This is a genomic window from Mucilaginibacter sp. P4_E8 (assembly GCF_056401495.1).
The window spans coordinates 1-57,671 of sequence record NZ_JBFUJG010000016.1 but is presented as its reverse complement, the minus strand read 5'-3'; the positions used below and the strand labels follow the sequence as shown (position 1 = coordinate 57,671).

At 42.8% G+C, this 57,671-nt stretch carries 52 protein-coding genes (1 of these 52 running past the window's edge); 32 read left to right on the top strand and 20 right to left on the bottom strand.

What is annotated here, in order from left to right:
* Together AC1DRQ_RS09650 and dinB are read right to left on the bottom strand one after the other, a co-directional pair.
* Window positions 1-2,085, bottom strand: partial view of a DEAD/DEAH box helicase gene (locus AC1DRQ_RS09650; protein ID WP_477423945.1) — the 5' portion only. 810 nt of this gene lie to the left of the window's left edge; the window shows 2,085 of its 2,895 coding nt (coding positions 1-2,085); it begins with the start codon at window positions 2,083-2,085; its stop codon lies off the left edge, out of view.
* A 316-nt stretch (window positions 2,086-2,401) separates the two neighbouring features.
* Window positions 2,402-3,520, bottom strand: coding sequence for a DNA polymerase IV (dinB, locus tag AC1DRQ_RS09645; RefSeq protein ID WP_477423943.1), 1,119 nt, complete (start codon window positions 3,518-3,520; stop codon window positions 2,402-2,404).
* Between the two features lie 184 nt (window positions 3,521-3,704).
* Between dinB and pafA the strand changes: the two genes are divergently transcribed.
* The 6 genes from pafA (at window position 3,705) to AC1DRQ_RS09615 (ending at window position 9,842) form a co-directional block, all read left to right on the top strand.
* Window positions 3,705-5,387 carry an alkaline phosphatase PafA gene (pafA, locus tag AC1DRQ_RS09640; RefSeq protein ID WP_477423941.1) on the top strand — a complete coding sequence of 561 codons (1,683 nt, stop codon included), beginning with the start codon at window positions 3,705-3,707 and terminating at the stop codon, window positions 5,385-5,387.
* 134 nt (window positions 5,388-5,521) lie between these two features.
* Window positions 5,522-6,145: a thiamine phosphate synthase gene (locus tag AC1DRQ_RS09635; protein WP_477423939.1), complete on the top strand. Its 624-nt coding sequence runs from the start codon at window positions 5,522-5,524 to the stop codon at window positions 6,143-6,145.
* A gap of 218 nt (window positions 6,146-6,363) precedes the next feature.
* Window positions 6,364-6,936: a thiamine diphosphokinase gene (locus AC1DRQ_RS09630; protein WP_477423937.1), complete on the top strand. Its 573-nt coding sequence runs from the start codon at window positions 6,364-6,366 to the stop codon at window positions 6,934-6,936.
* 162 nt (window positions 6,937-7,098) lie between these two features.
* A complete protein-coding gene (locus AC1DRQ_RS09625) occupies window positions 7,099-8,181 on the top strand; it encodes a DUF6515 family protein (RefSeq protein ID WP_477423935.1) in 1,083 nt (360 codons plus the stop codon).
* Between the two features lie 160 nt (window positions 8,182-8,341).
* Window positions 8,342-9,424 carry a GDSL-type esterase/lipase family protein gene (locus AC1DRQ_RS09620; protein WP_477423934.1) on the top strand — a complete coding sequence of 361 codons (1,083 nt, stop codon included), beginning with the start codon at window positions 8,342-8,344 and terminating at the stop codon, window positions 9,422-9,424.
* Window positions 9,425-9,497: 73 nt separating this feature from the next.
* Entirely contained in the window at window positions 9,498-9,842 is a 345-nt protein-coding gene (locus tag AC1DRQ_RS09615; protein WP_477423932.1) for a four-helix bundle copper-binding protein, read from the top strand.
* A gap of 223 nt (window positions 9,843-10,065) precedes the next feature.
* On the opposite strand, the gene AC1DRQ_RS09610 is transcribed toward AC1DRQ_RS09615, so the two are convergent.
* Window positions 10,066-11,184 carry a DUF4407 domain-containing protein gene (locus tag AC1DRQ_RS09610; protein ID WP_477423930.1) on the bottom strand — a complete coding sequence of 373 codons (1,119 nt, stop codon included), beginning with the start codon at window positions 11,182-11,184 and terminating at the stop codon, window positions 10,066-10,068.
* 208 nt (window positions 11,185-11,392) lie between these two features.
* On the opposite strand from AC1DRQ_RS09610, the gene AC1DRQ_RS09605 reads away from it, so the two are divergent.
* The 6 genes from AC1DRQ_RS09605 to AC1DRQ_RS09580 all read left to right on the top strand — a co-directional run bounded on the left by AC1DRQ_RS09605 (window position 11,393) and on the right by AC1DRQ_RS09580 (window position 15,895).
* A complete protein-coding gene (locus AC1DRQ_RS09605; protein WP_429400764.1) occupies window positions 11,393-11,707 on the top strand; it encodes a rhodanese-like domain-containing protein in 315 nt (104 codons plus the stop codon).
* Window positions 11,708-11,709: 2 nt separating this feature from the next.
* Window positions 11,710-11,898 carry a DUF6358 family protein gene (locus AC1DRQ_RS09600; RefSeq protein WP_429400765.1) on the top strand — a complete coding sequence of 63 codons (189 nt, stop codon included), beginning with the start codon at window positions 11,710-11,712 and terminating at the stop codon, window positions 11,896-11,898.
* A gap of 9 nt (window positions 11,899-11,907) precedes the next feature.
* The gene (locus tag AC1DRQ_RS09595) at window positions 11,908-12,810 is read left to right on the top strand and encodes a prohibitin family protein (protein ID WP_477423927.1); all 903 of its coding nucleotides are present in this window, start codon (window positions 11,908-11,910) and stop codon (window positions 12,808-12,810) included.
* Between the two features lie 308 nt (window positions 12,811-13,118).
* The gene (locus tag AC1DRQ_RS09590; protein WP_477423925.1) at window positions 13,119-14,015 is read left to right on the top strand and encodes a hypothetical protein; all 897 of its coding nucleotides are present in this window, start codon (window positions 13,119-13,121) and stop codon (window positions 14,013-14,015) included.
* Window positions 14,016-14,139: 124 nt separating this feature from the next.
* Window positions 14,140-15,000: a helix-turn-helix domain-containing protein gene (locus tag AC1DRQ_RS09585; RefSeq protein WP_477423923.1), complete on the top strand. Its 861-nt coding sequence runs from the start codon at window positions 14,140-14,142 to the stop codon at window positions 14,998-15,000.
* Window positions 15,001-15,097: 97 nt separating this feature from the next.
* Complete coding sequence (locus AC1DRQ_RS09580) at window positions 15,098-15,895, top strand: alpha/beta hydrolase (RefSeq protein WP_477423921.1); 798 nt, start codon at window positions 15,098-15,100, stop codon at window positions 15,893-15,895.
* A 619-nt stretch (window positions 15,896-16,514) separates the two neighbouring features.
* Here AC1DRQ_RS09580 and AC1DRQ_RS09575 read toward each other — a convergent pair.
* The gene (locus AC1DRQ_RS09575; protein WP_477423919.1) at window positions 16,515-17,525 is read right to left on the bottom strand and encodes a dipeptide epimerase; all 1,011 of its coding nucleotides are present in this window, start codon (window positions 17,523-17,525) and stop codon (window positions 16,515-16,517) included.
* 175 nt (window positions 17,526-17,700) lie between these two features.
* On the opposite strand from AC1DRQ_RS09575, the gene AC1DRQ_RS09570 reads away from it, so the two are divergent.
* Window positions 17,701-18,690, top strand: coding sequence for a hypothetical protein (locus AC1DRQ_RS09570; RefSeq protein ID WP_477423917.1), 990 nt, complete (start codon window positions 17,701-17,703; stop codon window positions 18,688-18,690).
* Here AC1DRQ_RS09570 and AC1DRQ_RS09565 read toward each other — a convergent pair.
* The 4 genes from AC1DRQ_RS09565 to AC1DRQ_RS09550 all read right to left on the bottom strand — a co-directional run bounded on the left by AC1DRQ_RS09565 (window position 18,659) and on the right by AC1DRQ_RS09550 (window position 22,281).
* Window positions 18,659-19,288 (bottom strand): rhomboid family intramembrane serine protease, encoded by a 630-nt coding sequence (locus tag AC1DRQ_RS09565; RefSeq protein WP_477423916.1) that lies wholly within the window; start codon window positions 19,286-19,288, stop codon window positions 18,659-18,661. The two genes, AC1DRQ_RS09570 and AC1DRQ_RS09565, sit on opposite strands and share 32 nt — an antisense overlap.
* Complete coding sequence (locus AC1DRQ_RS09560; protein ID WP_477423915.1) at window positions 19,288-21,033, bottom strand: M14 family zinc carboxypeptidase; 1,746 nt, start codon at window positions 21,031-21,033, stop codon at window positions 19,288-19,290. The genes AC1DRQ_RS09565 and AC1DRQ_RS09560 overlap by 1 nt, the downstream gene beginning before the upstream one ends.
* Window positions 21,034-21,175: 142 nt before the next feature.
* Complete coding sequence (locus tag AC1DRQ_RS09555) at window positions 21,176-21,532, bottom strand: MmcQ/YjbR family DNA-binding protein (protein WP_429400773.1); 357 nt, start codon at window positions 21,530-21,532, stop codon at window positions 21,176-21,178.
* Entirely contained in the window at window positions 21,529-22,281 is a 753-nt protein-coding gene (locus tag AC1DRQ_RS09550; RefSeq protein ID WP_477423913.1) for a hypothetical protein, read from the bottom strand. The genes AC1DRQ_RS09555 and AC1DRQ_RS09550 overlap by 4 nt, the downstream gene beginning before the upstream one ends.
* 75 nt (window positions 22,282-22,356) lie before the next feature.
* Between AC1DRQ_RS09550 and pepT the strand changes: the two genes are divergently transcribed.
* From pepT to AC1DRQ_RS09535, 3 genes are all read left to right on the top strand, one after another.
* A complete protein-coding gene (pepT, locus tag AC1DRQ_RS09545) occupies window positions 22,357-23,607 on the top strand; it encodes a peptidase T (RefSeq protein WP_477423912.1) in 1,251 nt (416 codons plus the stop codon).
* A gap of 29 nt (window positions 23,608-23,636) precedes the next feature.
* On the top strand, window positions 23,637-24,131 hold the full coding sequence (locus tag AC1DRQ_RS09540) for an N-acetyltransferase family protein (RefSeq protein WP_477423910.1): 495 nt from the start codon (window positions 23,637-23,639) through the stop codon (window positions 24,129-24,131).
* Window positions 24,132-24,196: 65 nt separating this feature from the next.
* Entirely contained in the window at window positions 24,197-24,778 is a 582-nt protein-coding gene (locus AC1DRQ_RS09535; RefSeq protein WP_477423908.1) for a hypothetical protein, read from the top strand.
* A 3-nt stretch (window positions 24,779-24,781) separates the two neighbouring features.
* On the opposite strand, the gene pnuC is transcribed toward AC1DRQ_RS09535, so the two are convergent.
* The 3 genes from pnuC to AC1DRQ_RS09520 all read right to left on the bottom strand — a co-directional run bounded on the left by pnuC (window position 24,782) and on the right by AC1DRQ_RS09520 (window position 27,852).
* Entirely contained in the window at window positions 24,782-25,384 is a 603-nt protein-coding gene (pnuC, locus tag AC1DRQ_RS09530; RefSeq protein WP_477423906.1) for a nicotinamide riboside transporter PnuC, read from the bottom strand.
* An 88-nt stretch (window positions 25,385-25,472) separates the two neighbouring features.
* The gene (locus AC1DRQ_RS09525; RefSeq protein WP_477423904.1) at window positions 25,473-27,524 is read right to left on the bottom strand and encodes a M13 family metallopeptidase; all 2,052 of its coding nucleotides are present in this window, start codon (window positions 27,522-27,524) and stop codon (window positions 25,473-25,475) included.
* Between the two features lie 85 nt (window positions 27,525-27,609).
* Window positions 27,610-27,852 (bottom strand): helix-turn-helix domain-containing protein, encoded by a 243-nt coding sequence (locus tag AC1DRQ_RS09520; protein ID WP_183557205.1) that lies wholly within the window; start codon window positions 27,850-27,852, stop codon window positions 27,610-27,612.
* A 401-nt stretch (window positions 27,853-28,253) separates the two neighbouring features.
* On the opposite strand from AC1DRQ_RS09520, the gene AC1DRQ_RS09515 reads away from it, so the two are divergent.
* Window positions 28,254-29,393, top strand: a complete 1,140-nt coding sequence (locus AC1DRQ_RS09515; RefSeq protein WP_477423902.1) for an acyl-CoA dehydrogenase — start codon at window positions 28,254-28,256, stop codon at window positions 29,391-29,393.
* Between the two features lie 390 nt (window positions 29,394-29,783).
* Complete coding sequence (locus tag AC1DRQ_RS09510; RefSeq protein WP_477423900.1) at window positions 29,784-31,034, top strand: peroxiredoxin family protein; 1,251 nt, start codon at window positions 29,784-29,786, stop codon at window positions 31,032-31,034.
* A 136-nt stretch (window positions 31,035-31,170) separates the two neighbouring features.
* Here AC1DRQ_RS09510 and AC1DRQ_RS09505 read toward each other — a convergent pair whose 3' ends face one another.
* The 5 genes from AC1DRQ_RS09505 to AC1DRQ_RS09485 all read right to left on the bottom strand — a co-directional run bounded on the left by AC1DRQ_RS09505 (window position 31,171) and on the right by AC1DRQ_RS09485 (window position 35,680).
* On the bottom strand, window positions 31,171-31,923 hold the full coding sequence (locus AC1DRQ_RS09505) for an ABC transporter ATP-binding protein (protein WP_477423899.1): 753 nt from the start codon (window positions 31,921-31,923) through the stop codon (window positions 31,171-31,173).
* A 1-nt stretch (window position 31,924) separates the two neighbouring features.
* Entirely contained in the window at window positions 31,925-33,400 is a 1,476-nt protein-coding gene (locus tag AC1DRQ_RS09500) for a DUF5687 family protein (protein WP_477423897.1), read from the bottom strand.
* A 364-nt stretch (window positions 33,401-33,764) separates the two neighbouring features.
* The gene (locus AC1DRQ_RS09495; RefSeq protein ID WP_477423896.1) at window positions 33,765-35,045 is read right to left on the bottom strand and encodes a replication-associated recombination protein A; all 1,281 of its coding nucleotides are present in this window, start codon (window positions 35,043-35,045) and stop codon (window positions 33,765-33,767) included.
* 114 nt (window positions 35,046-35,159) lie between these two features.
* Window positions 35,160-35,462 carry a type II toxin-antitoxin system RelE/ParE family toxin gene (locus AC1DRQ_RS09490; protein WP_477423894.1) on the bottom strand — a complete coding sequence of 101 codons (303 nt, stop codon included), beginning with the start codon at window positions 35,460-35,462 and terminating at the stop codon, window positions 35,160-35,162.
* Window positions 35,447-35,680, bottom strand: a complete 234-nt coding sequence (locus tag AC1DRQ_RS09485; RefSeq protein ID WP_477423893.1) for a hypothetical protein — start codon at window positions 35,678-35,680, stop codon at window positions 35,447-35,449. Before AC1DRQ_RS09485 ends, AC1DRQ_RS09490 begins: the two co-directional genes overlap by 16 nt.
* 34 nt (window positions 35,681-35,714) lie before the next feature.
* Here AC1DRQ_RS09485 and AC1DRQ_RS09480 point away from each other — a divergent pair, with 34 nt between their 5' ends.
* A complete protein-coding gene (locus AC1DRQ_RS09480; RefSeq protein WP_477423892.1) occupies window positions 35,715-36,401 on the top strand; it encodes a DNA-3-methyladenine glycosylase family protein in 687 nt (228 codons plus the stop codon).
* 115 nt (window positions 36,402-36,516) lie between these two features.
* Here AC1DRQ_RS09480 and cphA read toward each other — a convergent pair whose 3' ends face one another.
* Entirely contained in the window at window positions 36,517-39,144 is a 2,628-nt protein-coding gene (gene cphA, locus AC1DRQ_RS09475) for a cyanophycin synthetase (protein WP_477423891.1), read from the bottom strand.
* A 158-nt stretch (window positions 39,145-39,302) separates the two neighbouring features.
* Between cphA and AC1DRQ_RS09470 the strand changes: the two genes are divergently transcribed.
* The 13 genes from AC1DRQ_RS09470 to AC1DRQ_RS09410 all read left to right on the top strand — a co-directional run bounded on the left by AC1DRQ_RS09470 (window position 39,303) and on the right by AC1DRQ_RS09410 (window position 53,886).
* Window positions 39,303-40,226, top strand: coding sequence for a cyanophycinase (locus tag AC1DRQ_RS09470; RefSeq protein ID WP_477423889.1), 924 nt, complete (start codon window positions 39,303-39,305; stop codon window positions 40,224-40,226).
* Window positions 40,227-40,368: 142 nt separating this feature from the next.
* Window positions 40,369-41,211, top strand: coding sequence for an isoaspartyl peptidase/L-asparaginase (locus tag AC1DRQ_RS09465; RefSeq protein WP_429400789.1), 843 nt, complete (start codon window positions 40,369-40,371; stop codon window positions 41,209-41,211).
* 148 nt (window positions 41,212-41,359) lie between these two features.
* Window positions 41,360-41,983, top strand: a complete 624-nt coding sequence (locus tag AC1DRQ_RS09460; protein ID WP_429400790.1) for a tetratricopeptide repeat protein — start codon at window positions 41,360-41,362, stop codon at window positions 41,981-41,983.
* A gap of 186 nt (window positions 41,984-42,169) precedes the next feature.
* The gene (locus AC1DRQ_RS09455; RefSeq protein ID WP_429400791.1) at window positions 42,170-44,305 is read left to right on the top strand and encodes a carboxy terminal-processing peptidase; all 2,136 of its coding nucleotides are present in this window, start codon (window positions 42,170-42,172) and stop codon (window positions 44,303-44,305) included.
* Between the two features lie 269 nt (window positions 44,306-44,574).
* Window positions 44,575-45,690 (top strand): ligase-associated DNA damage response exonuclease, encoded by a 1,116-nt coding sequence (locus AC1DRQ_RS09450; RefSeq protein WP_477423888.1) that lies wholly within the window; start codon window positions 44,575-44,577, stop codon window positions 45,688-45,690.
* Window positions 45,687-47,303 carry an ATP-dependent DNA ligase gene (locus AC1DRQ_RS09445; protein WP_477423886.1) on the top strand — a complete coding sequence of 539 codons (1,617 nt, stop codon included), beginning with the start codon at window positions 45,687-45,689 and terminating at the stop codon, window positions 47,301-47,303. The genes AC1DRQ_RS09450 and AC1DRQ_RS09445 overlap by 4 nt, the downstream gene beginning before the upstream one ends.
* Window positions 47,304-47,370: 67 nt before the next feature.
* A complete protein-coding gene (locus AC1DRQ_RS09440) occupies window positions 47,371-47,832 on the top strand; it encodes a MaoC family dehydratase (RefSeq protein WP_429399575.1) in 462 nt (153 codons plus the stop codon).
* Between the two features lie 213 nt (window positions 47,833-48,045).
* On the top strand, window positions 48,046-49,059 hold the full coding sequence (locus AC1DRQ_RS09435; RefSeq protein WP_477423884.1) for an LLM class flavin-dependent oxidoreductase: 1,014 nt from the start codon (window positions 48,046-48,048) through the stop codon (window positions 49,057-49,059).
* A gap of 167 nt (window positions 49,060-49,226) precedes the next feature.
* A complete protein-coding gene (locus tag AC1DRQ_RS09430; protein ID WP_429399577.1) occupies window positions 49,227-49,961 on the top strand; it encodes an acyl-CoA desaturase in 735 nt (244 codons plus the stop codon).
* A gap of 160 nt (window positions 49,962-50,121) precedes the next feature.
* Complete coding sequence (locus tag AC1DRQ_RS09425; protein ID WP_477423883.1) at window positions 50,122-51,378, top strand: pyridoxal phosphate-dependent aminotransferase; 1,257 nt, start codon at window positions 50,122-50,124, stop codon at window positions 51,376-51,378.
* A gap of 172 nt (window positions 51,379-51,550) precedes the next feature.
* Window positions 51,551-52,135, top strand: a complete 585-nt coding sequence (locus AC1DRQ_RS09420) for a DUF4142 domain-containing protein (protein ID WP_477423881.1) — start codon at window positions 51,551-51,553, stop codon at window positions 52,133-52,135.
* A 200-nt stretch (window positions 52,136-52,335) separates the two neighbouring features.
* A complete protein-coding gene (locus AC1DRQ_RS09415) occupies window positions 52,336-53,355 on the top strand; it encodes a Gfo/Idh/MocA family protein (RefSeq protein WP_477423879.1) in 1,020 nt (339 codons plus the stop codon).
* A 42-nt stretch (window positions 53,356-53,397) separates the two neighbouring features.
* Window positions 53,398-53,886: a TlpA family protein disulfide reductase gene (locus AC1DRQ_RS09410; protein WP_429399581.1), complete on the top strand. Its 489-nt coding sequence runs from the start codon at window positions 53,398-53,400 to the stop codon at window positions 53,884-53,886.
* Window positions 53,887-53,990: 104 nt separating this feature from the next.
* Here the strand turns inward: AC1DRQ_RS09410 and AC1DRQ_RS09405 are convergent, their stop codons facing one another.
* The 3 genes from AC1DRQ_RS09405 to AC1DRQ_RS09395 all read right to left on the bottom strand — a co-directional run bounded on the left by AC1DRQ_RS09405 (window position 53,991) and on the right by AC1DRQ_RS09395 (window position 57,611).
* On the bottom strand, window positions 53,991-54,965 hold the full coding sequence (locus AC1DRQ_RS09405; protein ID WP_429399582.1) for a transglutaminase family protein: 975 nt from the start codon (window positions 54,963-54,965) through the stop codon (window positions 53,991-53,993).
* A 114-nt stretch (window positions 54,966-55,079) separates the two neighbouring features.
* Entirely contained in the window at window positions 55,080-56,015 is a 936-nt protein-coding gene (locus tag AC1DRQ_RS09400) for an alpha-E domain-containing protein (RefSeq protein WP_477423877.1), read from the bottom strand.
* Window positions 56,016-56,162: 147 nt separating this feature from the next.
* Window positions 56,163-57,611, bottom strand: coding sequence for a circularly permuted type 2 ATP-grasp protein (locus AC1DRQ_RS09395; RefSeq protein WP_477423876.1), 1,449 nt, complete (start codon window positions 57,609-57,611; stop codon window positions 56,163-56,165).
* Window positions 57,612-57,671: the final 60 nt, after the last annotated feature.

Below are 57,671 nucleotides of genomic sequence, written 5' to 3'. Positions count from 1 at the left end.
CTTTTCAATGGGTGTTACAAACTCATTCTGAAAAAACTGCTGCCCGCCAAGTAAACCCGGATTAATGAACGACATTTGTGTCCAAAGGTCATTAACCGAATTCTCAACCGGTGTACCGCTCAATATCAGTTTAAATCGTGATTTTAGTTGCTTAACCGATTGGAACGACTTTGACGACGGATTTTTAATGTTCTGGCTTTCATCCAGTATCACATAATCAAAAAAGTATTCCTTAAACATTTCAATATCAATACGGCTGATGCCATAAGTGGTAATCACTACATCGTAATTGGCAAACACCTCGGCAGATCGATAGCGCATGGTTCCGGTATGCACCATCAGTTTTAGCTGCGGCGTGAATTTTTTTGCCTCGTTAAGCCAGTTGTAAATTAACGATGTAGGCATGATCACCAATGAGGTGCTTTTGCTGCCGCCGGCTTCGGTATCCTCTTTATGCTTTTGTAGTAATGCAAGGGTTTGTATGGTTTTACCAAGCCCCATATCATCGGCAAGGCAGCCGCCAAAGTGGTAACCCTTTAAAAAATGGAACCAGTTATAGCCGGCTTTTTGGTAGGGCCTTAAATTACCGGCAAAGTTTTGCGGCATTTCAACCTCTTCCAACTCCTCAAAATCAGTAAGCTTTTGCAGCTTGCGGGTCATGGTCACGTTGGCCATTTCGCCTTCGGCAAGGTCATTCACCAGGCCTATGTGGTGGCGGCGTAATTTAAGCTCATTACCGCCTTCGGTAAAATGCAGCAAGTTGCCATATTGCGAAAACCACTTTTCGGGGATCACCGCTATCTCGCCCGATGGCAGGGTAAATTCCTTTTTACGGTTCAGGATATGGTTTTTTAGCTGTATAAAAGGTATGCTGTATGGGCCAAACCATACAATGGCATGAATATCAAACCAGTCGTTATTTTCCTTTACCTCCAGGTCAATTTTACTGTTGCCAAATACATAGCGTTTCTGACCTTCGGGCTGTTCCAATTCAAAATCCTGCTCTATCAGCTGGTCGTGGTGCTGGTTAAGCCATTCAAAAACAGAGAAAGAGTGATCGGCGTCCTCATCATGGTTATCTACCTCCAGGTTTTGGAAAAGCGTTGATACCGTTCTGAGGCCCATTTGCTCCAGCTGTTGCATTTTATTTTTTTCCCAGGTGATGGAACGTTTAATACGGTGAAATATATATTCATCCCCGTTTTTTTCCATCCTTACAGATACATGCCTGCCATCGCCATAAGGAAAAATATAGCCGGCATATTTAAAGTACAATTGCAGCTGCGAAGTGCCGCCTTCAATATAAATAGGCTTTAAAGCTGCCTGTGCATCATATTTTTCGGTATTTATCGTGAATCCTTCGGCATAAACGTTATGCTTTTCTATCAGCGGGGCTACAAATTTTTCGAAGTATGATTGTTCTGACGAACGCGGGATAGCTATAAAACGCTTGTTTAAAAATGGCTGCAATTTTTTACCCTCTATTTCCTTATCAAAGTAGTACAAGGTATCATCAAGCAGCATCCAGGCGGGGTGGTTACAAATGATCTCGGCATTTTTGAACATGAACTCAATCCGCATACCCTGGTACTTAATAGTCGGGAAATACCTGATCTCCTCTTCATTACGCCTGAAATGGAACAACACGGATGCCGGTTCGGTGGCTATTTGCAGCTTGCGTTCGCCCGGATAACCCTCCTTGCTCATCTGGTACACCTGCTTATTGCATAGCAGGGTTAATGCCTCGGCCATGCGCTTTTCCATTTTAGGGCGGATGGTATCAAACAGTTGCTCGTTAAAGATCTTCGCAAAAAACTCAAACGGGCGGATGGGCTTTTTATAATATCTTTTAATTACGTTGCCCTGTTCCATCTCCTCCAGTATTTTGATGAGCTTGATATCAGTATCATCAAGGCAATGGACAAATTCCTTAGCCGTATTGGAGAATAAACGCTGGTGGGTTAATGAAAATTCGCCGTTAGGATTAAGCTGAACAATGTGCGGTTCAATGACATACGACAGGTACTCATGCCGGGCAATGGCATATATAATTTGGCAAGGTTTTGTACTGTCGACGCGTAGCATTAAACTTTTAGATAAAAAATTTATTGAAGCTACATCAACAAAAAATTCAAACGTAATGAGAATTTGCTGTAATTGAAAGAGTTTTTTGTTAAATAATTGTTAACAGGCGCATTAATTTGGTTAAAGAGTTGATTTAGTTACCTAAAAGCTCAATCAATAAGTCATGCCGAACTTGTTTCGGCACCCCACGGGACAGTTAGTCAATATATCGTACGCTATTCATATGAGATGCCGAAACAAGTTCGGCATGACTTATTTATTTTCTCTGGAGCCGAGCGACTGCGGTAATTTATTCCCCCTTTAGGGGTTAGGGGGCTTAAAACTCCAGCGCCAGCTGGTCGCCGGGACCGGCTTCTCTTTCTTCTTTTTGTTTGGGTACGATATCGCCAAAATTGGAGAGGGATATGCCCAGCAGCCTGATCCTGGCATCTTCAGGGTTGGTGGCGGCTATAAGTTGTTTGGCGGTTTTACTGATGGTTTCCAGATCATTGAAAGCCGTGGAGAACGATTGGTTACGGGTGATCTGTTTAAAATCACTGTATTTTACTTTGAGCGTGAGCGTACGGCCCTTTAGCTCATATTTAAGCAGCCGGTTGTGTACCGTTATCGCTATTTTGTCGAGCTCGACCTCCATTTCTTCGAGCGTGGTGAGGTCATAGGCAAAGGTATCCTCGGCCCCTAATGATTTTGTTTCGCGGTGTGGCTGTACCTCGCGGTTATCAATGCCGCGTACTATCTGGTAATAAAATTTGCCGGCTTTGCCAAAATGCCGGGTCAGCTCATCCTCGGTAAGCTTTTTTAAATCGGCGCCGGTATGCAGGCCCATTTGTTTCATTTTTTGGGCAGTCACTTTACCTACGCCAAAAAACTTTTCGACGGGCAGGCGCTCCATAAAATCTTCGATGGTTGATGGGCCAATAAACTTTAACCCATCAGGCTTATTAATATCAGATGCTATTTTGGCTACAAATTTATTGATGGATACCCCTGCCGATGCTGTTAGCTGCAGTTCATTTTTTATAGCTTGTTTTATTTGCCTGGCAATTTCAATAGCCGAGCCAATGTTTAGCTTATCGTTGGTTACGTCGAGATAAGCTTCATCCAGCGAGAGCGGTTCTATCAGATCTGTATACCGACTGAAGATCTCCCTGATCTTTTGCGAAACCTCATTATACGCCGCGAATCGGGGCCTCACAAATATGGCATCTGGACAAAGCTGTAAAGCCCTTTTTGACGACATGGCCGAGCGGACCCCAAACTTACGGGCCTCATAACTTGCCGTGGCTACTACGCCACCCCGGCCCTGCGGCAAGCCACCTACTACTAAAGCCTTGCCCCGGTATTCCGGGTTATCCCGCTGCTCAACCGACGCGTAAAATGCATCCATATCAATATGGATGATTTTACGAATTATTTGCGTGAGCTCGTTTTGCATGGGATAAAACAAATATAGCTTTCTAACCCTATAAAGGGTTATTCAGTGTCGATGTTGGGGGAGAGGGTTAAGTATCTCTTTAACATCTAATATTCTTCTTTGTAACAATAAACTATAATTAACATAAAAATTATATTGCATTTTAATTCCATTGTTGATATTTGGCAATTCCAAATCAATAAGAATGAAGTTTAAATATCTACTGCTTATTTCATTATCCTTTACCACCATTTCGGTATCGGCACAAAAAAGAAAATCCGTATCCGGTCAAACAGCCTCCAATACAACATCACTGTCCCGTCCCAAACTGGTTGTTGGCCTGGTGGTTGATCAAATGCGTTGGGATTATTTATACAGGTATTATGACCGCTACCAAACCGGCGGATTTAAACGTTTATTGAATGAGGGTTTCACTTGCGAAAATACCAATATTGACTATATACCAACCGTAACAGCCGCTGGGCACACCTGTATATACACTGGTTCGGTACCCGCTATACACGGTATAGCAGGTAACGATTTTATTATACAGGCAACCGGAAAATCCATGTATTGTACTGATGATAGCACCGTAAGGGCCGTTGGCAGCACCTCAAAAGCCGGGCAAATGTCACCACGTAATTTGTTGGTTACTACCGTTACTGACGAGTTAAGGCTGGCAACAAATTTTAGATCAAAAGTAATTGGTATTGCCCTGAAAGACAGGGGCGGTATTTTACCCGCGGGCCATGCGGCCAATGCCGCATACTGGTTTGATGATGCCAGCGGCAACTGGATAAGCAGTACTTATTATATGACCGATCTGCCTGCCTGGGCCAAAAAATTCAACGATCAAAAAATACCCGAAAAATACCTGAAACAGGATTGGAACCCGCTTTACCCTATAAATACCTACCTGCAAAGCGCACCCGATAACAGCGCCAAATATGAAGGCAAATTTGCGGGTACAATTACACCAACCCTGCCGGTTAAAACATCAGAACTGTACAATGGCAGAATGGGCATGATCCGTTCAACACCTTTTGGTAACACCATGACGCTTGATTTGGCTAAAGCAGCTATTGAAGGTGAGCAATTGGGTAAAAACACCGTGACCGATTTTTTAGCGGTAAGCCTTTCATCAACAGATTATGTTGGTCACCAGTTTGGTCCAAACTCAGTGGAGGTGGAAGACACTTATTTAAGACTTGACAAGGACCTGGCTTCTTTTTTCAGCTACCTGGATGCAACGGTGGGCAAAGGCAATTATTCGGTTTTTATAACTGCTGATCATGGTGCCGCGCATAACACCAATTTTTTAAAGGATCATAACATTCCGGCAGGGCTTTGGGACGACGCAACAACAGCAAAGGAAATGAACGCGATGCTGGAAGATAAATACAAGGTAAAAAACCTGGTGATCAGTATGGATAATTACCAGGTGAATTTTAGTAATGCCGCCATTAAAAAAGAAGGCTTAAACGAAGATGCTATTAAATTGGATTGCATCCAATACCTGCAAAAACAACCCGCCATTGCTTTCGCGGTTGATATGCAAAAGGCACAAACCGCAAACCTGCCCGAAGAACTGCGCAGCCGCATTATCAACGGATACAATGTAGAGCATAGCGGGGTTATACAAATTATTTTAAAACCGGGATGGTTCTCTGGACACGGCGCTACCGGCACAACACACGGTACCTGGAACCCTTATGATACACATATTCCGTTGGTGTTTATGGGCTGGGGCATTAAACATGGCAGCCTTACGCGCCAAACACATATGACCGATATTGCACCTACTGTGGCATCGTTATTACACATACAGGCACCTAACGGTAATATAGGTAAAACCATCAGCGAAGTGTTGGTTCAGGAAAAGCGATAAAAGGGGCGGGGTGCGTGGAGCCCGGATCGGGAAGTCCTGGCATTAGCGCAAACAGGTCTTAAATCAAATTAATACAGAGACGCATACTTGCGTCTCTTTTTCAATAAAATACGGTCACCAGAACAGGGAGAACAATGAAAAAATACGTCTCTAAATTTCATTATTTAACGCAGGACCTTCCGGGGCGCAGTCATGTACAACAGGTGCAGATGGCTTGTGGGGCGGGCGCCAATTGGGTACAATACCGTTGCATGACCAAACCCGAGGATGAACTGATTGATGAAATAAACGAAATAGCCGAGATCTGCGATGACTGGGGTGCCACTCTGATCATTACCAATCATTATGACCTGCTTGATAGGGTTGACGCCCAGGGTGTACATATAGAGGATTTCGACGCTGATTTTGTGACCATACGCAAAGTGATTGGCGAAGATAAAACATTGGGCGCATCTGCCACAAATCCCGATGACCTGTTAAAAATACAAAACCTGGGTGTGGTTGATTACTGCGGATATGGCCCCTTTGCGCATACCGATACCAAGCCAAATGATTATACCTTGCTTGGGTTCGAGGGCTACCGTCAATTGGAAAAACTGCCTGTTAATATCCCGGTGATAGCGGTAGGTGGGATACAGTTGCAGGATGTGGAGCATTTATTAAAAACGGGTATTTATGGGATAGCGGTATCGGGAGCTGTTAATCTGTCGCTTGATCCGGCAGGAATGGTGAAGGAGTTTTACAGGAAGGTTTATTAAGTCGTCAGCCCCCTCTAATCTCCCCCAAAGGGGGAGATTTCAAAAAAGTATTTTAAAGCCCTCTCCTTTGGAGAGGGTTGGGTGAGGCTCCTCAATGACGTGTTGTAAGCAGGGGGAGTATTCCGTCAAATTGTATTAATGTCGTCACAATCACATTGAGTATAAATCCCATATTTATTTTTCATTAAATATTCATTTAATCTGCCTACTTTTAAACAATGTCTTCGCACCACATTGTACGTGAAAAACAAGAGCCTGCTTTACTGGTTCTTGGGGTTGATAATTTTTCGGAAGAGCTGCTGGGTCAGCTGTTGGAGTGGAGCCCTACGGTAATAACCACTCCGCATACTGCCGAAAAACTGGATACCTTTGGTATTAAGGTAGATTGGGTGATCACAGACGGGGAAGGAGGGGTTTCACAGTCGGATGTTAAACTGATGCCGGTTGGTGATGACACATTGACAGGAGCAGCATTAAAATATTTGATCGCACACAACTATCCGGCGGTAAATATCGTAACTGATATATTGGATCTGGATGATTTTGCGGGTTATGCCGGTAAAATTAACCTGGTGATATTTCAGGGGCATCAAAAAATTTATGCGGTTAATTCCGGCTTTAGTAAGTGGAAACCCGCGGGAGAGGTGATCAGGCTGTTATCTGATGCCGTTGAAGTAAATTACAGCGGGTTAGAAAAGGTAGATGCAGACAGGTATAAAACTACCAATGATGGTTTTTTTACCCTGCAATTTGAGCATCCGTTTTTGTTTATTGCCGAAGACCTGGATTGAGTCATAATAAAGTATAAATAAGCTGTTTTTACAGCTAAAAATTTTGTTGGTGTGCTTTTTGTTAAATATAATTAAATACGCGTTAAACCGTTTAAACATTTATTAGTCTATGTATTTATATCAGCAAACAATATCGGGCTGATTAGTTAAAAAATTTTCATCATGAAACGGACATATAAAAACTTATTTTCATTTGCTTTAGGTGCTCTATTGAGCTTGCCTTTAGCTTTTACTGCCAGTGCACAGCATAGAGGTGGTAGCGGCGGCGGCGGTGGTGGCGGCGGTGCCGTAAGATCATCAGGCGGTGGCGGCGGTGGTGGTAGTTTCTCCAGACCTTCAAGTGGTGCTTCTGTTTCGCGCCCTTCATTTAATAATGGTGGCGGTGCACGTTCAGCTGTAGCTGCTCCACAACGTACTTATGGTTCAGGAACTGCAACGCGTAGCGGAGTAAGTGTAGCTCCACAACGTACCAATGGTTATGCCAACAGGCAAAACGTAGGTGTAGCACCTGGTGGTAGCCGGGTTAGCGGAAGCGCAACACGTAATTATGGTTACGGTACCCGTGGTTATGCCAGTGTTGACAGACGTGCCTACAACGGTGGTCGCGGCACTTATTACAGAGGCGGTAATTATGGATATGGACGCCGTGTTTATTCAGGTGCCTATGGCGGTCGTGGCGGTTATTTTGGTAGCCACTACTATTACCCATACCGTAACTATTATAACTCATATTATTTGCCAAGACTTGGTTTTAGCATAGGATTTTTACCTTACGGCTACTACCCATTCTATTGGGGCGATTATCAATATTTCTACAGCGATGGTTTATACTATCGTCAATATAATGACCAGTATACTGTTGTTGAACCACCGGTAGGTGCCGAGATTAAAAATCTTCCTAAAGATGCTCAATCTATCATGATCAATGGCGAGCAGTATTATGAATCAAACGGTGTTTACTACCAGCCTATCACCAAAGATGACGGAACCGCATCTTACGTAATTGCAGGTAAAGACGGCGAACTGAACACTGATCAGGGTGGTAATGGCGATTATCAGCAAGCTCCTCAAATGGGGGATGTTGTATCTCAATTGCCTGAAGATAGCCGGAAAATAAAAATCAACGGAGAAAAGCTTTATGTATCTCCCGATGGTTTTTACTACCAGGAAACAACTGATAACAACGGGAACAAGGCTTACAAAATTGTAGGTACCCCAAGTGATGATCCCGGAGATCAACAATAAGAAAAATTAAAATCCATATACAAACAGGCTGCCTCATTACCGAGGCAGCCTGTTTTGTTTTTGTGCAGTATTATAGCCCCAAATATTAAATGTTATAAAAGTATTTATGCCGATGGTGGTAAATGGCTAACTTTGCCCCCTGTAATGTTAACCTGATATCATGAAATATATAATACCCGGTTCACTTTTTGCCATTCTCATATCCATATCATTGAGCGCCAATGCGGCAATTTTAAAAGATTCCCTAAAATTATACCGAGCCAATAATGCCAACATACAATATGTAGGGCGCATTGATTTTTCAAACCCGTTAAAGCCCAGGATGTGGTCGCCGGGGGTGTATATAAAAGCCCGCTTTAAAGGTAAAAAGTGCCAGCTGCTTATTAACGACGAAGTAATGTATGGCAAGAGCCATAATTACCTTGAAATTGCTGTTGATAATAACAAACCCTATCGCATACAAACCACCGGTAAAACCAATGTGATCACCGTAGCCGAAGGCCTTGCCGATGGGGAACATACAATAACAATCTGTAAAGACACCGAATCGCAAATAGGGTATATTGATTTTGTGGGTTTAAGGTGCCTTAAGCTTTTACCACTGCCTGCCCTGCCAACACGTAAAATTGAATACATTGGTGATTCCATGACCAGCGGCGCAGGTATGGACCAGTCAACCACGCCTTGCGGTAAAGGCGAATGGTACGATCAGCATAATGCTTATATGAGCTACGGGCCGCGCACCTCCCGTAATTTGAACGCGCAATGGCAGCTTACTTCGGTATCAGGCATTGGGATGGTACACAGCTGCTGTAATATGGATGTAGCCATGCCACAGGTGTTTGATAAGGTTTACCTGCGCAATGATTCCCTGGCCTGGGATTTTAAACGTTATCAGCCCGATGTAGTTACCGTATGCCTGGGTCAAAACGATGGCTTGCAGGATTCGATCCTTTATTGCGATATCTACAGTAAATTCATTAAAACATTAAGGCAAAAATACCCCGCTGCGGATATAGTTTGTTTAAGCAGCCCCATGGCCGACGAAAAATTATCCATAGCATTACAGCATTACCTTACCGCTATTATTGCTAATGCTAATTTAACCGGCGATAAAAAGGTGTATAAATACTTTTTCTCCAAAAGATATTATCAGGGCTGTGGCACGCATCCCGATTTAAAAGAGCATGAATTTATAGCCGACGAGCTAACGACCTACCTGAAGCAGCTAAAAGGGTGGTAGCATCTTTTTAAATTAAAGAAAACATTTTTAAATCGCGACTATTGTTATTTAAGTATTACTTAAATAAACTGCTATGGAAAATCATAATCACCAGGAGCTAATTCAGAAATTACTGAATTGTATGTTGGCCTGCGAACACTGTGCCAGCGCTTGCTTACAGGAAGAAGATGTGCAAATGATGACCCGCTGCATCAGCCTTGACAGAGACTGTGCCGATATATGCACACAAGGAGCCCGCTTGCTGCAACGGGATTCTGTAATTGCACATCAATACTTAGTACTATGCGAAGAAATTTGCCGCCTTTGTGCCGACGAATGTGGTAAACATAACCATGATCATTGCCAACAATGTGCCGACGCCTGCCGCATTTGTGCCGAGGCATGCCACGAACATCACCAGCCTATTACACAGGATTAACAGGTGTGATAACTGGAAATTTATAGGGCCATGCTGAGTTTGTCGAAGCATGGTAGGAGGCCTCTGCGCTCGATTCCCATGACGTGTTTCAGTTTAACAATTAACAAATATGTCACTGCGAGCGCAGCGAGGCAATCTCCTCATGCAATTGGCGAAAGTAAAGTTTGTTACTTGTTCTGATGAGATTGCTTCGTACTTCGCAAGTATCCTTTATCCAATCCCTTTACTCATAGCTATGCCGCTCAAAATCATAATCAGATTGTGAGGTGATGATCTTTTTTCGCCGTTCAATATCGGTATCTACATTGTGATCGTAAATATTATCGGTAACGGCTATATCACGCTCCTTATCCTTTTCGGCAAAGTGGATGTTGGCCTCTGATATTTTTCCTATTGCCACGTCATAAGGCCCTTTGGGTGACATGAGCTTTACAAATACCGGCAAACACTCAAACAGGATAAACAGCCACCCGATAAACGAAATGGCCAGGTATGTATCCAGATCGCGCGTGCCGTTTTCATTGTAGGTAAGCTGCCCAAGCGCCCAGTTACGGTCGCTGAAACCTGCAATGCTCGAAAGGCTGTCCAATTGGTGCTCGGTAAATAGCCGGGTGCTGTTCAGGCCCTCATAGTCCTTTCGTGTAGCAAGGTAATTGTCCATCTGCCCTAAATTTTGCGTCACCTCCTTTAAGCGGTTTTCCTTTTCTTCCAACACCGATTGCTTTTGCTTGGCATAGGTGCCATAACCCGTAATGCCCGATGTTTGGTTTGTTTTATCGCCAAAAACTTCCTGGTTAAGCAGGTAGCGCGAGCGGTTAATATCCCTTTCGAGTGAGTCCTTTTCCTTTTTCAGATCGCCGTTTTTGCCCATCTCCATCGCATATTTTTGCTGATAGGTTTTTTCGAGCGTATCAATTCTGCGGTGCTGGCCCTTCAGGTATGAGGTTTTTAACTTCTGGCGTATTTCTTTATCAAATATCTTTAGTTCAAGCGGTCGCGAAATAACTATCCCTATCATAATGGCCAGCAAAATACGCGGCGAAGCCTGTATGATCTGCTGGTTGGTGCTGCCCTCTTTATTAATGCTCGATACAATGTAGCGGTCCATGTTAAAAATGGCGGTTCCCCATATCAAACCAAACAAAATGGCAAAACCTACGGCAAAAGCATCGCCATTAAAAACAAAATACATAGCATACCCGCCGGATAGTGAAGCAAACAAGGCGGTAAAAAATATAGTGGCACCAATACCTACATATTTATTATGCTCAATAGGGTATTTTTTTAGGGTATCAATATGCGCTCCTGAACAAAACCAGAAAAAGCGTGTAATTTTTTTCATCTATATGATCCTTTTTTAGTGATGATAAGTGTTATAATAGTGTAAAGGTTTTAACCCATCATCGTTATTTAAGACACCTTATTGCATCAAAACACAAATATTGTGCAATATTATAGATAAAACGCACTTAGGCTTCGATTGTTACAAAAATCTGGCTTAATTATTTGATATAGAAAAAAAGCTACCTTTGAGTTATAATTTATTTGACATGAACGAGATAACCGTACAGGAACTAAAAGAAAAGATTGACAGTGGCGAGGATTTTCAATTGATTGACGTAAGAGAAGATTTTGAATTTGAAACATCTAATCTGGGCGGCCAATTAATACCGCTTGGCGGCATTTTAATTGAAGCCGATAAAGTAAGCAGAAATAAGCCGGTTGTGGTAATGTGCCGCAGCGGTAAACGCAGCGCGGCGGCCATTATGCAGTTGCAGCAGCTGGGTTATACCAACCTTAGTAATTTGCAGGGTGGTATTTTGGCCTGGGCCGCAGAAATTGACCCCACACTTAACGTATACTAATTATGGGTTTTAAGTTAGTGCTTAACGTATTGTATACCATAGGTATTGTTTTATGTCTGTTTGTAGCATACCAGGCCAATACCAGTAAAAACTATACGCTTTTGGGCGCTGCCATATTGGTAGCAGGGGTAGTTATTGTACTAAAAATAAGGTTGTTAAAAGACGTAAAAAACTCACAAAAAAAGCTGTAACTTCATTGCATGTTTATAGCAATTTTAGGAGTAATTGTGCTCGTTGTGGGTATAGTGCTCAAACGCTCGCCCGAGCCTGCTGGCCGCTTTAGCGGTGTAGTAAGTATTGCAGGGATAGCAATGGTAGCCGTTGGCTTATTACTATCCATGTTTAAAGTTATTGAACCCGGTAAAGTTGGTGTGCAAGCCCTTTTTGGTAAGGTACAGGATAATGTACTGGAAAGCGGTTTGCACATCATAAACCCATTAGTTGATATTACTACGTTTGATATTCAAACCCAAACGTACACCATGAGCGCCGTTAGTAATGAGGGCCAAAAGGAAGGCGACGATGCCATTCGCGTACTATCAAGTGACGGTTTGGAAGTTACCATTGATCTTTCTGTTTTATACAAGGTGACCCCTGACAGGGCGCCTTACATTCTTCAAAACATTGGCGAAAACTATATTGATAAGATCGTGCGCCCGGTATCGCGCACGGCTATACGTGATAACGCTGTAGCTTATGCCGCTGTGGACCTGTACTCTGTGAAAAGACAGGAGTTTCAGGATAAAATAAACCGCTACATTACTACAAATTTTGCCAAAAGAGGACTGGAGCTGCAGCAGATCCTGGTGCGCAACATTACCCTGCCAGCCTCGGTACGTGCCAGTATCGAATCAAAGATAAACGCCGAGCAGGACGCTCAGAAAATGCAATTCGTGCTGCAAAAAGAACGCCAGGAAGCCGAACGTAAACGCGTGGAAGCCCAGGGTATAGCAGATTATCAAAAGATCCTGTCTACCGGTTTGTCAGACAAGCAACTTCAGTACGAAGCCATCAAAGCCCAAAAGGAAATAGCCCTGTCGCCCAATACCAAAGTGATCATCATGGGTGGCAAAGGGAATCCTATTATGCTGAGTGATAAGTAGGGAATACTCACCCCGACATCGCTACGCTTGTCGGCCCTCTCTTGGCCTGTGGCGGAAAGAGGGCTGGGGGATTTCTTCCTTTTATCCAACTTCTTTTTCTAAGATTTTGCCATCCCTCTTTGCGCCACAGGCGCAGAGAGGGTGGTCCAGCGAAGCGTAGACCGGGTGAGTCGGTCCCGGGAACAAGACCGGAGTACATTTTTAGAAAAATTATGATGAGCCTTTAGAAAAAACTGAAAGGCTTTTTTGTTTGCATATATTTCACCATATTGTAAATACGATTATTGAATCTGCTAACCTTATTTTTTATGCAACCGCCTATCACAACTATAGTAAGATGCGTGATATTAGTCATTCTAATACATTCTTCTTTAAGTGTTTTCGCCAGTCCGCAAAGGCCTGATTATATCATTTATAAAAAAGATACTATTGCAACTTACAACCTGTTGGTTGAACAATATCTGCAAAAACATGAGTATAGTAACCGGGAACAACTATTTGGTTTGAGTTTTCGTGATGGGGCATCATTTAGTTGCTGGAGAGGTTACCAGGCTATTTATAAAATAGAGAATGATAGTCTTTTTCTTGCCGATATTATTGATTGTGGCAGCTTTCGAAAAACATTATTAGATAAAAATACCTCACTTAAAAAGATGCGGACAATTTTTGGCGATAGACTTATAAATGACAAAGTGTTTATTGATTGGTTTTCCGGCGATCTGAATTTTCCGTTGACAAATAAAATAGTAAGATGGGATGGCGTTTTTAGTACTATTTATGAAGAGGAGAAAGTGCTGCATATTTCTAACGGCAATGTATTAAATATGGAGGATGTAAATAATTATGTTGACGATCCAAAAGCCATCAACAGAGAGTATAAAGTTAAAATTTCTGATATCTTGTTTAAAAAAATCAAAAGGATAAAATTGAAAACTTCCGATGATTGTGATTGCTCTGAAAAATATTTGATAACAATCGACGAGTATGGAAAGATTTCGAAAGTTAATATGCTTAGATATAAATCAGATGAAGAAATTGACCAGGAGGAAAGAAAAGAATACGATTATTGTACTAATGCAATACTCAAAGCATTAAAAAGCCTAAGTTTTGATATCATTAAAAGCAAAGGAAAACCTATATCGGAAGATATTTATTTAAAGATTTGGGTTGAGGATAACGGGAGAATCAAAAATTGGACAAATTGACCTTAATGAGGCTTTTCTATGCGGCGGACAGGATACAAGTCGCTTCATAAACCTATAAACCGGCCACAATATGACGTTCCCTAAACCGCATGTACTGTGATTTTATAATATCTTTATCACCACTATGAAATTATCAGTATCAGACCACAATACCGGCGGCGATCTGTTGCTGCACAATAGTGAAACGCAGTTTGACCGCTTGTTTTATACCCGCGACTTTGACTATAAATATTTTACTATAGCCTGGAACCGGGGCGAAAAGCAAACCGTTACCATTGATGGTTATGCGCATGATTTTATGCCGAATACCGTGCTGCCGCTCATGTACAACCAATCGTTTTATTTTGAGCGCTCCGCGGATATTGTAGCCTGGCAGTTTAACCGCGAGTTTTATTGTATTGTTGACCACGACACCGAGGTGAGCTGTGTTGGCTTTTTATTTGGCATGAATGATAATGTGTTCATTGATCTGGACGACGACAACCGCAGAAAGCTGCAGATACTGCTGGATATATTTATTGAGGAACTGAAAACCAATGATGACATTCAGAACGATATGCTGGTGATGCTGTTGAAACGGCTCATCACCATGATCACCAGGCTGGCCAGGGCGGGCAAATTCCCCGATGTAAAACTGAACGACGATAGGTTCCACATTTTGCGTAAGTTTAATTTATTGGTTGAAATGAACTTCCATACCCAGCATAGTGTAAGTTATTACGCGGGGCGACTTAATAAATCGCCAAAAACATTGTCCAATCTTTTTGCCCTTTATAACTATAAAACGCCAATCCAGATCATTCAGGAACGGATCCTGATAGAGGCTAAGCGCCTGTTGTCTTATACCGACAAATCGGCCAAGCAAATTACATATGAACTGGGTTTTGATGACGCGGCCTATTTCAGCAACTTTTTTAAAAAACATACCGCTTTATCACCGTCGGAGTTCAGGAATAATAAGAAAATGGTGCCCGCAGGGAAATAATTACAAGTCATCGGGAAGTATCCCCATTCCGCAGCGCTAAAAGTAGGTGCACCTTTGTATCGTTGATCAGGATATAAAAAATCAACATACAAAAACAATGAAAACTCAATCACTAAGAAACAAATTAAAAGCAGGTATAGCTGCTTCAGCAATTATCTTATCAACCATCATTAGCTCTACTCCTAAAGCCGAGGCACAAACTCCTGTAAAGAACGTAGTAATTGTACACGGCGCATTTGCCGACGGTTCGGGCTTTAAAGGCATATATAACATACTTACCAAAAAAGGATATAATGTTACTGTTGTTCAAAATCCCTTAACATCACTTAAAGACGATGTAGACGCTACCAACCGTGCTATTGACAAACAAGACGGTCCGGTTATATTGGTTGGCCACTCTTGGGGAGGCACTGTAATTACCGAAGCCGGTGTAAATCCTAAAGTAGTAGGTCTGGTTTATATAGCAGCCTTTGCGCCTGATAACGGTGAAACCACTTTAAAATTGGTTCAGTCATTACCGGCAGCACCTGAAAATGGCATATTGCCTCCGGACGATAAAGGTTTTGTTTATTTTAGCAAAGAAAAATTCCACGCTGGTTTTGCCGCCGACCTGAGTAAAGAAGAAGCCGACTTTATGTATGCTTCACAAGGCCCTATCGCTGTGCAAGGTTTTGTAGCCCCTGTTACCGAAGCCGCCTGGAAAACTAAACCAAGCTATGGCATAGTGGCTACCGAAGACAAAGCCATTAACCCCGACATTGAACTTAACATGTACAAACGTGCCGGCGCCAAAGTAACCGAAATAAAAGCCAGCCACGTAGTATTTATATCACACCCTGATGCCGTAGCCAAAGTTATTATTGAAGCTGCTAATAACGTATCTGCAACAAAATAATCCGAAGTATTATTTATTAAAAAGCCCGGATGCCAGTAAAGGTATCCAGGCTTTTTTGTTTGAAAATAGCCACTATTGGCCCAGGACAACACTCCCCACGCGTCATTGCGAGGAACGAAGCAATCTCCGGATACAGGGCGAATAGGCATTATGTAGAGCGCTCAATTGCCGCTGAGGCTGTTACTTTTGTCTTGATACAAAAGTAACCAAAAGATCAAGTCAGCAGAAATGCTTCTTTACGCTCATGGCCTTTGCCCTGCAAAGCAGGCAGAACCACGGGCTGCTTAATTTTGCCTCCACTTTCGTTCGCTCATAGCCATCGCTTCAGGCAAAATTGCTAATGCCCTTCCCTGCACACGAGGCCCTCATGTTCTGCCTGCTTTCGTCCGAAGCTTATCTGCTGACGGGGAAGAACGATGGTAGTATGATGTGTTTATACTTACGAAGTTTTAAAAACTTCGTAAGTATTCAAGCATTCCCAGTTGTAGGATATGCCGCTTTAAAAATATGTCATTGCGAGCGTAGCAATCTCTTTAGGCATGGCCAAGAGAAAAGTATAGACAGTCGTGTTCGCATTTTCAAAAATGAACACCTCCTGTTAACAAGAAAAAATTAGTGCCTATAACCTGATCCCCAACCCTGCATCATTATTCAGGATATACCTGCCATCAGCAAAATCGGGCATTTGGTAGGGATTGTTGCTCACCAGGAAGGGTCCGTCAAGATCAACCCAATCACATTGCGGGGCCAGGGCCAATCCGGCCAGGGCGGCGCAGCTGGTTTCGGTCATACAGCCAATCATGATCTTCAGACCAAGCTCACGGGCTTTGGCTATCATCCGGCTGGCCTCATATATTCCTGCCGATTTCATGAGCTTAATATTGATACCGGTATACACGCCTTTGGCCTTCTCCACATCCTCAAAACGCTGCACGCTCTCATCACCAATAATAGGGATGGGACTGCGCTCGGTGAGCCAGGCATTGCTGTCGGGGTCGGTTTTGAGCATAGGTTGTTCTATGAGCTGTACGCCCTGCTCCTGTAGCCAGTAGGTCATGTCGAGGCTTTGCTGCAGATCCGTCCAGCCCTGGTTGGCATCCACATAAAGTGGCACATTGGTTACCGAACGTATGGTGGTAATGAGTTCTTTGTCATTATCCTTGCCCAGCTTTACTTTGATCACCTTAAAACCTTCGGCTTCCTTTACTTTTTTAATGATCATTTCGGGCGTATCAATACCAATGGTAAAGCTGGTCACCGGCATGTGGGCGGGATTGCTGCCTAACAATTGCCAGCAGGGCTGTTGCTTTATTTTACCGTCGAGGTCATGCAGGGCAATATCAATAGCGGCTTTTATGGCCGGGTTGCCGGGTGCAAGGCTATCCAGGTAGTTGATGATCGCGCCAAAATCAAAGGGGGAGTTAAACTGGCTAATATCAACCTTACTCAAAAACTCAGTAGCACTTTGATGGCTTTCACCCATATAGGGTACCATAGATGCTTCGCCGTAGCCTGTATAGCCCTCATGCTTAATTTGCACCAGCATAACGGGGGTAGAGGTGCGCGAAAACTTGGCTATGGTAAAAGCGTGCTTTAATTGCAGTTCAAAGGGTTGATATGTCAGTTCCATGTTAAAATTTCAGATGTGCAGATGTGCAAATATGCAAATTTCAGATGTGTGGATGTGCAAATATGTAGATGTGCAGATGATAAGAAATTTAAGTAAATCCAGTTTAAGGTAAAAAAAGCTGCACATTTGCACATCGGCATATCTGCACATCACATTCCTGTTTATCTTTGCGCCCATGTCGGCACAAATTTATTCACCGTTCGAGCGTTTTAATTTCAGCAATAATAAATGTTTCCTGACCGGGCAGCCTTTAAATACTGAAGAAGAGAAGATCCAGGTTTTTCCGCAATGGCTCATGAGCCGCTACAACCTGGAAGACCAGCCCTTTAAACTGCTCGACGAAAGCATGGCCACCTACAAGGACCTTAAACTACCCTGCACCGCTGCAGTAAACGAGCAATTTCTGGAACCCCTGGAAGCCGAAATTTCCGCCGCCTTTGATGCCGGATACGAAGCCGTAAAACAGCTTGACGACCTGAAACTTTTTCAATGGGCAGGCAAATTGCTTTACGGAATTATATTTAATGAGATACAGGCCGGTATCAAACAGCAACATGCCCAGGGCGAAGAGTTTAACATGTCGCAGGCTATTATTCATAAGTTTAACCACCTGCATTTGATGCTGCAAAGCTTAAACCTGCCTATTGAGTTTGATGGTTTCAAGCCTTTCAGCATGGTTTTATTTAAGGTAGATAATGCGGACGATGTGTTCGGCTACCGCGATGAGATCAATACCCTGACTTTCTCGCTGCGGATAAAAGATTTCGGATTGATCATTTGCCTGCAGGATAATGGCGCTAATGCCAGCTATCACAAAGAAGCTTTAGAAAAGATCAAAGATCAAACCCTGCACCCCATACAGTTTGAAGAGGTAAATGCCCGCTTCTTTTATTCGGCCTACCTGTTTAACCGCCTGCCTGAGTATAATATTTTACCCGTTAACGATACCATTTATATAGAGGCCATGCCCCTGCGCGGTACCAGCACCAAACCCTTGTTTGACGACTGGGTAAATAAAATTTATGGTCAGGTGCTCGAAAACTTCTGGAAAAACTGGGGTTTCCTGCTCCTCGAGATCATCAAAAATCCCGAAGAGCCGATGAGCTTTTTATTTGATACCGATGGTAGGCCAATTAGTGCACAAGCGATTGCACTCGCTCGGTAATTTGCTGAAAAAAGCCAGGCAAAATACCGGGGTGAAAAATGATGGTGATCATCAACCCGCTAAGTGCGCCGTATAAGTGGGCGTCGTGGTTAATATTGTCGCGACTGTATTTGGAGGAATAGCTGCAATACACCAGGTATAATACGCCAAATATTACAGCGGGTATTGCAATTGGTATTGGCATGATCATCATTCCGGCCAGCGGATTATACAGTATCGCGCTAAAAACCACCGCGCTCACCGCGCCCGATGCACCAAGACTGTAGTAGCTATAGTTTTCTTTATGCTTGAGTACTGATGGCATATCGCTTAAAATTAAACTCACCAGGTATAGCACTCCAAACTGCCAGTGCCCCAAAAGTGGCTCCAACTGAAAGGCAAAAAAGTAAAACGACAGCATATTAAAAAACAGGTGCATCCAGTCTTTATGGACAAGCCCGCTGGTAATAATGGTATAAATATATTTGCCGCGCGAAACATTGTAAGGGTGTAGCATGAGCTTACCGTACAGGTTTTCGTTAGAGAAGGCTATTAACGAGGTGATGATAGTAATGACAAATATTACGCAGGCAACGGGAGCAGTAAGAAGGTTTTCCATTAATTTAAATCGAGTTTGGTATTGGTTAATAACCGGCCTACAGGATAGCGCATATATGTTTTTTCGAAATAGGGCGAGTTACGGTAAACAAAGAAAAGTTGTGCCTGGGCGCTGTTAGCCAGTTGCGGGTCTTTAGTTTTAGCATCGTCCAGTTTCTTTTTCAGTTCAGGGTCTTTTTTTAGCAGCTTGGCCGCAATGTCTTCAAAAACATAATCGGAGTAGTACTCTTTTTCGCCCAGCATGGAATCAAAAAAGTTCCAGGCAAAAAATGAATCGACCCCTTGCGGCTCCAGCGTTTCCACAATATAACGGTTAATTGGCTGATTAGTATATACCACATAATCGCCGGTATAAAATTTCACAGGCATATCAACCGGATTTAGCTTCACGTTATTGTACAGGTAATGCCCTTCAAATGGCTTTTGCGGAGTTTTATAATCGGTAATATAGTACATCTGCAAATTCAACGTAGTATCATGTGCCAGTTGATGCAGTTTTACCCCGTTTAGCTTAAACAGGTCGATAATTTTACCCCACGCTTGCGGAATTACATAAGCAACAGGCTTATCGGCAGTGGCGGTAACTTTGTAGGTGTTATAGTATTTTATGGTTTTGGTATAAGGCTTATCGCGGTCATAGTAAAGGCGTGTTAAGCCGCTAATTTCGCTGGGCTTATATTCGGCGCTGTAGCCTTTAAAGGTGATGGTATCCACTTTTTGCATATCAGCTGCCCAACCTAACGCGAATGTTTTTTGCTGCGTCACCTGTTCATCGGCTTTTTGTTTTAATTCACCTATCAGTTTGGCATCGCGCTGGTTAATATCAATCAGATGCTGCATAAAATCATACGTAGCATACACCCTTTTGTCAAAGGCCTTGAGCATGTGCGTTTCAGTAATATAGCTAATGATGTTATGCTGGGCGGCAAAACCGGTTGCAAAGCGGGGAGTTTCTAAAAAGCTCACAATGCCCGAATCTGGTAAACCTTCCTCACCGGCGCCATAAGGGATCATTTCGTAGCCACTTTTTTTCATGTGGTTGTATAGGTAGGGTGTAAGCGTTTTGGTGGTATAATCGGCCAGGATGGGGTTTTGTTTATCTTTTTGGGTTTCTATCAGGGTCATCACATACTGGTAGTCGGCGCCATCGCTGGTATGGTTATCCAGAAAAATCTCCGGTTTCCAGGTGGTTAATATTTTGGTAAAGGCAAGGGCATTGCGGCTGTCAGCTTTTATAAAATCGCGGTTAAGATCAAGATTACGGTAATTACCCCTGAAACCATAGGCAACAGGTCCGTTTTGGCTTACGCGACTTAAACCACGGTTCAGGCTGCCATCAATATTATACAGGGCTATTAAGCAAATTACCACATCCTTAGGCAGCTGATTTTTTTTAAGCAGATCGCGCACCAGCATCATACTGGCATCAATGCCTTCGGGTTCGCCGGGGTGTATGCCGTTGTTGATAAGCAGAACCCGCTTGTTTTGTTTTTTGATCAACGCCGGATCAAATACCTTATCGCGCGACAGTACGATGAGGGTAAGTGGTTTACCTATATCAGTAGTGCCGTAATTAAGCATTTTCATTTGCTGCGGATACAGCTTGTTCAGTTTTTGGTAATAATCAATTACCTGGGCGTAGGTGGCGGTGTAATTTTTATCCTTGCTCAGTTCAAATGGTGTTAACTGTGCTTTTACGGATAAACTGATAAAGCAAACAAATAAGGCCGATAAAGCTATTTTCATGAATTGTGTTAAAGCTCAAATATAGGGTTAAGTATAAAAAGCAGGCAGGTATGTAAGGGTATTTTTACTATAAAAAGAGTCAAGAGATAAGAAACAAGAGCCAGGGAGTCCGAAAATGGGTCTTAATTCTTATCTCTTGCTTTTATTCCAAAGCAGCAATTTCGGCCTGGATCTTTTTGGGCAGGCTTTGAACTACCAGTTCGTACGAGTGGTCAATCAGTTCGCAGAGTAGCTTACGGGTTAATGAACCATCCATATAAACGGTGTTCCACATTTTTTTATTCATATGGTAGCCGGGTTGTACCTCAGGGTATCGTTCGCGCAGGTCGGCTGCCCGTTCAGGGTCGCATTTGGCGTTGAAGCTGTTGCCGCTTTGAAGGCCTGTCAATAAAAACATTTTGCCGCCAACTTTAAAAACCAAAGTATCCTCACCAAAGGGAAAACCCTCTGTTGCTCCTGGTTTTTGCAGGCAATAATCACGTAGTTCTTCTATGTTCAAAATTTAAAATTCCTTATCAATTTGTTATAAGATACTGTATTGCCAAAATTATACCTAAAACCTATAGTAAAATGGGCATATTGATCAGGTGCGTTATTCTTGAATATTTGTGGATTATCATTGTATCCGTCAATGCCTTCGGCAAAAGTATAATTGTGTTCATAACCTATGGTGATGGTATAGCCCGGTTGATCATAATCGTCATAAATTTTAAACTCATAACCCAACCGGAGTGGTATTACCATGTTTATGCTTTTATCTTGCCCTTCAAAGCCAACGGTGGTGCCTATAGGCCCGTTTTGGGGGTATAAAGGCAAATTAGTTCGTTGTATATCAACCATTTTGTTGCTGATTGCGCCAATGCCGGTACCAATGTAAAAATTTTTCACGATGTTTAAAAAATCACTGTACGAGTAATCAATAATATCACCCATTTGCAAATCGGCATGTAAAATTAACGCCTTGTAATTGTTTTTATATTGCCTGCCAAATTGATCTTTATCAGGCGTGCGCCCTCCTCCTGAAAGTGTCCCGAACTGAAATTCAAGAGCTATTGGCAGATATGGATTATAATTGTAGGCGATATTAAGGTTAAATATGGGATGATAATCCTGCTTCTTTGTATCGGCATAGGCTTTGCCATAGCCAATACCTCCGCCCCATCCCCATTCATAATAATTATAACCGCTTTGCGCTTTTGCGGTAGTTATAGCGAAAACCAGAGCGAAAAACAGAATAAATTTTTTCAATGTTAAATTTTAATCAATATTTACAAAGAAACCAGATGAACATGGTTGCTGATAAAATTTTACTAATATAGCCTTATGAATTTCAGTTCATCACTAAACTTCACGGTAACCGAACGCTTTTTGCGTTATGTTACCCTTGATACGCAATCAGACCCCTCTTCTGTTTCGTTTCCATCAACAGAAAAGCAAAAAGATTTGGGCAGGCTACTGGTTGAGGAATTATTAGCCATTGGTGTGAACGACGCGCACCTGGATGAGTATGGCTACGTATATGCCACTATACCAGCTAATACTGATAAGCGGGTGCCTGTAATTTGTTTTTGCTCGCACATGGATACCGCGCCCGATTGCAGTGGAAAAAATGTTAAGCCCATTGTTCATAAAAATTATCAGGGACAGGATATTGTACTGCCTGATGACCACGCGCAAATTATTAAACAGGCCGAGCACCCCGACCTGAAAAACCAACTGGGCAATGATGTGATCACCGCCAGCGGCACTACTTTGTTAGGCGCTGATAATAAAGCCGGCGTGGCCGAAATTATGGATGCCTGCTACCAGCTGATGAACCATCCCGAAATAAAACATGGCAACATCAGGATATTGTTTACCCCGGATGAAGAGGTAGGCCATGGGGTTGATCATGTGGATATTGCCAAACTGGGTGCTTATGCGGGTTATACCATGGATGGCGAAAGTGCCGGTAATATGGAAAATGAAACATTTTCGGCCGATGGAGCCAGGCTTACTATACAGGGGGTTAGTTCGCATCCGGGCTTTGCCAAAGGTAAAATGGAAAGTGCCATAAAAATTGCCGGTGAGATCATTGCGGCACTACCTGCTAATCWGTCGCCTGAGCATACGGAAGAGATGCAGGGATTTATACATCCGGTACAGATAGAGGGACATGTGGAAACCGCCGGTATTGATTTTATTATTCGTGATTTTGATGAGAAAAAATTAAGTGACCATGCAAACGTTATCCGCAATACAGCCGATGAGGTATTAAAAAAATTTCCGGGATCATCCTACGAATTAACAGTAGCCCAGCAATATCGCAACATGAAAAATGTGCTTGACCAGCATCCGCAGATTGTGGAGTATGCCATGGAGGCCATTAACCGCACCGGCCTAACTGCAAAACTTTGCAGTATAAGAGGTGGTACCGATGGTTCAAGGTTATCATTCATGGGCCTACCGTGCCCTAATGTTTTTGCGGGCGAACATGCCTTTCACAGCAAGCAGGAGTGGGTATCGGTACAGGATATGCAAAAAGCGGTTGAAACCATACTGCACCTGTGCATGATATGGGAAGAAAAGAGCTAAAAAAGATATTAGTCTAAACAAATGTTAATATGTACACCATCAGAACAGCAACTATAAATGATATAGAAACCATAAGGCAGATAGCCGAACAAACATGGTGGGCAACCTACGGCCCTATATTGGAGCGGGAACAGATAGTTTTTATGCTGGGCGAGATTTATTCGGAAGTTAAGGTAAGGAGCCAGATAGAAAATAACCTGCAAACCTATCTTTTGCTGCTTGAAGATGGGCAGCCGGTAGCCTTTGCGGCCTACTCACCCCGCGAGGAAAATGCCGATATTTATAAGTTGCATAAACTATACTGCCTGCCGGTAACGCAAGGTAAGGGGTATGGTAAAATACTGATCAACGAAGTTGCCCAAAAAACCACCGACGCCGGCAAACACATATTGGAACTCAATGTAAACCGATATAATAACGCCAAAAGCTTTTATGAAAAAATGGGTTTTGCCATTGCGTACGAAGAAGATATATCAATAGGTAAGTACTGGATGAATGATTATGTGATGAGGAAGGAATTGTAACGATTTAAAGAAAATTTGGGCATTTAGTTTATAATGGATAATTTCAAGTCTTATCCTAAATTCTTATGCAGTCATTTCCGAGTTCAAGATCTAAGCTGAAATTAAAAATATTTGGCTGGTACCAAATAATTGGGGGAATAGTAGGCCTTTTAATTACCATTTGGCTCTTAGCTCATACAGGGCAGATAAACGGGTTGTTATTATTATTCATTTTGATTGCTTTTGGGCTTTATGGATTCTCCATTTATTGCGGCAGGCTGTTACTTACAGACAACTATTCCAGGGGACTTGGTTTATCAATCATTAATCAGGCACTTCAGATAATACATTTTGCTATGCTTGGTTATGCTTATCAATACGCGTCGGGTTTAATGTTTGAATTAGGAATGGGCATAAATCATGGGCTCAAGTTTAACTTTAATTTTGCGCTTAACTCCATTTGGCAATTATCAATAGGTACAAATAACAGATCATTTCTTTTGGCGATTAACCTTGTAGCTATTTATTGGTTATATTTCATTGAAAAATTAAGAATAGCTATAAAACAAGAGCAGGCAAATATTGAAGAATTGCAACATGACGATGGCTTGCAACTGGATAAGTTAGGAAATGATGATGAACTTACAGATAGTCAACCCGCGTTATAAATTTTAACCCATCTGCTTCTTATACTCTTTTTTCCAATCAAGATAGCCCAGCAGGGCCATGGCTACGTATATAGCATACATCATAGCGGTTAGGTGCAAATCTTTAAAGATATATATGCCTACATAAATAATATCTACAAAGATCCATATCAGCCAATTTTGTAAAACTTTGCGTGCTAAAAGGTACTGGGCCGCTAAACTACATGCCGTACAAAAACTATCCAGATAAGGGAACGAAGCCGTAGTGTACTTTAAAACCGAACCTAATATACAGGTGAATAAAACTATGGCGATAGCTGACAGGATAACCTCTCTTTTGCTGATGAATGTAACGGGTGTTTTTTTCTCATTAGCAGGCCTGCGGCTCCAATGGTACCAGCCGTAAATATTCATGGCCATAAAGTAAAACTGCAGGCCCATATCGGCATAAAGGCGGGCTTCAAAAAAAATAAAGATGTAAATGCCCACGCTTATAATTGCAAAAGGCCAGTTCCAGATGTTGTTTACCGCGGCCAGGTATACACAAAGTAAACCGGTGATAACGCCAATGATCTCGGGCCAGGTTTGATGGCCCCACCATTCCTGGAGGAAATGAATGATCTGCATTGATCAAATATATTAAAAAAGGGCCGTTAAGTATGACTAACAGCCCTTTGCGTTTTTATTGCTCCCCCTTTAGGGGGCAGGGAGGTGCCTACCAGATCTTTACGCGCTTATCCGGATCCAACCACATTTTATCGCCCTTTTTAATATGGAAAGCCTCGTAAAACTCCGGCACATCGGTAAATGGGCCATTAACGCGCATAAAGCCGGGTGCATGTTCATTGGTCAGTATCTGACTGGATAACGACTCCTTGCGCTCCTGCCCAAGCCAACCCAAAGAATAGCCCAAAAAATAACGTTGCAATGGAGTTAGGCCATTGATCGGTTTCCCTTCTTTATACTGCTCGGTCTTTTTAAATGCATCAAGGCCAATTACAATACCACCCAAATCGGCAATGTTTTCGCCTTGTGTGGCTTTGCCATTAACATGCAAACCATAAATGCTATAGCCATTAAACTGGTTTATGAGCATTTGGGCCCGTTGGGTAAACTTTACCGAATCCTGCGGTAGCCACCATCGTTTTAAATTCCCTTTTGCATCAAACAGCCGGCCTTCGTCATCAAAACCGTGTGTCATTTCGTGCCCAATGGTTGATGCCGCGGCATAGCCATATATAACCGCATCGTCAATGTCCTCGTCTCTGGAGCCCGGAATAGTGAATATGCCTGCTGGCAATACAATTTCGTTGTTTGATGGATTGTAATAGGCGTTATAAGTTTGTGGTGTTATACCCCATTCGGTGCGGTCAACCGGTTTGCCCAGTTTGGCGGCGGTGTATTTATGCCACCAGTTATTGGCGCGCATTACATTTAAAGCATAAGGCCCGCGGTTAATTCCAAGGGTCTGAAAATCTTTCCACCTATCAGGGTAGCCAACCTTTGGCATTACTTTACTTAGTTTGTAATAGGCCTTTTCCTTTGTTTGAGGACTCATCCAATCCAACTTTTCAATATGTTCCTTAAAGGTCGCGCGCATGGTTTCTACCAATTTAACATAGCGTTCCTTTGTTTTTTCAGGGAAGTATTCTTTTACAAATATTTGCCCCAATACTTCGCCCATTAAATCGTTCTCGGTATCCAGCACCCGTTTCCAGCGGGGCAGTTGCTCTTTATTGCCATTAAGCACTGTGCCGTAAAAGCGGAATAGTTCCTGATCAAAAGGTTTGCTCAGATAAGGGCCAAAAGCGGTCACCAGGTTTTTACGCAGGTAGTTTTTCCAGTCATCAATACTGTAGGTTTTCAGCGCTTTATTTAAGGCGCGGTAATACTCAGGCTGGCCAACAATAACGGTATCAACATGCTTGTAGTCCATTTTTTTAAATGTTGATGCCCAATCAACATCCGGACTTAGTTTGCCTAAACTGGCTAATGGCATTTTATTATAATTATGGTAAGGATCGCGCAGATCTTCCAATTTACGACTGCTATCGGCCAAAGATCTCTCCAGCTCGTACACCTTCTTAGTTGCTGCTATTGCCACATCGGGTTGCAGCCCCATGAGTTTAAAAATTGCAGGCAAATGCTTTTGCTGGTAATCAGTACGTACGGCAACGCTATGTGCATCCGTATTAAAATAATAATCGCGATTGGGCAGCCCTATGCCCGACTGATCAAGCTGCAAAACTATTTTATCGCTGTTCTTGCTGTCCTGCCCGGGGTAAGCCCCAATAGGAGTTTCTACCCCAATATTTTTAAGATGTGCAAATTCCTCTATCAATCCTTTAACGTCATTTACCGCGTCAATTTTGGCCAGCTCATCTTTAAGGGGCGATAAACCTTGCTTTTCAATTTCAACGGTATCCATGCCGCTGTAATAAAAATCACCTATTTTTTGAGTATTGCTGCCTTTAGGGGCATTGGCTTTAAGGGCATCCTCGTTTATTTTCTTCATGCGGTCGCGCAGTTCTTCTTCTACCACATTGCCAATTCCCCAGGCCGCATATGCTGGTGGTATCGGATTTTTCCTGAGCCAGGTGCCATTGGCATATTTAAAAAAATCATCGCCGGGTTTTACCGTGGTATCCATGTTTTTAAAAACCGGATCGTTATCGGCATAAACTTTTGTTTTATCCTTACAGGCAGCAAGCAGTAACAAGCTAAGTGCACCTGCTGCAATTGCCCGGGTAGAACTTTTTTTGATCATAAATTTTTAAGTGTATGTTATAAAATACAACGGATGTATGGAATAGTAGAATATGAAATAGCAATTTAATAAAAAAAATACCTTTTTAATATATGCCTTGAAAAAAACCGGCCAAAGAAACATCAAAATAGTAACAAACTTTCCTTAAAGTATCCAACCTGATATCTATCTTACCTGACTCTAACCGGGCAATATTGATATTGGTTTCGGTAAAAAACTTTTCCTGGGTTACCTGATTTTGCCTCCTCAGGTTTTTAATTTGGAGAGCTACTTTTTTCTTAAAAGCATCGTCGGAGTTGCTAAGATATTCAAAATCAGTAAGTAGCATGGTTGGGTATGGCTCTTTAGTAATTAGGTAACAATGTGGCGTGACAAATAAATAATATTATGTAATTAAAGTTCAGGAAAAATATTGGTAATAAATATATGTCTGAACAAATATTTACTGACGTTTAGGTGAGCTTGTTTTAAAAATTGTGGCAGCAAAATTGTTTACTTCAATTCGCCCTGCATACGATCTGTGAAAAAAAAATTAAAATCACCTACCTGTGAAAAACTTTTTTTGAATTCTCAGACGCCCAAGTTGAGATTTTTTGTTCTTTGTTTTGGGTTTAATCAATAGTTTAAATTAATTAGGGGAAAGGGAGCTTTGAAAAAAGCTCTCTTTTTTTGTGCAATAATTTTTACTATGCGTGCATAGTAATCACTATATTTATTTTTTTAAATATTATGCATTTCGAATTTACAGAAGAACAGTTAATGATACGCCAGGCAGCGCGTGATTTTGCACAAACAGAATTAAAGCCCGGTGTAATTGAGCGCGATGAACATCAAAAATTTCCGGCCGCGCAGGTAAAAAAAATGGGCGAACTGGGATTTTTAGGAATGATGGTTTCGCCGCAATACGGTGGCAGTGGTATGGATGTTATATCATATGTGCTGGTAATGGAGGAACTTTCGAAAATTGATGCCTCTGCATCGGTAGTGGTTTCGGTAAATAACTCACTGGTTTGTTACGGCCTTGAAAAATACGGCACCGAAGAGCAAAAGCAAAAATACCTGGTACCACTGGCCAAAGGCGAAGTGATTGGCGCGTTTTGCCTTTCAGAACCTGAAGCCGGTTCAGATGCCACTTCGCAGCGCACCACTGCTGTTGACATGGGCGATCATTATCTGCTTAATGGCACCAAAAACTGGATCACCAACGGCAATTCGGCATCAACCTATTTGGTGATGGCCCAAACAGATGCCTCTAAAAAACATCATGGCATTAACGCGCTTATTGTTGAAAAGGGAATGGACGGTTTTACCGTTGGTCCTAAAGAAAATAAAATGGGCATACGCGGTTCTGATACCCATTCGCTCATGTTTACCGATGTTAAAGTACCTAAAGAGAACCGGATAGGCGATGAGGGTTTTGGATTTAAGTTTGCCATGAGCACCTTAGAGGGGGGCCGTATAGGCATTGCTTCACAGGCTTTGGGAATAGCCTCAGGAGCTCATGAACTTGCCGTGCAATACGCAAAAGAGCGTAAGGCTTTTGGTAAAACCATTGCCGATTTACAAGCCATTCAATTTAAACTGGCCGATATGGCTACTGAAATTGAAGCCGCGCGTTTACTATGCCTTAAAGCTGCCTGGTTAAAAGATCATGGGCAACCTTATGTGCAGGCCAGTTCAATGGCCAAACTTTTTGCTTCGGAAGTGGCTATGCGAACAACTATTGAGGCAGTGCAAATTCATGGTGGTTATGGTTTTGTTAAGGAGTACCATGTAGAACGCCTGATGCGCGATGCAAAAATTACGCAGATATATGAAGGTACCTCTGAAATTCAGCGGATTGTGATTTCGCGCGAAGTGTTGAAATAGTTGACTTGTTTAGCCTCATCCTGCCCTCTCTTTTTGAATGGTAATAGCCCATTGTTGGACAGACGGCGAGAATTAAACGCGATATCGACTCACCCCGACATCGCTGCGCTTGTCACCCCTCTCTACGCTTTGCGTAAAGAAGGGATTTCAACATTTTTTTCCTTTACCCTCTTTGCGGCGAAGCCGGAGAGAGGGTGATCCAGCGAAGCGTAGACCGGGTGAGTCAACTGTGGAGGAGAGGGTTCAAAATTGCGAAATTAAAGCCCGCTCCTTTGGAAAGGATTATTACATGAGGACTTCGCCGTTTAGGTGAGGCAAAATAGTTTGAAATAGTTGACTTGTTTTTATACTTTTGACAAAGTATATCAACTTAGTAGACTATTTTAAAGAATGAATTTTAAAACAATAATAACCACCTTATCATTTGCTTTGCTTTTACAGCCAACGTTTGCTCAAACCAAACTTAAAACGGGCTTATGGCGAGGTGCTCTTAAAACAGCATCAGGTACCGAGATCCCTTTTAATTTTGATGTAAAAGATGTAGCAGCTAAACAAGAACTGGCTATAATTAATGGCGCCGAAAGATTTRAAGTAACGGATGTTACCACCAAAGGCGATTCGGTTTTTATACACATGCCTTTATTTGACTCCGAATTTAAGTTGAAATTAGATGGCGGCAATTTAAAAGGTCAGTGGGTAAAACACCTGGGCGAGCGTGATGCCGCTGTTGAATTTTCGGCCACACCTAATACGGCATGGCGATTTGTAAAAACACCGGATAAACCGACTTATAATATAGGAGGTAGGTGGGCGGCTGTTATGGGCGAAGGCGAGGGACGCGATACTACTGTTGGCGAGTTTAAACAGGATGGCAACAGACTTACGGGTACATTTTTAACCACTACCGGCGATTACCGCTTTTTGGAAGGAACAGTATCTGGCGATAAATTATACCTGTCGTGCTTTGATGGCGGCCATGCATACACCTTTACCGCCACCATTAAGGATGCACAAACTTTAATTGATGGTAAGTTTTATGCCGGAGCCACCTCTGTACAGCCTTGGACAGCGGTTAAGGATGAGAATGCCAAATTGCCTGATGCTTATTCGCTTACCGCGCTTAAACCGGGATATAAAAAAATAGATTTTACTTTTAAGGACATTAATGGTAAGGAAGTTTCATTGCAGGACGCCCGATATAAAAACAAAGTGGTTATTGTACAGATCTTAGGGTCATGGTGCCCTAACTGTATGGACGAAACGGCCTACATGGTGAACTACTACAAAAAGTATCAATCTAAAGGGGTTGAAGTTATTGGTCTGGCTTATGAGCGTACCACCGATTTTGAGAAATCAAAAAACGCGGTGCTGCAAATAAAGAACCGGTTTAATGTGCCGTATCCATTATTGATAACCGGTTACACCAGTAACAAGGTTGAAACGGCTAAAAGTTTGCCCATGCTAACTAAAGTGGTTGGTTTCCCTACCACTATTATTATTGATAAAAGCGGCGACGTACGTAAAATTCATACCGGCTTTAGTGGCCCCGGTACCGGCGAGCATTATACTGAGTTTATCAGTGAGTTTGAAAAATTGACGGATGATCTGTTGGCTGAAAAGGGGACTTCTTTTTCAAAATAAAGTAAGTTAGTAAAATAATTCTCGCTGATTGTCATTTCGACCATAGGGAGAAATCTTATACAGTTAGTACATCCTGCGTATAAGATCTCTCCTCGTACCTCGTTCGAGATGACAGTTGTATTAAGTATTTCTTAATTTAATGATTTTCTTCCTCGTCAATTTTAGAGATAGCAGAGATAGGGCTTAAAGTTTGTCCCACTCCAAAATAATCTTCCAGTTCATTTAGGGTTGATGAGCTGGTGGCTATATCTTTAATAATGATGCCCTTTTCCATCAGTAAAATACGGTCGCACACATCGGTAATATGGTTAAGGTCATGGCTGGATACTATGTTGGTAATGCCCTGGTTCCTGTTTGCCTCCTTTAGCATGTTTTTAAGCCTGAACTGTGTGCTGGGGTCGATATTGGCAAAAGGTTCATCCAGCATGAGTAATTGCGGGTTTTGCAGCAGGCATGATGCCACCCCAACCTTGCACTGGTTACCTTTTGATAGATCGCGGATATATTTGCCCCTGTTCAAGATCTCATCGTTAAAAAAATCGCCCAGTTTGGCTAAAGCTTCTTCAACCTGAGCCCGGCTTTGCTGGTGCAGGCCGCCAATAAAATAGAGGTATTCTTCGGGCGTGAGGTAATCTATTAAAAAACCTTCGTCAAGGTACGATGCGGTATAGGTTTTCCAGTTTTCATGACCGGCCACTACTTCGCCGTTTGATAATACTTCGCCGGTCTCGGGGCGTATCAGATCAAGGATCATGCGGAACAGCGTGGTTTTACCCGCGCCGTTGTTGCCCACCAGGCCAACACTTTCACCTTTGCGTATCTCCAAATGCGGCACATCAACAACGGTGATGCCGTTATAAACTTTTTTAAGACTCTTTATCTCAATCATATTATTTATTTCTGAAGCCTTCGGCTATCTGGTATCGTTTAGTGTAAAAATCGACTTCCAGTTGTTTTATCCAATAGTTACGGGTTAGTAAAAATGTTACAGCTATTGCCGCCAATAAAGCCAGGCCTATGTCCGGGTGTTTAAAAAGGGCTAACGGACCGTAAAAGATATAAGGCGCTATTAAAAGCGGAAATGTGAGCAATAGCTGGGTAGCGCCCACACCTTCCCAATTGAACGATGCGCCCTTTGACAGATCGATGCGCTTAAAATTACGGTTGGCAAAAAACAGCACTATGGTGGTATTTATCCCGATGTTCCATAAGTACATCACAAAGTGGACCAACAAAACATGCCATCCAAAATATACATAAGGAGTGGTTAATAAAAAGGCCGCGGTTGATACGATGGTGAACAACAGGTATTTGGCCTTCACAAAATCGGTAAAGCTGATGTTGTTCACCAGCAAACCATCAAAGTGCGATGCCTGCCAGCTAAACATAAACTGACCGTAATTGATAATGAATATACCCGTCATGAACATACCTGCAAATATTTTAAATCCCTCGCCATATTCTTTTTGGGTATAAAATATCAGTCCGTAAAACATAAAGAACAGGCCCATAATGAGGGATGACCTTGACCGTTTATTACGCAACACCAGCTTAATCTCGTTAGCTGCCAGATCGCCAACGGCACCAAAACGGGCAAGGAACGGGATATCGGTATTGCTTTTATATGTTTTTATTTTATGCGCGGTAAGCTCTTCGAGGTATAGGTTTTGTTTGAGGTATAAAAAGTTAAAATAGTACATGACAACCCCGAGTACCAATGGTATTACTGCCAGGGCGGGTATGGTGAGTAAACGCCCGAAGAACGCGTAAGATATATCGTGCAGGGAGTATAGGTGCCATTTGAAATCGCAGGTAGTGATTAGTATTAAAACAATAGCGGCAATCAGGAATACCCAGCCATTGAGGTTTGATCTTCTTTTAATATAAAGCGCCAGGTAGTTGTTAAATACCGTAAGACCGATAATGGCAACCACAAAGGCAAATGAAACCAGCAAGCCCGAGTCGGTTGCTACAACTTTAAAAACAAAGGGGAAGAATAGTACAAACGGCCAAAGATTAAATACAGATAAAACCGCGGTTAAAGCCAGATAACGCACCAGGGTGTTGCGCTTAATGGGTAAATGCAGGTAAGGCTGAACCCGTAGTGTAGGCAGTTCCTGCAGCTGCAGGCGCATCAGCAGATCGAATAAAAAATAGATCAAAATGATACCGCAGAATGATTTTACCAGGTCGTCATTTGGAAAAACTTCTTCTAAAATCTTATCTAAAAACACGCCTACAAATAACACATTCAGAAACAGGTAAAGGATCAAAATGCCCATTACCACGCGTATGGCTATACTTTTGCCCGTGTTTTTTGACCGCCAGAAAGCTTTTAACTCATGCCTGATAAAGGTAGATATCATGTGCTGTTTTTAAAGGTAATTTTTGGTTGAAGATAATGAAACGGGAGTCGAGTATCAAGTACTTAGTATCAAGATTTCTATACACTTTGGTGGCTGCTTTAAAATATAATAGGGATAGATGATAAAAGTGGTGACAATGTTTTGTCAGCAGGATTATTTATTTAAGTGGTTGATTATCAGTAGATAATTGGTGTTCACGAGCGTTCATGGGTGTGGATATGAACACTTACGGGCATATAGAAGCTATTATGAAACCCGGATGGAGTATCAACTAATTAGTATCATGTATCAAGATAGCTTTTAGAGCGATGCGATAGTCTCCCCAAAAATCTTGATACATGATACCAGCTACTTGATACTAATTTTAATACTTATACCTGTCGCCCCAAAGTTTTTTCAACTTCTCTTTTGATTCATTTTCTTTTGAATTGTTACCTGGTTGGTAAAGTTGGGTGCCTTTAATAGCATCGGGTAAAAAGTCGAGCTCGGTAAAATTACCTTCATAACTATGGGCATATTTATAATCTTTTCCATAGCCTATATTTTTCATAAACTTAGTAGGGGCGTTGCGCAGGTGCAGCGGAACAGGGAGGTCGCCGGTTTGGCGTACCAATGCCATTGCCGCCCCAATTGCCGTGGTTGCCGAATTACTTTTGGCCGATGTTGCCAGGTAGATGGCTGTTTGCGATAATATAAGCTGCGACTCGGGCATACCGATCTTGTTCACCGCTTCAAAACAGCTTTGCGCCAGTAAAAGGGCATTTGGATTGGCGTTCCCTATATCTTCAGATGCCAGGATCAGCATACGGCGGGCAATAAACAGAGGGTCCTCGCCACCTATGATCATGCGGGCCAGCCAGTAAACCGCGCCGTTAGGGTCTGATCCCCGCATGGATTTGATAAAGGCCGATATGATATCATAATGCTGTTCGCCGGTTTTATCGTAAAGCGCCATGTTTTGCTGTACATGCTCCAATACCACCTCGTCGGTTAAAGTTATTTCGGGGCTATCAAAGGCGTTTACCAGCAGCTCGAATATATTGAGCAGCTTACGCGCATCGCCGCCTGAAAGGCGCAGCAATGCTTCATGGTCCTTTATGATGATTTTTTTATCCTGCAACACTACATCATCTTTCATGGCCTTATCCAACAGGTTTAAAAGGTCTTCTTCGGCCAGTGGTTGCAAAATATATACCTGGCACCGCGATAGCAAAGCCGAGATCACCTCGAACGATGGATTTTCGGTAGTGGCACCTATCAAGGTTACTATGCCGCGTTCTACCGCGCCCAGTAAAGAATCCTGCTGCGATTTGGAGAAACGGTGTATTTCATCAATAAACAATATGGGTAGCGTTTCGCCTTGTTCTTTTAATAACGATGCCTTTTCGATCACCTCCCGCACATCTTTTACACCAGAGTTGATGGCACTTAATGAAAAGAACGGACGGTACAACGACTGCGAAATGATATAAGCCAGCGTTGTTTTACCCACCCCTGGCGGCCCCCAGAACAACATGGATGGCAGCGTGCCCGATTCGATGGCTTTGCGCAAAACCGCGCCCGGCCCTACAAGATGTTTTTGCCCAACATAATCGTCGAGCGATTTTGGGCGCATACGTTCGGCTAAAGGAGGCAGATTGTTCATATTGGTAAAATTCAGAAAACTAAATGCTAAATCCTAAAAAAATTAGTAATTTAATCGGCGCTAATAACTACAACATGTCATTACGAGACAGAAGCAATGTTTTTAGAAAAGTATTTAGACCTTGTTCTTTTTAGGATTTTGCCGGTTATCAATAAAAGCGATCAGTTCAATGGATTGACTTTTAGGCTTTATTCTGTAAACCAATGAAACTTGTTTGATTATTACACCGATATGTGTATGTTTTATTTTGGCAGATTTACGAAACATTAAAGGTTGGGTCTGTAACGTTTCGAGATACTCATTTACACGAGCCGTGAAACTGAATATCTCTTTTTCTGTCCAGTGTTCTTCTAAATAAGCTATTCTTCTGCCAAATGTTTGAACAGCCTTTTTAGTCCATATTATTTCAATCCCCATTTCCCGAATAGTTTTACCACTTCGGCATGAGGAACAGTTTCGCCACGATCTGCTTCGGCCAAACCCTCCATCACATCTTTTTGCTGCTCATCACTCAACTCATCGAACCAATCAGCTTTTCTACCCGATAAAAAGGCTTTTACATCCATGATCAACCCTTCATCATTAGTATTCATGATGGTTTGTAAAAGATTCAGTTTCTCGGCTTGAATGTTCATGCTATTCAATTTAATGCTAAAATAATTATTTATTTTGTCAAAAGCACATCAATTGATCAATAACAACCAAATGCTTAAACAGTTTAACCAATCCAACTACCGCGCCATCTGTGATGAACTTGCCGCTGCCGATGCTGATCTGGCCAATATCATTAATACCCATGGTTACCCGCCGTTATGGTCGCGGCCGAATACATTTGAAACCCTTGTACATATCATTCTGGAGCAACAGGTGTCGCTTGCATCGGCACTATCAGCATTAAATAAACTGCGGGAGCGGGTACAGGAAATTACCCCGGCAAGGGTGCTGCTGCTTACCGACGAGGAATTTAAAGCTTGTTATTTTAGTCGTCAAAAAACTACTTATACCAAATACCTGGCCGAGGCCATCATCAGCGGGCAGATCAACTTAACCGAATTGGAGCAATTACCTGATGATGTGATCCGCGCCAAGCTTACCGCCCTGAAAGGCATAGGCAACTGGACTGCCGATGTATACCTGATGTTTGTGCTGCAACATGCCGATATTTTCCCGGTTGGCGACCTTGCCGCCGTAAACGCATTAAAAAGAGTAAAGAAATTATCCAAAGAAACCACAAGGGAAGAATTAATTGCAATGGCTGAACAATGGCAACCTTACCGTACGATAGCCTCGATGCTGTTGTGGCATTATTACCTGTCAGCTCCAGCCCCCCGGCCCCCTAAAGGGGGAGCTTTTTGATTAGCATGTTTAATCCAACTATAACAAACGAAATAAATGAACAACGCCCGGCTCAAAGAGCCGGGCGTTTCAATAAGATTTTCAAAAGCTCCCCCTTTAGGGGGCCGGGGGGCGTCTACACGTTAAACAACCCGTTCCTTTCCTGCTCCTGGTAGTTTTGTACGGTTTCAATGGCGTTGTCAACCACATCGCTTAGGGCGGTGATAAACGTGCCTGGTTTGGCAAGGCTCATCGCGTGTTTAATGGCATCAACCTCTTTTGGTATTACCTCAAATGGTTTATTGGCATCAACGGATTGAATACCTTCTGTAAGCAGGCTCAAAATATTTTCGGCAGTACGACCACGCAAGTGTTTTTCCTGGCGCAGGATGATATAATCAAACATCTCGGCAGATATTTTGCCCAGCTCGCGGATGTCATCATCGCGCCTGTCGCCGGTCCCTGCTATAATACCAATCTTGAGTGGAGAGTCAATATGGCTTAAAAATGCCTTGATACCATTATACCCATCAGGATTGTGCGCAAAATCGATCATGAAACGGAAATCCCTGAACTCAAAAATGTTCATCCGTCCCGGAGTTTGCGCTGCTGAAGGGATAAAGGTTTCCAGCGACATTTTAATATCTTCAGTTTTAAATCCCCATAAAAATGCAGCCAGTGTGGCGGCCAGCACATTCTCAATCATGAACGGAACTGTACCACCAAAAGTTAGCGGGATCAGGATAGTACGTTGTACACGGATCTTCCAGTCGCCTTTTTGTATGGTAATAAAACCGTTTTCGCAAATGGCAGCAATGCCGCCTTTGCGGCAATGCGATTTGATGATCGGGTTATTCTCGTTGCGGCTGAAATAGGCAATATTACACTCGGCCCTTTTGCCAATACGTACACAATGTTCATTATCGGCATTTAAAACACCCCATCCATCCTTTTTAACGGAGTTAAGTACTACACTTTTCACCCTTGCCAGATCGTCAAGGGTGTGAATATCTGCCAAACCCAAGTGGTCTTCCTGTATATTGGTTACCACGCCTATATCGCAAAAACCAAAACCCAGGCCCGAACGAAGGATGCCCCCGCGAGCGGTTTCCAGTACGGCAAAGTCAACTGTAGGGTCGCGCAAAATAAACTCGCTGCTCACCGGTCCGGTAGTATCACCCTTGAGCATCATGTTGTTCTGCACATAAATACCATCAGAGGTGGTAAAGCCCACCCGGTGACCATTGTTTTTTACAATGTGCGCAATAAGGCGGGTGGTAGTGGTTTTACCGTTAGTGCCCGTTATAGCAATAATAGGTATCCGTGCCGATTTACCGGTTGGATAAAGCATATCCAATACATGCCCGGCAACGTTGCGCGGCAAGCCCTCGCTCGGCGCAATATGCATCCGGAAGCCAGGCGCGGCGTTAACCTCAAGTACCACACCGCCATTGTCGGTAAGTGGTTCGGTCAGGTTTTCGGCCATGATATCAATGCCGCATATATCCAGACCAATAATTTTTGAGATGCGCTCACAAATGAAAATATTTTGCGGGTGAACATGGTCGGTAACGTCAACAGAAGTACCACCGGTGCTTAAGTTGGCGGTTGATTTTACAAACACCTTTTCGTCTTTTGCAGGTACGGTATCAAGCGTGTAATCTTTCTTTTCCAGCAGGTCAAGTGTATCGCGATCAATCGCAATAAGTGTAAGCACGTTCTCATGCCCGTAGCCGCGGCGCGGGTCAGCATTCTCTTTATCTATAAGTTGCTGAATGGTTGATGTTCCATCACCCATTACATGCGCGGGATCACGCAGGGCGGCGGCCACCATTTTATTATCGATCACCAATACCCTGAAATCATAGCCGGTAATAAATCGTTCTACAATTACCTTGGATGATATTTTGGCGGCATGTTCATAAGCAGCGATAGCATCTTCTTCAGTTCTGATATTGATAGATATACCACGTCCGTGATTGCCATTAAGCGGCTTAAACACCAGCGGGAAACCCACTTTACGGATGGCTTCGACCACGCCTTCAATGGATGAAATGGTGATGCCTTTGGCAACAGGGATAGCCTGTTCCTGCAGCATCCGTTTGGTTTCGTCTTTATTACTGGCAATATCAACAGCAATGCTGCTTGTTTTTTCGGTCATAGTGGCGCGAAAACGTACCTGGTTTTTACCATAACCCAACTGTACTAACGATTGGTTGTTGAGCCTGATCCAGGGAATATCGCGGGCAATGGCCTCTTCTACTATGGAGCCTGTACTTGGTCCCAGGCGGGTATTTTCACGGATCTCGCGCATTTGCTGAATATCAGTGTCAAGGTCATAATCCTCGCCCTTGATCAATGCCGCTGCGATACGTACTGCCGATTCTGCCGCGAAAACGCCAACTTTCTCTTCCAGATAAGCAAATACTACATTGTATACGCCTCTGGTTTTGGTTTCGCGGGTGCGGCCAAAGCCGGTATCCATTCCGGCAAGTGTTTGAATTTCGAGTGCTATATGTTCAATAACGTGGCCCATCCAGGTACCCGCTACCACCCGCTGAAAAAAACCTCCGGGTACACCAGGCGAACAGCGATGGGTATACAGGCTGGGCAGCAGATTTTCAAGCCGTTCATAAAACCCGTCAATTTCGTTGGTGGGCTTATGCTCCATCTCCTGCAGGTCAAGCCGCATTTGTATTAATTTTTTACGGCGGATGCTCCAAATGTTTGGTCCGCGCAATACTTGTATATTCTCGATCTTCATACGTTGATTACAAAACTTTAAACCGGCTTAATTTCTTTAAAACTATAAAACTTAATAGTGTAAATAAAACTTTATAGGTAAAAAGGCATTAAATGTTTACAAGAGCCTGCGTATGTGCAGGTTTTTATCTTAATTTGTATTAATATATTGTTAAAATTATGATTGTCCCGAAAGGAAAACTAATAATTATAGGCGGAGCAGTTGATATGGGGAGTAATGTTACCATTCAGGAGCATATATTGCAACCCGATTATATTAAATTTTTTGAACAGGGCATTTTAAAGCGCATCATCACCGAATCTGCCAAACATGAAGGCTCCTTAATTGAAGTAATAACTACAGCATCCCAAATTCCGGAGCTGGTTGGCAATGAATACATCAAGGCTTTTGGCCAGTTAAATGTTACCAATGTTAATGTGCTGCACATTAAAAGTCGCGAGGACGCGGGCAACAAGGAATACCTTGACCGTATCCGAAAAGCCGATGTAGTGATGTTTAGTGGTGGCGATCAGCTTAGACTTACCGCCATTTTTGGAGGCACCGAGTTTTTACAGATATTAAAACAGCGTTACGTAAAAGAAAACTTTGTAATAGCAGGTACATCGGCAGGGGCGGCAGCCGCTTCAACCCACATGATCTATCGCGGGCAAAGTAACGAAGCATTGATCAAAGGTGAGGTACAGATCACTGCAGGTCTTGGTTTTATTGATTCGGTAATTGTTGATACCCACTTTGTTCAGCGGGGGCGTATTGGCCGTTTAATGTATGCTGTAGCTACCAACCCGGGTATTTTAGGTATAGGCCTGGGCGAGGATACCGGTTTGTTGGTAACCGAAGGTAGTATGATGGAGGCTATTGGATCGGGCTTAATTATTTTGGTAGATGGCCGTAACATTGTGGCAACCAATATTTATGATGTAGAAATAGGTTCGCCGGTTTCTATCGATAATCTGAAAGTACATGTGATGTCTATTTTTGATAAATATGATCTGGCTCAGCATCGTTTGATCATCAAAAAAACGGTTAAAGTGGAAGATGGCGTTTTTATACACGCACCCGATAACGGTAACCTGCTGCAATAAATGACCCCCATCCAAACCCTTCCCGGAAAAAGTGTTTTAAATTCACTGTAAGCAGAGGGGGCTCCATTTCGTTACAGGAAATAAACCGCTCATAAAAGAGTTATAGTTTATACAGCTTTTGGATCAATCAACCCAGCTCAAAATGAAGATCATTATACATGGCGGTTTCTTTAGCGAATCGCAAACCAACCAGGAAATAAAGCAAGCCAAACAAGAGGCTTTAAGGGAGATAGTGGAATTAGGTTATAAATACCTTTTAAATCATACCGCTTTAGAAACGGTGGTTTATACCGTGCGCCTGCTGGAAGATTGCGAGCTTTTTAACGCGGGCACCGGTTCGCAGATCCAAAGCGATGGACGCATACGGTTAAGTGCCTCCTTAATGGATGGTAAAACCCAGCGTTTTTCGGGTGTTATTAATATTGAGGATGTAAAGAACCCCATTTGTATAGCCGAAAAGCTGTTGGATTATGAGGACCGTGTTTTAAGCGGTAAGGGTGCACGTGATTTTGCCACTAACAATGGTGTAACCTATTATAACCCCGAAACACCGCAGCGCCGCCATGAGTATGAACAAAAACTAAGAGACTCTATAAGACTGGGCACCGTGGGTTGTGTAGCACTTGATTTATATGGTAACCTGGCTGCGGCCACCTCAACCGGGGGCAAAGGCTTTGAGATACCAGGCAGGGTAAGCGATTCGGCAACTACAGCGGGCAATTATGCCAATGGTTATGCCGCGATTTCATGCACCGGGGTAGGTGAGGATATTGTAAGCGGCTCCGTAGCTTCAAAAATTGTTACCCGCGTTACCGATGGTATGCCCATATCCATGGCCACTGATAAAACGTTTGATGAATTAAAACCATTTGATGGCTTTGCGGGCATTGTAGGTATATCAGCCGAAGGTCATATTTATCATGCCGATACCCATCCTTATATGGTTTGGGCTCTGCATGATGGCGATATAGAGATTTTTGAATAAATTAAAATTATTAATTATAACATTGTGTTAGTTTCTTTCGTTAAAGGAGCTGGTTAAGCAAATTGCCTGTTACAGATATTGTTTAACTGCAATATATTATTATATTTGTTTATCTGATTGATTTATATTAAGCCCAGTCAAAGATTAAATGAGATTCATTTTACTTCTAATCTTATGTTCCTTTAGCCTGTCTGTGTCTGCACAGTGGTATAAGTATAACCCATTTAAAAAGCATACCCGCTATCCGCAAATTGCCCTTTTAAAGGATAATTCCATAAAAAGATTACCCATTGTCCAAATCACAAAAAGCAAGATCCAATATGCGCAAATTGTGCGTACCCCTTACTCGCTTTTTTTGATGGAGGCATCGGTAATGAAAACAGCCCAGCATAACATGCGTTTCCGGGTTTATAATTCTGCCAGTTATAATTTTAGTGACCTTGCTCAAATGTACCTGAAACAAAACAGGCTATCAGAAGCTAAGTGGTATTTGCTGCAAAGTTTACAGATATCGCGCCAGCAAAATGATAACCGGCATACCATTACCAACCTTATAAACCTGGCTGCGGTAAAAACCGGCTATGGCGATTTTACACAAGCTAAACAGGATCTTGCTGAGGCACGTACCCTGGCCAGTTCACTTGGTCTTACTATGGATGTAGCCGCGGTAGATAAGCAAATGCGCTATCTGCAGGATAACAAAAGCACGCTAAAAACAGAGATTCGCTATGCCGAAACTGCTGATACAGACCCCAAAGCAGCTATAAAATAAATTTTTTATGTAACATTAGCGTAAAATGCTGAGGGTTGTATACTACAACTAAAACATTATCGTATAATTGTTATTGTAATTAAGAGACAGCTTTTTGACTGTCTCTTTTTATTTACATTAGCAAATAAATATTAGGCACAAATATTGATGTTTTACACAACCCCCGATTTAATTAGAGTAAAAGATATGTTTAAGAAAGTATATTTAGTATTGGTGCTGGCCGCTGCACTTGCCTGCAAAGCATCACCATCAAAACCTATAAAAGTTCCCGGTTCAACCGATCTCCAACCTGATGAACAACAAAGTGTTGTTTGTAAGCAAATCGCATCCCTTATATCAAATTATAATTATAAAAAGGTTGATCTGAATGATTCAGTATCAACAATTATTTATGATCGTTATTTAAAAGCGCTTGATGAAAATCACAGTTATTTTTTAGCGTCGGATGTTAAGGATTTTGAAAAATATAAGACCGTGCTTGACGATGATCTGAAAAGCGGCAACCTGAATGATGCCTTTTATATATTCAATGTTTTTCAAAAAAGATACATTGAGCATGTAAACTACTCATTGGCACAGCTTAATAAAAACTTCGATTTTAATAAGAAAGAAGAGTTTGTTTATGACCGCGACAAATTGCCATGGCCTGCTACACAAGCCGATATGGATGCTATGTGGTCGCAGCGTGTAAAATATGATCTGCTTAACCTGAAATTGGCCAACAGCGATATGGCTAAAAATAAGGAAACTTTGAAAAAGCGCTACCAGAACTTATTGTCGCAAGCCAATAAACTGTCAAACCAGGACGTTTTTCAATATTTTATGGATGCCTTTACCGAGGCTATTGATCCGCATACCAACTATTTTAACCCATCAAACGCGGCAAATTTTAATATCGAAATGTCGCGTCAGTTAGAGGGTATCGGAGCATCTCTTCTCACTGAGAATGAGTATGTGACCATTAAAACGGTAGTTCCGGGTGGCCCGGCTGATAAAAGCCACCAGATAAATATTGACGATCGCATTATTGGTGTTGCACAAGGCAAAACCGGCGAGTTTCAAAACGTAGTAGGCTGGCGCATTGAAAATGCCATAGCCTTAATACGTGGTACCAAAGGTACTGTTGTTAAGCTTGAAATATTACCGGCAGGTGTTGGTGCTGGCGGCAAACCAAAAGTTGTTGAAATGGTACGCGAAAAGATCATTTTAAAAGATCAGTCGGCTAAAAAAGAGATACGCACCTATAACAACAATGGAAAAACCGTAAAAATTGGTGTGATTGCTATACCGGCTTTTTATATCGATTTTAATGATTATAAAGCAGGTAACCCTAACTATAAAAGCACTACGCACGATGTTAAGCTGATCTTAGATACCCTAAAACGTGAAAATGTGGATGGTATAGTGATCGATCTGCGCGAAAACGGTGGCGGTTCACTGATGGAAGCTATTGAGCTTACCGGTTTGTTTATAAAAACCGGTCCGGTAGTACAGGTTAAGGATACTAAGGAACAAATAGATGTTGATAAGGACGATGATCCGGGAATATCTTATACAGGCCCTATGGGTATCCTGGTTGACCGTTTCAGCGCTTCGGCATCTGAAATATTTGCAGGCGCTATACAGGATTACGGTCGCGGCCTGATACTGGGCACCCAAACCTATGGTAAAGGATCGGTACAAAGTGCAATTGACCTTGACCGTGTGTTAGGCTCGCCTATCCGCGACAAAATTAACCAACTGGCGGGCGGTGGAAATAAGAAAGTATCAACCGGTAGTCAAAGTACTTATGGCCAGCTTAACTTAACCATTGCCAAGTTTTACCGCATCAGTGGTAATTCAACACAACATAAAGGTGTAATGCCCGATATTCAGTTCCCATCATTAATTCCGTTGGATAAATATGGTGAGGATACCGAGCCATCTGCAATGCCTTTTGATATCATCGCCAAAACCGATTATACCAAAACTGGCGATTTTACAGGTGTGTTACCACAAATTAAAAAACTGCATGATCAGCGTATGGCCACCAGCGACAGTTATAAATACATGCTGGAAGATATTGCCGATTTTAAAAAGCATGATACTGAAAACAGCGTAACCCTTAACGAGGCTGAGCTAAAGAAAGAACGCGATGCTGATGAGAAAAAAGCATTGGATCGCAATAACCTGCGCCGCGTTGCTTTAGGTTTACCAGCGCTCAAAAAGGGACAATCAAAACCTAAAAATGAGGACCTTGATTTTGTAAAACGCGAAGCCGGCCAGATCATGACCGACTATATTAGCCTGGAACCAAAATTGACAAGCGTAACGCCGCAGTAAAGGCCCCCCAGCCCCCTAAAGGGGGAGTTCTTGAATTAACATATTTAAGCCTGGCTCTTTTAGAGCCGGGCTTTGTTGTTTTATAATCACCCGTCATTGCGAGGAACGAAGCAATCTCTATGCTATACAGGGTAAATAGAAGAGTTTAGACCATGGTAAACTGACCTGCCTGTGTAGAGATTGCTTCGTTCCTCGCAATGACGCGTTTTTTATTAACGCGATTTAAGGGGGGCAAACCAATTTGTCTCTTAGGGGTTTACCTAAGTACCATGGCTAAAAAACCGTTGCTTGAATTTACCGACAGGGGAATTTACTGTGCCCAGGGCAAATTTTATATTGACCCCTGGAAACCGGTGGATGATGCCGTAATTACCCACGCCCATGCCGATCATGCTTATTGGGGGCATAAACACTACCTGGCACATCATTTATCAAAAGAGATATTGCTTTACCGCCTGGGCGAAATACAGCTGCAAACGGTAGCGTATGGCGAAACGGTGATGAAAAACGGTGTTGCCATATCGCTTTACCCCGCAGGTCATGTGATCGGCTCGGCGCAGATCAGGGTGGAGTATCAGGGCGAGGTTTGGGTGATATCAGGCGATTACAAGGTAGAGGACGATGGTATATCAACTCCGTTTGAACCTGTAAAATGCCATCATTTTATTTCTGAATGTACCTTCGGGATGCCGGTTTATACCTGGAAGCCGCAGGTGCAAATATTTGAAGATGTAAACAACTGGTGGCGCACCAATTTACACAATGGTGTGGCCACGGTACTGGTTGGCTATTCATTGGGTAAGGCGCAGCGTATACTGCAAAATCTTGATCTGTTTAATGGTAAGGTGTACACGCATGGCGTAATAGAAAACACTAACGAAGCCTTGCGCCGCAACGGGGTGTTATTAAATCCAACGGAAAGAATTACGCAGGATTCAGTTAAAGAGGAAGTGAGAAAAGGTATCATCCTGGCTCCGCCATCATCAGTAGGTTCGCCCTGGATGCGCAAGTTTCAACCCTATAGCTTTGGCTATTGCTCTGGCTGGATGGCCATTCGTGGTGCCAAGCGCCGCCGCGCAGCCGACCGCGGTTTTGTACTGTCGGACCATGCCGATTGGAACGGGCTCATCAGCGCTATTGATGCCACCGGCTGCGAAAGCGTTTACCTTACGCATGGCTATACTGCCACCTTCTCGAGATATTTAAAGGAGATTGGATTTGATGCTCACGAAGTGCATACCCTATATGGTGGAGAAGAGGAGGATGCCTCACCCCAGCCCTCCCCAGAAGGGGAAGAATTGAGATATCTTGATAAAAATGCTCACAAAGTCTCCCCTTCCGGGGGAGATTTAGAGGGGGCTAAGGCTGGAGGCTCTGCCACATGAAAGCCTTTGCCCAACTCTTCCTTTCGTTAGACGAAACGAACAAGACCAACGAAAAGGTTAAAGTACTAAAAGACTATTTTACCGCTGTACCTGATACCGATAAAATGCACATGCTGGCCTTGTTTACCGGGCGTAAACCCAAACGGCAAATCAACTCCACGCTGGTGCGGCATTGGGCTATCGAAGCATCAAATATACCCGCGTGGTTGTTTGAAGAAAGCTATCATGTTGTAGGCGATCTCGCCGAAACTATGGCCCTGTTAATGCCCGAAACCACTAACAGCAGCAGTAAAACCCTTACCGAATGGATAGCAGAGATCAACGCATTACAAAATAAAACAGAAGCTGAAAAGAAATTATGGCTGCTGGATTCGTGGGCTATGCTTGATAGCCAGGAACGTTTTGTATTTAACAAACTGCTTACCGGCAGCTTTAGGGTGGGCGTATCGCAAAATCTGGTGATTAAGGCGCTGGCGGATATTTCAGGCCTGGAGGCTCCAGTGCTTACCCACCGCATTATGGGTAGCTGGCTGCCCGAAACATACCAGTATACGCAGTTGATAGAAGAACAGGATGCTGCCGAAAATATATCAAGACCGTACCCGTTTTTCCTGGCCTATCCCATACAGGAAACATCTGAAAGGCAAAAAACGCCCGGTGAAGTTGGTGTAGCCCTTGGCGATGTGGCCGACTGGCAGGCAGAGTGGAAATGGGATGGCATACGGGCGCAAATGATAAAACGCGGCGATGAAATATTTATATGGAGCAGGGGCGAGGACCTGGCCACCGAAAAATTCCCGGAACTGCATCCGTTTTTAAACGCCCTGCCCAATGGTACGGTAATAGATGGCGAGATCCTGAGTTTTCAAAACGGCCAGCCAATGCCATTTAATGTACTGCAAACGCGTATCGGCCGTAAAAATTTGAGTAAAAAAATACTGGAAGAAAGTCCGGTAGCGGTGATAGCTTATGATTGTCTGGAATATAAAGGCGAAGATATACGGTCTAAAACCCAATCAGAAAGACGGGTGATATTGGAGCAATTGCAAGCCGCTACGCCATTCCCTGAGATATTCCGGATATCGGCATTGATACCATTCAAAACCTGGGATGAACTTGGGGAAATAAGACAGCAATCGCGGGCAATGACGGCGGAAGGCCTTATGCTGAAACGTAAAAATGCCGCTTATCAGGTAGGCCGCCGTCGTGGCGACTGGTGGAAATGGAAGATAGACCCGCTATCGGTCGACGCGGTAATGATATATGCCCAGAAAGGACATGGTCGCCGGGCCGATCTGTATACCGATTATACTTTTGCCGTTTGGGATGGCGATAAACTGGTGCCATTTGCCAAGGCATACTCGGGCTTGACTGATGCGGAGATCAACAAGGTTGATTATTTTGTAAAACGCAACACACTGGAAAAATTTGGCCCGGTGCGCACCGTAAAGCCCGAATTGGTTTTTGAAATAGGGTTTGAGGGTATCAACAAGTCAACCCGGCATAAATCGGGTATCGCTTTGCGTTTTCCGCGTATATTGCGCTGGCGGCATGATAAACCCAAAGAAGAAGCCGATACGCTGGAGAGTTTAAAGGCGCTATTAGGCGAATGATAAATTAATATTAGTTCACGTAATTAATTTATTACTTTGCCTGTTAAAAGCTATAAATAGTATATCGATGATCATTATAAATAACTATAACGAGTTTGAAGCACAATTAGGTAAGGAACTGGGGGTATCATCATGGCATACCATTACGCAGGAGCAGATCAATAAATTTGCCGACGCCACGCTTGATCACCAGTGGATCCACACCGACCCTGAAAGAGCTAAAACCGAAAGCCCTTTTCAATCAACCATAGCTCATGGTTACCTTACCCTGTCGCTGATCCCATATTTGTGGAAACAAATAGCAGACATCCGTAACCTGAAAATGGAAATAAATTATGGTATCGAAAACCTGCGTTTTGCACAACCAGTGCTGGTTAATAACCAGGTGCGGCTAAAGGTTAAATTGGCAAGTCTTATCAATTTACGTGGTGTTACCAAAACTACCATGAGCATCGAGCTGGAAATTGATGGCCAAAAGAAACCTGCCTTTGCCGGTGATGTGGTTTTTCTGTATCATTTTATTAGTTAATTGCGCGATAAAAACTAACTATGTCATTGCGAGCGATAGCGCGGCAATCTCATAGGACAAGCAACGAACTTTGCCTGTGCAACCTGCATGGTGAGATTGCCACGCTATCGCTCGCAATGACATAACAGAACTAAAATGGTAATCCCAATGCCATAAAAGCCGTGATGTAAACCCAACCGGCAACCCTATTATTACATTTGTGTTTATATCATTATGGACACAAAAAAGATCCGCTTAAGCGTGCTTGACCAGTCGCCGATAAGAAAAGGCGCTACAGCAGAGCAAGCTGTTAAAGAAACCATTGAGTTAGCAAAATATACCGATCAGCTTGGTTATACCCGTTACTGGGTATCCGAGCACCACAATACCAGCAGTTTAGCAGGCTCAACACCCGAAGTACTGATAGCTCATCTGGCGGGACAAACCCAACGCATGCGTATTGGCTCGGGCGGTATCATGATGCCTAACCACAGTACACTAAAAGTTGCCGAAAACTTCAGGATGCTGGAAGCCTTATTCCCCGGCCGAATTGATCTGGGCATGGGCCGTGCGCCCGGCACCGATCGCATTACGGCGTCAATACTAAATCCTTCAAATCAGTTCAGGGAAGATGATTTTGTGGAACAACTTGCCGACCTGAACAACTATTTTCATGACACCTATGAACCAGGAACCATACAGGCCAAAATACGGGCCATACCACAGGTAAAAACCGTGCCCGATAAATGGCTGCTGAGTTCAAGCGGGCAAAGCGGGCTGTTTGCCGCTCATTTTGGTATGGGTTTTTCGTTCGCGCATTTTATAAACCCGGTTGGCGGGCCACATAATGTTAAATTGTATAAGGAGCGTTTTCAACCATCTGATGATCTGGCACAGCCGCAGGTTAACGTTGCCACATTTGTTTTTTGCTCGGCAGATGAGGAAAAGATAAAACAGCACCAGGCCGTAATGGATCACCGTTTTCTGCAGTTTGAAAAAGGCGGACCTATTATCCCCATTAATTATGATGATATAAAGAATGAAACCTATACCGCTCAGGAACAGGAACGCATCCGCCATAACCGTTACCGGGTAATTACCGGTACGCCATCCCAAATTAAACTAAAACTTACCTGGCTGGCTAATGATTATGATGTAGACGAAATTATGGCCGTAACCATTACCGAAGATTTTAATGACAGGCTGGAGTCATATAAACTGTTGGCAAAACAGTTTGATTTACAGTAATAAAAACAATATTATACTTAATGCTGCATTGTTCACGTTTAAGAGCACGACATTTGATAATACAAGTCGGCATCAATCTTAACTTCCAGAAAACTTTATATGGATTTTAATCGTATATTTGGAAAGATTATAAATAACTCTTTCATTTTTATAAATTCATCAATTCAGTGGTAATAATAATATTCTTCATAGCGCACTGGTTTCTGTCGCTATTCTTCCAAACGTTTTTTCTACATAGATACGCCTCACACAAAATGTTCACTACTAACAAGTTTTACGAAGGGACATTTTACCTGCTTACCTATATTTGCCAGGGTTCTTCATTCCTGAACCCGCGTGCTTATGCTATCATGCACCGTGAGCATCACGCTTACAGCGATACCGAAAAGGATCCACATTCTCCGCACTTTTTCAGGGATGTTTTCCAGATGATGTGGCATACTGTATTAAGTTACAGGGATCACGTAAGGAAAGTTAAAGAACCTGAGGATCGTTTTAAAGGAAATTATCCTGAATGGCATTTTGTTGATTACATCGGGTCATCTATTTTATCGCGCCTTACTTTTGGTGCATTATATATTGCATTTTATGTTGTTTTTGCCACTCAATGGTGGATGTTCCTGTTAATTCCTATTCACTTTATGATGGGACCTATTCACGGCGCAATAGTTAACTGGTGTGGCCATAAATATGGTTATGCCAATTTTGACAATGGCGATAAATCAAAAAACACTACCCCGTTCGACTTTTTAATGCTGGGCGAATTGTTCCAGAACAATCACCATAAACGTCCTAACAATGCCAATTTTGGTGCAAAATGGTTTGAAATAGACCCGGTTTACCCAGTAATGAAACTGATGCACTGGATGCGCATTATCAAACTAAGGGAAGCATATTTATAAGCTGAAAACCTAAGGCCAAAAGCTGAAAGCGAAAAGTAAGATCTCAGGATGTTTACTTTTCGCTTTTTTTGTTTTGTCTTATTAATTTAAGCTTTATGCTTTCAGCCTTACGCTTTCAGCTTTTCCACTTATATTTGCCGCTCATAAAATTTATACTTCCATGAGTATTTCTGTATTAGCTCAAAATTTACGCGGCTCCGAAATTATTAAGATAGCTGGCGAGATCAACGAATTAAAACGACAAGGCCAAAATATTGCCAATTTAACCATTGGCGATTTTGACTCTAATATTTACCCTATCCCTGCCGAATTAAAAGCAGGCATTGTGGATGCTTACAACCATAATCAAACCAATTATCCACCGGCTGATGGCATGCTGACCTTGCGCGAAAGTGTATCAGCATTGTTAAAGAACAGGTATAACCTTACTTATTCAGCCAACGAAATATTAATATCAGGGGGCTCCCGCCCGCTTATTTATTCAACTTTCCTGGCGGTGGTTAATCCCGGCGAAAAGGTAGTGTTCCCTTTGCCATCATGGAATAATAACCACTACAGCGATCTGTTGGGTGCCGAAGCGATAATGATAGAAACAACTGCCGAAAATAACTTTATGCCTACGGCCGATGATATCCGCCCGCACTTAAAAGACGCGGCATTGCTGGCCCTTTGCTCGCCTTTAAACCCAACAGGTACCATGTTTGGTAAAAAGGACTTGGAAGAAATTTGCGACTTGGTTATTGCCGAAAACAAAAGGAGACCAGCCGGTCAAAAACCTTTGTATTTGATGTATGACCAAATCTACTCGCAATTAACTTTTGGCGATTTTAAACATTATGATCCGGTTACCTTGCGCCCCGAGCTTAAAGATTATACCATATTTATTGATGGTGCGTCAAAATGTTTTGCATCAACCGGGGTAAGGGTAGGCTGGGGCTTTGGTCCGGCACACATCATAGATAATATGAAAGCCATTGTGGGCCACATGGGCGCATGGTCGCCAAAGGCCGAGCAAGTGGCTATGGCCAGCTTTATAACTAACGATGCAGCGGTTGATAATTATCTGAGCGACATTAAAGGAAAGATACAAGCCAGTTTGAATACCCTTCATGAGGGTTTCCAGGCGTTAAAGGCCGAAGGTTTTAATGTAGATTCCATTATACCCATGGGCGCTATTTACCTTACACTTAAAATTGATTACGCGGGCAAAACCACACCTGACGGAACGGTGTTGAAGGATTCGGCCGATATTAACTTTTACCTGATCAAGGAAGCTAAGGTAGCCCTGGTGCCATTTTCAGCTTTCGGTACTGATGATAATGTGAACTGGTTCCGCGCGTCAGTAGGTGCAAGCACCCTGCAGGATATACAGCAACTGATCCCAAGGGTTAAGGAAGCCCTGGCGAAATTGAAATAGTTGTTTTTTTATAATTTTTAGAAATGGCCGTCATGTTTAACATGGCGGCCATTTTGCGTTTGGAACTAACAGGTCGCAATGACGTGATGGGATCGGGCCGTTTTTACAAATAAGAAAATAAAACTTATCAAACTAAAATTTGTTGCTTATAAAAACAATATAAACATTCACTATGAAAAGATTAAGTTTAATGATGATGTTCGTGCTATCAGCATGGATGTTTCRGGCATGTAACAACGCTGCTAAAACCGACAGTAAAGAAAACGCCGACAGCGCAAACGAAGTTAAGGACACCACTACAACCGGCGCAACCGGTATTGCCGTTGTTGAGGGTGATGCTAAATTTGCTACTGATGCCGCCAATGGTGGTTTGACCGAGGTTGCGGCTGGTAAAGTTGCCGAAGAAAAAGCGGTGAACCAAAAGGTTAAGGATTTTGCTGCCATGATGGTAAAAGATCACAGCAAAGCAAATGATGAGTTAATGGCTATAGCCAAAGCTAAAAACATTACCCTGCCTGCTGCACCAAGCGAAGACAAGCAAAAGGAATTATCAGATCTTTCTGCAAAATCAACAAGTGATTTTGATAAAGCCTATGTAGATGCCATGGTTGATGGGCACAAAAAAACAATAACCTTATTTGAAGATGCCGCTAAAAATTGCAAGGATGCCGAGCTAAAGGCTTTTGCAACTAATACACTGCCAACTATAAAAGGCCACCTGGCTGAAATAGAGGCGATTAAAAAAGGCATGAAATAATTAATTTCATTATTTGAAAGTAAGGAAAAGGGAGATATTACATCTCCCTTTTTCTTTATATAACTATTGCATTAGCCCTCATAAAACGATATTTTTAGACGTTGCCGAAGCTGTACGCCAGCCGGATAATTACAAACAAATATTACACAAAAAAAGCCCTCCGGTCAGCTGGCCGGAAAGATAAAAAGCGTTAGAAACTTATGTCATCAAAACCAATAATAACAGGCCTTATGGCCTACGGCATGTCGGGCCGGATATTTCACGCGCCGTTTTTAGTTACTAATCCAGGTTTTACATTTAAGGCCGTTGTGGAGCGCCACGAAAAAAAGGCAGGAAAAAGGTATCCGGATGTGATCAGTTACGATTCTATTGAGGAATTGCTGAATGATAAAGAAATTGAACTGATCATTGTAAATACACCCAATAACACCCATTTTGATTATGCCATACAGGCGCTTAACGCGGGTAAGCATGTGCTTATTGAAAAGCCGGGGGCAGTAACATCGGCCGAGGTAAAGACCCTGTTCGATCTGGGTAAAAAGCTTGGGCTAAAGGTACTGATTTATCAAAACCGCAGGTATGACAGTGGTTTTTTATCAGTAAAAGAAGTTATTAAAAGCGGCAGGCTTGGCGAACTGATAGAAGTACATTTCAGGCTCGACAGGTACAGGATGCCCATAGGGCCTAAAGTGTTTAAAGAAACCAAAGATACCCCCGGTAATGGCCTTACTTATGACCTGGGTGCTCATTTGGTTGATAATGCCATCAGTTTATTTGGCAAGCCCCTGAGTTTTGTTAAAACCACGGCTTCGCACCGGCCAGGATCACAGGTTGATGATTACTTTAATTTTCATTTAACCTACCCTAACCAACTGCACGTTTATTTAACATCAGGATTGCTTATTGCCGAACATTTGCCAGGTTTTGTAATCCATGGTACCCTGGGTAGCTTTGTAAAGTTGCGCACTGATGTACAGGAAGCTCAATTGGATACAGGAATGTTACCAACTGATGATGGATTTGGTATTGAACCCGAAGGCAGTGAAGGTAAACTGGTGCTGATGAGCGCCGATAATCAGAAAACGATAGAGTGGATCCCGGCAGACAAGGGTAATTATAATGGTTTATTTGATGCCGTTTATCATACTATCAGAGAAAATGCGTTATTCCCTATAACTGAAGAGCATATTGCCTGGCAGCTGGAGTTGCTGGAAGATTAAAAATATCGTAATTATGCTATAATGAAATGTTATATCAATACAATGAAAAAACTATACTTATTGCTATACCTCATAGTTGCTGCCGGATGCAGCCAGGCCCAAACATTAGGTGCTAACTCTGGTATCCCGCCCTATCATATATTAACTACTGATAGCGCTTATGTTACACCGGCCAACCTGAAAAAGAATAAGCCGGTAATGATCATTTATTTTGCTCCGGATTGCGGCCATTGTCAGCATTTAATAAATGATCTGAAACCAGAGTTGAAAAATTTAACAGGGGTTCAGATAGTGATGATAACTTTTGTTACCCAGCTTAAAGCCATACAGGTTTTTCAACGCGATTATGACCTGGCTAAATATCATAATATTATTATAGGTACTGAAGGATATACCTACCTGGTACAAAAATATTACCAGATAAAAAACACCCCCTTTATTGCTATTTATGATAAAAATGGCAAGGTGTCCAAAACCTATGATAAGGTGCCAACTATCCCGGTGCTAATGTCGGCTGTTAAAAAGGTATAAATTCAGATGTGCAGATTTCAGATGTGCAAATAGGCAGATGAGTAAAGATGCAGTGATTTAAATGATCTGCACATCTGAAATTTGCACATCAGCACATCAAAAAATCATTGCTGCTGCTGTTGTTGCTGTTGAATGATCTCCATATACCGCTGATAGCTGTTTTTGGAAAGTTCAGTTACCGGTTGCAGGGCCACAGGCTCATGAAAAGCCTTGTCATCATAAGTGGCGCAGGTATTTTCGTCCTCAACAGTAACGGCAACTTCCAGTTTATGGCCGGATGAGCCTTTATATACACCCTTTACCGGCGAACAATCAGAAAAATTACGGCCCACAGCCAGGCGTACATGTGTTTCGTTGGCTATGCAATTGTTAGTTGGGTCAATGCCCAGCCAGCCATAGTCAGGGATGTAAGCCTCGGCCCAGGCATGGGTAGCCCCTTCGCCACGCATGGCGCTGCTATGGGTGCAAATGTAACCGCTAACATAGCGTGCCGGTATTTTTAATTGCCTGAGCATTACCATTAAAATATGAGCAAAATCCTGGCAAACACCGGCTTTTAATTTCCATACTTCGTCCAATGTGGTTTCAACCGTGGTAACGCCTTTAATGTATTCAAAATTCTGATATACGTAATTGCAAAAGCGCAGCGCTATCTGGTAAGGAGTGTCGTCCCTTAGCCTTTCCTTCTCCACAATAACCTGTAGCTCGGGCAGGCCCTCAAAATATTCCTGCTTTAAAAAATCAATATAAGGCACCATATATTGCAGGCGTTTCAGGTCTTCCCACTGCTGCTCCGGAAAAATATCATTTACCGGTAATGGCCGTTGCCGGGTAATCACATCAAGTTTGGAATTAATAAGCATAGCGGAGTGCTGCTCGCTATACGTAAAGCTGCCTACCTCATTGCCGTAATAATCAATATGCGTATCAACAACAGGGTTGCCCGTTATGTGCAGTTCCTGTTTTACTACATCCTGGTACTCATCCTTTATAGGGAAAAGTATGATCTGGTTTGCACTGTCGCGCACCAGTCCTTCATAGGTGTATTTGGTTAAGTGTTGTATTTTAAATTCAGGCATGGTATTTAATTTTTTAATTGGAGAGTTTGATGATTTGAAAATAGAGCCTGGATCTTCAATCATCGCGTCTTCAAATGGTTTATTTCATTTTCAAATCAGCACATCTTCAAATTATCAGGAATTTGCAAAATAATATTCGTTCAGGGAGTTACCCACACCGTACAGTTCGCTCCTGATCTGGGTAAGAAATATATGCAACCCTTCCTGCCTGATGCTCCGCACCGAACTATACTTGATCCGGCTTTGCAGGCGTCCAATCTGAAACGACATTTCACGGTAAGTATCTACATTGGTATCATTCTTCAACCTGTCGAAATAACGCTGGATGTTGTTTACAGAATAAATAACCGAGCGCGGAAAATCATTGTTCAGCACCACCTGCTCCAGTATATTTTCGGCCTCAAAACCCTCGCGATAAGTTTTTAAGTACAATTCATACCCGCCTAAAGAAAGCAACAGATGTTTCCAGTAGGTAGTATCGGTAAGCAGGTTGGGATTATCACTCACCGAGCTGAATTTGGTATCCAGGATATCAACCGATTGTATGGCCCGTTCCAGGTATTTGCCAATATTCATAAAACTTCGGCCCTCACCGCGTTCCATCGTGATCTCGACCGTGCCATAATACAGCATTACCTGTTTTATTAAAACGTCAAGTACACCAATAGGGTCTTCACGTTGCAGGGACCGTTCAAGTCGAGAATCTTTTACGGTATGATAATACTCGTTCAGGCACTGCCACAAGTCTTTAGTGATGTGTTCCTGTACGCCACGGGCGTTTTCGCGCGCCAGGGTAATTATGTTTAATATGGAATTTGGATTGTTTTTGCCCGTTACCATATATTTTAAAACCGACCGGCTGTCATTCTCCAGTTTATCTGCCTCTGCCTGCTCAACACCGGCAAATATTCTGATCACCGGCTCCCAGGTAAATTCCTGCACGGTATCCTGCGATGAGGCGTAGTTTATTTTGAGCATCCTCAGCATACCATCGCTGCGCTCAATGTAACGACTTAACCAATAAAAACTTGCTGCTACCCTGCTTAACATATTAGCCCCCTAACCCCCTAAAGGGGGAATTTTTAATTTATTAGCCCCCTAACCCCCTGAAGGGGGCAATACCGGGGGAGTTTAAGTATTGTTTATTATAAAATATTCTTTTGTCCTATCCCTCCCCCTTTAGGGGGGCGGGAGGCTCTAAGCCAACACCCATGTATCCTTGCTGCCACCACCCTGTGAGCTGTTTACCACTAATGAACCTTCTTTAAGGGCAACACGGGTAAGGCCGCCGGGGACTATCTCAATACCATCCGGACCATACAAGGCATAGGGCCTGAGGTCAATACGACGGGGTGTTAATGATCCCTGCATATAACACGGCGCCGACGAAAGACTGATTGTTGGCTGCGCGATAAAGTTGCGCGGATCTTTTAATATTTCCTTTTTGTAATCGTCAATTTCCTGTTCAGATGCGGCATGGCCCATCAGCATACCATAACCCCCGCTGCCATTGGTTTTTTTAACCACCATTTTGTTGAGGTTTTTAAACACATGCTCGCGCTCGTCTATGTTGCCAAGCTGGTGAGTGGGCACGTTTTTAAGTACGGGCTCTTCGTTCAGGTAATAGCGAATCATATCGGGAACGTAAACATATACCGCCTTATCATCGGCAACACCGGTGCCTATGGCATTCACTATGGCTACATTGCCTTTGCGGTAGGCTCCCATAATACCGGCAACACCCAGCATACTGGCTGGGTTAAATACCAGCGGATCAAGGTATTCGTCATCAACCCGGCGGTATATCACATCAACCTGCTGCAGGCCGGTGGTGGTTTTCATATACACTTTATGGTTGTTAACTACCAGGTCGCGCCCCTCCACCAGTTCAACACCCATGAGGCGGGCCAGGGTGGTATGCTCGAAATAAGCCGAATTATATATACCCGGGCTTAGTAAAACAATAGTAGGATTGGATATTTGCCGCGGCGACAGGGCCAGCAGGTTTTTATACAATATGGTTGGATACTCGGTTACGCTGCGAACCCCGCATTGCGGCAGCAGGTCAGGGAACAACCGTTTAGTGATCTCGCGGTTCTCGAGCATGTAGCTTACGCCCGATGGGGTGCGCAGGTTATCTTCTAATACATAAAAAGTACCGTCCTCATCGCGTATCAGGTCAATACCCGATATGTGCACATATATATCATAAGGCACCTTTAGCTGGTACATTTCGCGCAGAAAGTGCGGGCATGAGTAAATAATATCAATGGGTACTATACCATCTTTTACAATAAACTGGTTGTGGTATATATCTTTAAGGAACAGGTTAAGCGCGGTAAGCCTTTGTTTAATGCCACGCTCCACAAATGCCCACTCGCTTGCAGTAATTATGCGCGGGATAATATCAAACGGGAATATTTTTTCAATGCCCTCGCCACTGTTATAAACGGTAAAGGTAATACCCTGGCTCATGAACAAGCTCTTGGCCAGCTCTTCCTTTTTGTTTAAATCGTCGGCCGATTCCTTTGAAATATATTCAATTACTTTACGATAATGATCGCGAACATTGCTGTCAGCCCCATACATTTCGTCCCATACGCCGCCAATTGGGTTGTATTTGTTAAAATAAGCTGATTCTTCCATATAAAATTTGTGAAAAGCAGAGATTTACTAACCAGTTATTTTGAAAAAGGTAATTTATGA

Excerpts from the sequence above, each read along its gene's own strand:
- dinB (WP_477423943.1), bottom strand. The coding sequence starts at position 3,520 with ATGCAAAACGAGCTCACGCAAATAATTCGTAAAATCATCCATATTGAT.
- pafA (WP_477423941.1), top strand. The coding sequence starts at position 3,705 with ATGAAGTTTAAATATCTACTGCTTATTTCATTATCCTTTACCACCATT.
- AC1DRQ_RS09635 (WP_477423939.1), top strand. The coding sequence starts at position 5,522 with ATGAAAAAATACGTCTCTAAATTTCATTATTTAACGCAGGACCTTCCG.
- AC1DRQ_RS09630 (WP_477423937.1), top strand. The coding sequence starts at position 6,364 with ATGTCTTCGCACCACATTGTACGTGAAAAACAAGAGCCTGCTTTACTG.
- AC1DRQ_RS09625 (WP_477423935.1), top strand. The coding sequence starts at position 7,099 with ATGAAACGGACATATAAAAACTTATTTTCATTTGCTTTAGGTGCTCTA.
- AC1DRQ_RS09620 (WP_477423934.1), top strand. The coding sequence starts at position 8,342 with ATGAAATATATAATACCCGGTTCACTTTTTGCCATTCTCATATCCATA.
- AC1DRQ_RS09615 (WP_477423932.1), top strand. The coding sequence starts at position 9,498 with ATGGAAAATCATAATCACCAGGAGCTAATTCAGAAATTACTGAATTGT.
- AC1DRQ_RS09610 (WP_477423930.1), bottom strand. The coding sequence starts at position 11,184 with ATGAAAAAAATTACACGCTTTTTCTGGTTTTGTTCAGGAGCGCATATT.
- AC1DRQ_RS09605 (WP_429400764.1), top strand. The coding sequence starts at position 11,393 with ATGAACGAGATAACCGTACAGGAACTAAAAGAAAAGATTGACAGTGGC.
- AC1DRQ_RS09600 (WP_429400765.1), top strand. The coding sequence starts at position 11,710 with ATGGGTTTTAAGTTAGTGCTTAACGTATTGTATACCATAGGTATTGTT.
- AC1DRQ_RS09595 (WP_477423927.1), top strand. The coding sequence starts at position 11,908 with ATGTTTATAGCAATTTTAGGAGTAATTGTGCTCGTTGTGGGTATAGTG.
- AC1DRQ_RS09590 (WP_477423925.1), top strand. The coding sequence starts at position 13,119 with ATGCAACCGCCTATCACAACTATAGTAAGATGCGTGATATTAGTCATT.
- AC1DRQ_RS09585 (WP_477423923.1), top strand. The coding sequence starts at position 14,140 with ATGAAATTATCAGTATCAGACCACAATACCGGCGGCGATCTGTTGCTG.
- AC1DRQ_RS09580 (WP_477423921.1), top strand. The coding sequence starts at position 15,098 with ATGAAAACTCAATCACTAAGAAACAAATTAAAAGCAGGTATAGCTGCT.
- AC1DRQ_RS09575 (WP_477423919.1), bottom strand. The coding sequence starts at position 17,525 with ATGGAACTGACATATCAACCCTTTGAACTGCAATTAAAGCACGCTTTT.
- AC1DRQ_RS09570 (WP_477423917.1), top strand. The coding sequence starts at position 17,701 with ATGTCGGCACAAATTTATTCACCGTTCGAGCGTTTTAATTTCAGCAAT.
- AC1DRQ_RS09565 (WP_477423916.1), bottom strand. The coding sequence starts at position 19,288 with ATGGAAAACCTTCTTACTGCTCCCGTTGCCTGCGTAATATTTGTCATT.
- AC1DRQ_RS09560 (WP_477423915.1), bottom strand. The coding sequence starts at position 21,033 with ATGAAAATAGCTTTATCGGCCTTATTTGTTTGCTTTATCAGTTTATCC.
- AC1DRQ_RS09540 (WP_477423910.1), top strand. The coding sequence starts at position 23,637 with ATGTACACCATCAGAACAGCAACTATAAATGATATAGAAACCATAAGG.
- AC1DRQ_RS09535 (WP_477423908.1), top strand. The coding sequence starts at position 24,197 with ATGCAGTCATTTCCGAGTTCAAGATCTAAGCTGAAATTAAAAATATTT.
- pnuC (WP_477423906.1), bottom strand. The coding sequence starts at position 25,384 with ATGCAGATCATTCATTTCCTCCAGGAATGGTGGGGCCATCAAACCTGG.
- AC1DRQ_RS09525 (WP_477423904.1), bottom strand. The coding sequence starts at position 27,524 with ATGATCAAAAAAAGTTCTACCCGGGCAATTGCAGCAGGTGCACTTAGC.
- AC1DRQ_RS09520 (WP_183557205.1), bottom strand. The coding sequence starts at position 27,852 with ATGCTACTTACTGATTTTGAATATCTTAGCAACTCCGACGATGCTTTT.
- AC1DRQ_RS09515 (WP_477423902.1), top strand. The coding sequence starts at position 28,254 with ATGCATTTCGAATTTACAGAAGAACAGTTAATGATACGCCAGGCAGCG.
- AC1DRQ_RS09505 (WP_477423899.1), bottom strand. The coding sequence starts at position 31,923 with ATGATTGAGATAAAGAGTCTTAAAAAAGTTTATAACGGCATCACCGTT.
- AC1DRQ_RS09500 (WP_477423897.1), bottom strand. The coding sequence starts at position 33,400 with ATGATATCTACCTTTATCAGGCATGAGTTAAAAGCTTTCTGGCGGTCA.
- AC1DRQ_RS09495 (WP_477423896.1), bottom strand. The coding sequence starts at position 35,045 with ATGAACAATCTGCCTCCTTTAGCCGAACGTATGCGCCCAAAATCGCTC.
- AC1DRQ_RS09490 (WP_477423894.1), bottom strand. The coding sequence starts at position 35,462 with ATGGGGATTGAAATAATATGGACTAAAAAGGCTGTTCAAACATTTGGC.
- AC1DRQ_RS09485 (WP_477423893.1), bottom strand. The coding sequence starts at position 35,680 with ATGAACATTCAAGCCGAGAAACTGAATCTTTTACAAACCATCATGAAT.
- cphA (WP_477423891.1), bottom strand. The coding sequence starts at position 39,144 with ATGAAGATCGAGAATATACAAGTATTGCGCGGACCAAACATTTGGAGC.
- AC1DRQ_RS09470 (WP_477423889.1), top strand. The coding sequence starts at position 39,303 with ATGATTGTCCCGAAAGGAAAACTAATAATTATAGGCGGAGCAGTTGAT.
- AC1DRQ_RS09465 (WP_429400789.1), top strand. The coding sequence starts at position 40,369 with ATGAAGATCATTATACATGGCGGTTTCTTTAGCGAATCGCAAACCAAC.
- AC1DRQ_RS09460 (WP_429400790.1), top strand. The coding sequence starts at position 41,360 with ATGAGATTCATTTTACTTCTAATCTTATGTTCCTTTAGCCTGTCTGTG.
- AC1DRQ_RS09455 (WP_429400791.1), top strand. The coding sequence starts at position 42,170 with ATGTTTAAGAAAGTATATTTAGTATTGGTGCTGGCCGCTGCACTTGCC.
- AC1DRQ_RS09450 (WP_477423888.1), top strand. The coding sequence starts at position 44,575 with ATGGCTAAAAAACCGTTGCTTGAATTTACCGACAGGGGAATTTACTGT.
- AC1DRQ_RS09445 (WP_477423886.1), top strand. The coding sequence starts at position 45,687 with ATGAAAGCCTTTGCCCAACTCTTCCTTTCGTTAGACGAAACGAACAAG.
- AC1DRQ_RS09440 (WP_429399575.1), top strand. The coding sequence starts at position 47,371 with ATGATCATTATAAATAACTATAACGAGTTTGAAGCACAATTAGGTAAG.
- AC1DRQ_RS09435 (WP_477423884.1), top strand. The coding sequence starts at position 48,046 with ATGGACACAAAAAAGATCCGCTTAAGCGTGCTTGACCAGTCGCCGATA.
- AC1DRQ_RS09425 (WP_477423883.1), top strand. The coding sequence starts at position 50,122 with ATGAGTATTTCTGTATTAGCTCAAAATTTACGCGGCTCCGAAATTATT.
- AC1DRQ_RS09415 (WP_477423879.1), top strand. The coding sequence starts at position 52,336 with ATGTCATCAAAACCAATAATAACAGGCCTTATGGCCTACGGCATGTCG.
- AC1DRQ_RS09410 (WP_429399581.1), top strand. The coding sequence starts at position 53,398 with ATGAAAAAACTATACTTATTGCTATACCTCATAGTTGCTGCCGGATGC.
- AC1DRQ_RS09405 (WP_429399582.1), bottom strand. The coding sequence starts at position 54,965 with ATGCCTGAATTTAAAATACAACACTTAACCAAATACACCTATGAAGGA.
- AC1DRQ_RS09400 (WP_477423877.1), bottom strand. The coding sequence starts at position 56,015 with ATGTTAAGCAGGGTAGCAGCAAGTTTTTATTGGTTAAGTCGTTACATT.
- AC1DRQ_RS09395 (WP_477423876.1), bottom strand. The coding sequence starts at position 57,611 with ATGGAAGAATCAGCTTATTTTAACAAATACAACCCAATTGGCGGCGTA.